The sequence below is a fragment of the Bacillus cereus ATCC 14579 genome (genome assembly GCF_000007825.1).
GTDB classification, from domain to species: domain Bacteria; phylum Bacillota; class Bacilli; order Bacillales; family Bacillaceae_G; genus Bacillus_A; species Bacillus_A cereus.
In genome coordinates, this window is the sequence record NC_004722.1 from 4,757,693 (window position 1) to 4,805,000 (window position 47,308).

Genomic DNA, 47,308 nt, shown 5'->3' on the forward strand with positions numbered 1-47,308 from the left:
CCCGCAAATCGGTGTTATATATATGGTTTCAAGTATTTTCGTTATCCCAACGCTTGTTACAATTGGAACATATTTCTTCTTTTCACAAATTAGTTTCTTACTTATTTATATTTTAAAGAAAAGAAGGAAGTTTTATATGAAACGGATTAATATGCTTTGGATTTCGGATTTAGCGAGCCGTATTCGAACGAATATTAATATGCTGTTTATTGTAGCGATGCTATCTACAATTGCTTTCACAATGATTACGTTTCTATATGGATTCGGGAAATTTATTAAGCTAGAGGTGAATAGAACTTCTCCTTTTCCAATTTCTTATTTTTCTTATGATGCGAACCCTTTTGTTACAGAGCATTTAAATTGGCTTGAGCAACAATTACAAAAAGAGCATTTCCCCTATCAAAAAATAAAAGCTGATATATATGAAACACCACTAAAAGAAGATAAAGATATAGCTATTTATAATGACGTATACGCAATTAAGCAAAGTGACTATAACAAACTTGCAGATTCTTTACGAATGAAACAACTATTTATGGATGATAACGAAGCATATGTGCTAACAGGGACATCTTATAACACCATATTCAACGAATTTGAGCAAAGCTACAAAAGAGATTACATTACACTCTCTAGTACAAATACGAAATTACGAGTGAAAGGCTATGAGCATGTGAATGCAATTCCATCTGGCTTTTCATATCAAACGATAGTTTTGCCTGATGTTATCGTAAATAACTTACCTAGCACCGTAAAGCATATATCAGCATACAATTACAAAATTCAAAACTGGGAACAGACATATGAAATTGCTGATAATTTTATAGAAAAAGTGCAAAAAGATCGAAATAAATCCCAGTATGAAGGACCTCTTATTCGTTCCTTTGAATCAGCAGGATCGTTATACAAAATAACATCAGGCAGTGCTGCATTTTTCCTAATTGGGACCTTTTTAGGAGTTATTTTCTTCATTGGAGCTGGTAGCGTTCTTTACTTTAGAATGTATACGGATTTGACGAACGAACAAGAGAAATATATAACGATTTCTAAAATCGGTGTAACAGATACAGAGATGAAACGATCTGCAACCATTCAACTTAGTATTTTATTTTTCATTCCGTACATTATGGCATCCATTCATACAATGTTTGCAACAAAAATGCTACAAGATGTAATTGGTTTATCTCTGTTCAAAGAGGTTTCAGCCGTTCTTATTATTTTTGGATTCGTTGAAATCGTGTTTTTCATATTCATTCGTTCACTTTATATGCAAAAATTATCACAATACACGAGTGGACAAAATATTTAAAACAAACTTGATGAAAAGAGTATTTCTTATGCTCTTCTCATCTTCACCCTATCAGGAGGTTCAGGTGAATGACATTTTGGCAGTTTGCATTTAAAAACGTGACGCGGAACGCCAGAGCTTATTTCGCCTATTTTGTAAGCAGTGCGTTCTCCATCGCAATCTTTTTCTCATTTGCAGTTTATTTATTTCATCCTAAATTGCATATGACAGACGTGAATTATTCTCTGAACATATTAATGACAATTTCAGAAGTTGTCATTGTGTTCTTTTCATTTTTCTTTTTACTGTATTCAATCGGGACCTTTTTAAAAGTACGAAAAAAACAGTTCGGGATTTTAACAGTACTTGGCATATCTCAAAAACAATTAAAGCGACTCATATTTATAGAAAATATGTTAATTGGTGCTCTTTCTATATTTTTTGGCATTCAACTTGGAGTTGTCTTTTCACAGTTCTTTTTATTAGTTACCGCCAAAATTACACACGTACCTGGTTTATATTTATATCCGCCTACAAGTGCTATCGTTTTAACTATCATCATCTTTCTTGGGCTCTTCATTCTCGTATCATCTTTTACACCGATGCTCATTCGTACGAGAAAAGCCGTACGTCTTTTAAAAGAAGGAACACAACAAAAAGAAAGAAAAGCATCCGTGCTCATCTCTCTATTTGGTGCGACGTGTTTAATATGTGGATATGCGTTAGCCGCAAATCCGTTGTATTTTATGTCGCTAGGTGACATCATTGGGCTTTTATATGCCGGCTCTAGTATATTTGTCATCCCATCACTTATTGCAGCTGGAACATACTTTTTCTTTTCACAAATTAGTTTTTTACTTATTCGTATTTTAAAAATGCGAAGAACGTTTTATATGAAACGAATTAATATGCTTTGGATTTCGGATTTAGCAGCGCGCATTCGGACAAACATTAACATGCTCTTTATTGTAGCGATGCTATCAACACTCGCTTTTACAATGATTACATTCTTATACGGTTTTGGGAAATTTACAAAGTTTGATGCAATTAGACAAAACCCTTTCCCGTTTACGTATTTATCACATACTGAAAATACATTAGCTGATGAACATTTAAACTGGTTAGAGCAGAAATTTAATGAAGAGCATTTTACTTATACGAAATTTAAAACGGATATATATGAAGTATCTTCAGCTGAAGATAACACGCAGCTCTATTACGCAATTAAACAAAGTGACTATAATGTACTTGCTAAAGCATTAAATTTGGAAAAACTCACGGTAAATAAGAATGAATCTTATATTCTTATGAAAGACTTAGATGATCAAGTTATTGGAACACTTCACAATGAAGAAAAGAAAAATACTCTTACACTTACTCAAAACAATTTACAACTACAAGTGAAAGAATATAAAAGTTATAGCCCATTCCCAAACAGCTTAATATACCAATTACTCATACTATCTGATGAAAATGTAGAAGCCTTATCCACAGTTTCCAAACAAATGAGTGTATATAACTTCAAAGTTACAGATTGGGAAAAAGCACATAATATCGGTTCATCGTTTATAACAAAAATCCATAACGATAATGCAGCTATTCAAGCAGAGCACCCACCTTTCCATGCAAGTGAAGCGAGCGATTCTCTATATAAGAAAAAACTAAATGTTGCCTCATTCTTCTTAATTGGTACTTTCTTAGGTGTTATTTTCTTTATCGGTGCTGGTAGTGTTCTTTACTTCCGAATGTATACAGATTTAACAAATGAGCAAGAAAAATATATAACGATTACGAAAATTGGCTTAACTGAGACTGAAATGAAACGTTCAGCGACAATTCAGCTTGCGATTCTTTTCTTCGTGCCTTACATTATGGCATCAATCCATACGATGTTTGCGACAAAGATGCTACAAGAAATATTACATCTCTCGTTCTTCGCTGAAATTACAGTCGTACTTATGATTTTTGGAACAGTTGAAATTTTATTTTTCCTTTTAATTCGTTCCTTTTATATGCAAAAATTATCACAACACATTAAGTTTTAAAAAGTAGAAAGGTGATTACTATGGAAGAAGTATTACACATAAAAAACGTCTCAAAAGTATATGAGGGAAAAGTCCCTCATACTGCTTTAAAAAATATAAATTTACACGTGGATAAAGGTGAATTCGTTGCCATTATGGGACCATCTGGTAGCGGGAAATCTACATTTTTAAACGTTATCTCTACAATCGATTCTCCGACTTCTGGTGATGTCGTGATTAACGGAAAAAAACCGCACACATTTCGTAGAGAGAAGTTAGCTATTTTCCGCCGCCAAGAGTTAGGATTTGTTTTCCAAAACTTTAACCTACTAGATACACTAACAATCGGTGAAAATATCGTACTACCTTTAACATTAGATAATGTTCCATTAAAAGAAATGGATGAAAAGCTTGATAACATTTCAAAAAAGCTTGGAATTGATCATATTTTGGACAAGCGTATTTTTGAAGTTTCCGGGGGACAAGCACAGCGTACCGCAGTAGCACGTGCTGTCATTCATCATCCTTCACTTCTACTTGCCGATGAACCGACAGGAAACTTAGATTCAAAAGCGGCAATTGACGTAATGGAGCTATTTACGAAATTAAATAAAGAAGAAGATGCAACGATTTTAATGGTTACCCATGATCCGTTTGCAGCAAGTTATTGTAACCGTGTTATTTTCATTAAAGATGGAGAGCTTTACAATGAACTACACCGCGGATTGTACCGTGAGAAATTTTATCAAGAAATATTAGATGTTTTAGCATTATTAGGAGGAAGACGTGGATGACATTTTGGCAATTCGCATTTAAAAATGTCTCACGTAATTCGAAAGCATATTTCGCCTACTTTGTAAGTAGTGCGTTTTCTATCATGGTTTTCTTTTCATTTACTGTATACGCGTATCACCCGCGGTTACAAAGTGTACAAAGTTTCCAAGAACGTGATCCTCTAATGAACTTAGCTAGTACAGCACAGCTTGTGATTGTTATGTTCTCGTTCTTCTTTCTCTTATATTCAATTGGAACATTTTTAAATGTACGGAAGCAGCAATTCGGGATACTCACCATTCTCGGTATCTCACAGAGACAATTAAAGAGACTGTTATTTACTGAAAATATGATAATCGGGATATTGTCTATCTTTATCGGCATTCAAGGTGGACTTGTATTTTCTAACTTTTTCTTATTAGTCACTTCGAAATTAACAAACGCGAAAGGTCTCTATTTATATTGGCCAACAGAAGCGATTATCGTTACAACCGTAACGTTTATTATCTTATTTTTAATCGTTTCTACATTTACACCAATGTTTATTCGTACTCGAAAAACAACGAAGCTTATTAAGGGCGTTAACAAAGAGAAGAGCGAAAAAAAACCATCTATACTGATTTCACTATTTGCTTTAACTTGTTTAGGACTATGCTATTATATTGCTGGTTATCCGCAAGGCTACATAACGGAAAAAAATGCACAAAATGGATCTGTATTCTTAATTATGCTATCTATTTTACCGCTTGTAGTAGTTGGGACGTATTTATTTTTTTCACAAACATTTCTTCTCTTTATCTATATTTTAAAGAAACGAAGAAAGTTTTATTTAAAACAAATAAATATGTTATGGATTTCAGATTTAGTTTCTCGTACACGCAGTAATATTAATGTACTCTTTATTGTTTCTATGCTATCTGCACTTGCATTTACAATTATTATCGGGTTATTTGCTGCAAACAATAATACGAAAGCACCCATACTAGAACGATATCCAATACCATTCACCTATACATCAGAAGGTGTTAATGCATTTGAACAAAAGCATATTACTACGATTGAAACTGAACTTACAAATGCTAATTTTCAATATGACAAATATAAGTTTACCGTTTTAAAGGATACAGCTTCAAAAGAATCAATTGCCATTATGAAAATGAGTGATTATAACGCAATAGCACAGCAATTAAACAGACCAAAAATCACTCTCGATTCTTCACAAGTTTATAATATTTCTCGCTATTCACCAGTGTTATTAAATCTCGTGTCTAACCCATTTGCGAAGCAGAACACGATTACACTTGGCTCTAATAAAAAGGAATTTCAAATTAAAGGTTTTATTAATAGAGGAATTGAGCCTCCCTTTGCATTACCTCACTTAATTGTGATGCAAGATGAAGTAATTGAAAATATGATTCCTCATATTGAAACAATTACAGTCTATAACTACTTCGTGGAAAATTGGGAAAATGCAATTGTCCCAACAAAAAATATATTAAAAAGCTTAAATCATGATGCAGAAACCTTGTATGAAGCACATAAAAATGAAGAAGGTTTCATTAAACCATTTTATATTTATACAGCTACGGATGAACTCGTTCATAGTAAAGGAAATGCAGTCGCTCAATTCTTTATTTGGGCATTTCTCGGCTTTATTTTCTTTATCGGAGCAGCTAGTGTTTTATATTTCCGTATGTATAATGACTTAACAACTGAAAGACAAAAGTATATTACGATTACAAAGCTTGGCTTAACTGAATCAGAAATGTTTCGCTCTGCAACGATTCAATTAGGAATTTTATTTTTCGTTCCTTATGTCGTTGCTGGTGTTCACACATTATTTGCAGTTAAGTTTTTACAAAGCATGTTTTCTTTCTCCTTATTAAAAGAGACATGTATCGTACTCACCTTTTTCGGGATTATCGAGATCATTTTCTTCTTCTTAATCCGTTCTCTTTACATTAATAAATTATCACAGCATATAAAAATATGAATAAAATAGCCTTGTGCAATATGCACAAGGCTATTTTCAATAGTTTTTAATAATTAGCAGCAATATCCGCCGTAGCCGCCAGCATAACCGCCATAACCACCATAACCACAACCGCCGCCTCCGCCGAAGCAGCTAGCACCGATGATAATTAATAAAATAAACAATACGATTAGAAGCGCAAAACCGCCTCCGCAACCATGTCTGCGGTTACAATCATCATGTCTGTGTTCACACTTTTCGCTCATTACCCTATTCCTCCTTTAGTATCATTCATAACAAGTTCACCTTGCTCTAAATGAGGGGATTCCATTTATATTATGTTTTCAGGGCGAATAAGAAGCTTGGCTTACCTAAAAACGGGCTTGTTTTAGGAATTGGGCTTAATCAAAAAAAAGATACCTATTTAGGTATCTTTTAAAGAAACATATTCAACAAAAGAGCAAAACCAAATGCAATAAATGATAACAATGTCTCGAGTACCGTCCACGTTTTAAACGTTTCCTTCACCGTCAAACCTAAATACTCTTTTACAAGCCAGAACCCTGCATCATTTACGTGAGAAAACATTAATGATCCTGCACCGGTTGCAATAACGAGAAGCTCTAAATTCACACCAGACATGTGCTGAATAACTGGTGAAACAATCCCTGCTGCTGTCGTTAATGCTACTGTAGCTGAACCTGTTGCAATTCGAATTAAACCAGCTACCATGAAAGCTAATACGATTGGTGATAACGAAATATGTTCTGCCATTTGTGCAATAGCTGTTCCAACGCCGCTTTCAATTAATATTTGTTTAAATCCACCGCCTGCACCAATTATTAAAATAATAGAACCGACAGGCAATAAACTTTCATCTGTTAATTTTTTAATCATCTTTTTATTAATACCTTGTTTGATACCAAGTAAATAAAATGCTGCGAAACATGAAATAAGTAAGGCGATTACTGGACTTCCTATAAACACGAAAAATTCAGTCAATTTTTTCGGTAATGAAATATATGGTGCAACTACTGATAAAATCATCAATACAACTGGTAGTAAAATAATAAAGAATGAAACTTTACGACTTGGCAAATCAGTTGAGACAGTCGTAACTCGAATAAGCTCTGGTTCATTTTCAGGTATCACCCTTTTATGTACCCACTTTGCAAATATCGGTCCTGCGATAATGGCTGTTGGTAACGCGATAATTAATGAATATAAAAGTACCTTTCCTAAGTTCGCGTTATAAATACCGATTGCTGTCATCGCCCCTGGATGCGGAGGCACGAGCCCGTGAACAATAGATAATCCTGCAATGACAGGTAACGCAATTAATAATATATTTTGCTTCGTCGTTTTTCGAATGGAAATAACAAGTGGTAATAAAATGACGATCCCCACTTCAAAAAACACTGGAATCCCTATAACAAATCCTGCAAATAACATAGCCCAAGGTAGTTTCTTTACACCGAAAAATCGAATAAAGAAATCTGCCACTTGCATGCCGGCCCCTGAATCGGACATCATTTTCCCTAAAATTGTTCCGAGAGCTAAAATACCAACTAAATGCCCTAGTACACTACCAACACCAGTTTCATAGGCAGTCACTATTTTCGTTAAGTTCAGTCCAGACATGATAGCTAAAAACAAACTCGCAACTGTTAAACTAATAAATGCATGCCATTTCCACCATGATACCCCTAAAATAACAATCGCAATTGCAAGTAACGTGACGATTAATAAGTATATATCCATCTCCCATTCTCCTTACTTTATAAAAAAAGAGGGAAAATCCCCTCTTTTTTATACGTCATAATTCACTACATAATGCTGCATTTCTGTATTGTAGTAGCCTTCGCTATATTCAATTACTTCGCCAACTTCATCGTAAGAATAACGCATGCGTTTTAATAGCGCTGTCCCCTCTTTTTCACCTAGCGCTTCTGCAACGAAACTAGGCGCGAGTCCAACAGCGAATTCATCTCTGAAGTTTTCTAAATGAATACCTCGGTCTTCAACTAAATCATAAAGCGATTGCAAGTCAAAATCCGATAAATCTGAACTTGCCATTTCTGCTGAGAAATAGTGCGTATAATGAATGTACGGTGCATCATTTAACGTATATAAACGTTCAATACGAAAACTCTCCTTACCGAATAATCGAAATGGCACTGTTCCTTCTTCATTCTGCACAATTTCTGCTTTTAGCAATTTCTTCTGTACTTTATATCCTTCTTCCACTAACACTTCAGTAAATTTCTTACCCTTTGACAGTTTTGTCGCAGAAGTATTGCGGATGACTTTCGTTCCTTTACCGCTTTTCTTTTCCAAATATCCTTCTTGAGCGAGTTCTTTAATCGCATTTCGCACTGTAATTTTACTCACTTTGAACTCTTCTTCTAACTGCGGTTCGGAAGGGATATTCGTATGAATCGCATATACACCATGCAATATTCGATCACGAATAATATTTTTTATTTGCAAATATAATGGTCCTTTTTTTCTCGTTACGTTCACCGTTACACCCACTACCTTTCTACATCACCTACTGATGCCGTCATTGCCCGAAGTATATCCTTCTCTGATGACATTGGCGTATCACCGACGATTGTATGTGCTAGCATTCCAGCTGCTGACGCAAATGAAACAGCTTTCTCTGGTGCGAACTCTTTTATCTCGCCATGAATAATTCCGCTCGTATAAGCATCTCCAGCACCTATTCTATCATATACAGAAAACGTAAGTGTTTTTGCAAAAGTGAACGTTCCATCTTTACATATAAACCCGCGAAGCGAATGTGTATTATCACTGTTAATAGAGCGATGAGTACCAGCGATTGTAGCGATATGATACGTTTCAGCTACCTTTGGAATAAGATCAACAAGTTGCGCCTCTCGCTCCGTTTCTTCGGTTTTTATTCCTAAAACAAACATTGCATCTTTTTCGTTCATCATAACGATATCAGCAAGTCCCAGCATTTCTTCATAATGCGGTTTTGCCTGTTCATATCCGTCTTCTCCCCAAAGTGATGGACGATAATTACAATCAAAAACGACGGTTCCTCCGTTTTCTTTAACTGCTCTCGCTAAAGACTTCATATGATGGCGCACCGTATCATTCATCGCAAGTGTAATACCGCAAAAATGAACGATATCAATTTCCTTAGCAATTTCTTCAAATTGGTATATCTCTTCAGACGCCGTATTGAAGCTACTTTCTAGTCGATTCGAATACGTAACGCGGCTTGCACGTGCACCGAATCCATTTTCTAAAAAATACATACCTACATATTTACCACCTCTTGAAACAAGAGAAGTTTGAATTCCTAACTTTTGAATGTAAGATACAGCTGCATCTCCAACCGAATTTTCCGGTAAAGTTGAAATAAGAAGCCCTTCATGCCCTAAGTGAGAAAGTGCCGCTACAACGTTCACACCTGTACCTGAAAATGAGTAATTTAACGTGTTAGCTTGCGACAACAATTCATATCCAGGTACTTGCAGGCGCATCATTACTTCGCCGAACGCTGCAATTTTCTTACGCATATTGATCAACTAGCTTCTTCACGACTGCTAATAATTCACGCACAGCTTCTACTTTCGTGTTACCAGTTTCTTTATCAATAATAGAAGAGTACACGTGCGGGATAACTTGCTCTACATTTGCCTCAAGCGCAATACGTACAATTGTTTCGAAGTTTTCTTTATCAATTCCGCCTGTTGGCTCTAATGCGAATCCTTCTTCCGCACAAGCTTTCGCAACTGCGCGATATTCTTCTTCATGGGCTAGCCCTTTCATCGGGAAGTACTTCAATGAATTTCCGCCCATATCACGTACAAGTGCAATCGCTGTTTTAATTGGAACGATTGCTTTTTCTTCTCCAGCCGCACTAATTGGGCCAGTAGAAATATTTACGTAACCTACTTTTCCTGTTGGCGATACTAAACTATTAATCCAGCTATCTTTTTCGCCAAGATTTGCACGTGTCGCTCCAACTGAAGGAAACACTTGGTTAATATGGCTACCAGGATAATGCTTCGCAATTTCAGCCACAACTGCCGCTTGGCGATTATCTCCTGCGCCTAGTCCGATTGATACAGCGTCATCAATTTCTTTTCCATATGCTTTCATAGCTGTAACAGCTTCTTCTACTGTTGGATAGTCTTTTGATAACACTCCCACTACTACATAACCTTCTGCTGCTTCAAAAATATCTTTCGCATTTTCTATATTGTTTGCCAATACATTTAATGCTACGCGGCCTTTATAAAAACGTTTTTGAATGTTTGTCATTTTAGTTTCCCCCTACAATTTCTCTCATTTTTTCTTCAATTACATGTATGTCATCACCTTGAAGTGGACGTGGATCGATATCAAAGAACCCTTGTCTTACTCCGTAATCACGTGTGTAAATTGCAATTTCCCCGTCGCGTAATGCAGCCACAACGTCTTTTGCCGATTTATTTAACTCTTTTTCGTTAATATGAATACGTGCTCTAAAGATTGCTCTTCCAGCTTCATCTTGAACGATCGTTACATTTACACCATTTAATTCTTTTAGCGGCATAAGTACTTGTAGCAATTCTTTTTCTTGCTCGCTCTTATCTTCTTTTACTCCGTACTCATCAAGCGCTTGAAGTAAGCCAAATGTTGTTTCTTTCCCAACTTTCATGCTTCTTCCGATACAATGTAATTGCACTTTCAGCCATTCAATATACTTTCTTTTACCGCCCACAATACCAGAAGTAGGTCCTTCAATCGCCTTTGAACCGCTATAAATAGCAAGATCTGAATACTTCACATATTTTTGAATGTCTTCTTCAGCTGCTGCATCCACGATAAGCGGTACTTTATTTCGCTGCGCAACTTCCCATGCTTCTTCAACAGAAATCATATTTTTTTGCACTGCATGATGTGATTTCACATACAGAATCGCTGCTGTATTTTCACCAATTGCATCTTCAATATGTTCTGCTTTCCCTTCATTTGCATAGCCAACTTCTACAAGTTTACCGCCGCCTAAGTAAATCATCGTTTCAACAGGAGCACCGTATTGAACGTTATGACCTTTTAACATAATCACTTCGTTTTTCGCGATTACTTCTTGATGAAGTCTTTCACTTTTACGGCGATTTCCTTCTGTAACGATACCAGCGATAGAAAGCGCAATTCCGCTCGATGCTGAATTCACAACGACCGCTGCCTCTGAATCTAGAATTCTCGCAATATGGTCTCCTGCTTTATCTACTAAATCAGCAATTTCCACATAATTTTGTCCACCATGTTTCATCGCATCCATTACCGTATCTGTAGGAGCAGATACACCTAAAATACTCATTCTACCGCTCGCATTAATTACTCTTTTTAATCCGTACTTAGCATTCAATGAATGACCCATTAATTACAACCCCTTTCGTATCAATCCTTCTTTCAGCAATGCGCTGATCCCCTTCTGAATCAATTAACGTAACCTTCTCATCTTTAACCGTAAATAAAGTTAAGTTTGCAATATCTCCTTCTTGAATACGGCCAAGCTCTGGTTTCTTAAGCCACTCTGCCGCATTTTTCGTAACCGCATCAATCACTTCTTCTAGCGGATAACCTAAGTAAAGGAATTTCGAAAGAACATGAGCCATACTATATACTGGACCGTGTATACGATTCTTCCGGTAAATATCCGTACTAATTGTATGAAAGGCAATATCGTGACGCTTCGCCGCTTCTGCTACTTTAAAAGAAAAGCTAGCATTACCGTGACCAACATCTAAATGCACGCCGCGATTCACCGCATCTAACAACACAGGTAGCGGTTTCCCTTCCTCATCAAATAAATTATTTTCTTTCCCGTTTAAATAATGTGTAATGACATCATCTTTTTCTAAAAGAGGTACAACTTCCTCAATGCGGGGAGGCGCTGAACCGATATGTACCATAATCGGTAATGATGTTTCACGGGATAAAGCGCGCGCTACATGCATCGGTTCAATTCCACTATCACAAACGACACTTTTACTCATTCTCGCCTTTAACCCAACGATTACATCTTTATACTTTTCTACTGCTTCTATCGCTTTCTCTTTATCTATCCATTCCATATTGGATAATTCATCAATTCGTTTCAAACCGATGCGAGAAATATTTAAAAAGGCAAATAAATTTGTCTTTGCCTGCTCTCTACTTTTTACTAAATCTGCAATGCGATCAGCACCGCAACTACCCGCATCAACAATTGTCGTTACCCCTTGCTTAACACCAATTTCATCCACCTCATCGCCATACGGATCAAACTCTGGAAAAGCATGAACGTGCAAATCAATCCAGCCACTCGATACGTAAGTACCAGAGTAATCAAGAATCCTTCCACCCTCGCCAGCACCAGCTTTCGTCACCTGTGCGATTTTATTATTTTCAATTACAATGTCAATCTCTTCCCCGTTCACACGTTTCACATTACGTAGTACGAATCGTTCTGTCATTGTACTTCCACCCTTTTCTATAAGAAGCCATAAGAATGCGCTTACATTAAAGTTTCATTTTTATATCTCTTTCACACGTTTAGCGTAACACAAAAAAAGGGAGAAGTAAATATAACGTTATAATGTTTAAAAGCGAATAAAAAGATGCTCCTCCAAAATGCTAATAGTATAGGAAATTATATCAACGATTTTTTGAATATATCTATCATAACTTACAATATATCAACGATTTTTCAATTATATCTACCGTAACTCACAATATATCAACGATTCGACAAAGAATATCGATTTACCGACAAAAAACATCAATCCCTTTCTTATATATACGAAGAGGTTGCTCCAAACGGAACAACCTCTTTCTCTATTCCTGAACCGTCACAATAACCCCATCCATATTGTTCCCGGAAATTTCATACTGCTTGTTTGCTGGCACGTTCACTTTCATATTCTCAGAAACTTTATAATAAGAAACAGTATATTTCTTACCTTCGACTTCAGTTGAAATCTCTTTTTCCTCTTTTAAAAACTCTAAATATTCCTCTAGTGTGAAATTCTTTTTTTGCATAATTGCGCTATGAGGTAAGCCTACATAACGTATATGCCATGGCTCATATTGAATGCCTGTAATGTTACTTTTATTTTTCGGATAACGTAATACAAAGCCATGCTTCCATACGTTCTCTTCAATCCATTTTCCTTCAGGCGCTTTCTCCATTTTCTTTTGAGTAGACCCAATGTCCAGTGATAATCCTAAGTTATGTTCACTGTATCCTGCTGGAAGTGCATAATCAGATCCCATTTTTTCATATAGCTGTTTTTGCTCTTGGAAATCTCTATAGCCACTACTAATCAAAAAATGGTTAACACTTTCTTTTCCAGCCGCATCGACAACGTTCAAAAACTTTTTCACAACATCCTTTGATAAACGAAGATTTCTATCAAATATTACATAGCCTCTCACTAATTCACTATTATGATTTACATTTATAATATCAGACCTAATACTATCTTTTTTTACTGGGTAATCCCTGTTAACTAATAATAAATCGCCCTTATAAATTTGTTCCTTCGTAATCTCTTTCCCATCGGTGTTTGCCGCCTTTACTAGCTCATCTTTCCCGACAATTTTAACGTCGATTTCCTTTTGAAATAACGGTGATATATAAACGCCTACACATACTGTGCATACTATAAAAAAAGAAATAAATACCCACTTTTTCATTTCTAGTTCCTCCTTAACGTAACTTACGTATAGAATAGAAAAAACTATTAAAATAAAAAGTGGGGTAAAGTTTAAATTTTTATTAAATTGTTACATTCTCGTCTTTTGGCAATCGTACTTCAAATATCGTTCTAACTACATTGCTCTCAGCAGAAATCGTACCGTTATGTTGCTCGACAATATTTTTCGCAATAAATAGTCCAAGGCCTGTCCCGCCACGGTTCTCAGTTCTTGCTTTATCACCTGTATAGAACATATCAAAAAGATACGGTAAATCTTCTTCCGGGATGCTATCTCCGTAATTCATAATTTGTACGACAACTTCTCCATTATCAACATACCCATTCATATCAACAAATTGTCCATCATAGCCGTAACGAACGGCATTTGTTAACAAGTTTTCAAATACTCTAGCTAACAATTTTCCATCACCGTGCATCGGTAAATGAGGAGCCACATTCAATCTAGCTTCTAAATGATGTTTTTCTAATAACGGATACAATTCCTCCTCTAACTGTATAAGCAACTCACTTATATCAATCGGCTTTTTATCCAGATTTAGCATGCCATAATTCATACGTGTAATTTCAAATAGCTCATCAATTAAACTTTCCAGTCTTTGCGATTTTGTATATGCAATTGTGGAGAAATGTTTAATTTGTTCTTTTGTTAAATTTTCATCTTTAAGAATTAAATCTAAATATCCTAACACGGATGTTAATGGTGTTCTTAAATCATGAGCTAAATTCACAACAAGCTGATCTTTACTATTTTCAGCAAAGTCTCCTCTTTCAACAGCTTCTTTTAACTTTTCACTTGCAACATTTATTTCACGCGCGATATTTCCAAACTCATCATTTGATGAAACTTGAACTTTATTCGTAAAGTTACCGTTCGCAAGATGATGAATCCCATTAGAAATTTCATCAAAGTATTTTAAATACGGTTTTGTCAAAAAGAAGAAAAAGATAATAGATAACGGAATAAAGAAAATTAAAAAGAAATTAATGTCTCCAAATTCCCTTACCATTGACCTAAATTGTGCTAAAGGCTCTTCGTAGCGAACCATCGTTTTATAATACAGCTGCAATCCTTTATAAATTATATAAGTTACAGTTGCTGCAAGTACCATACTTAACGCAAATAAGGCAATCATTTTAAATCGAAAACTTTTCATCATATTAGCCATTAAAAGTATAACCTACTCCCCACACTGTTTTTATTAATTTATCCTTTCTTTTATCTTCTCCAAGTTTCTTCCGCAACGTACGAATATGTACCATTACTGTATTTCCACCTTCATAATAATCGTCTGCCCATACGTGCTGAAAAATATTTTCTACATTGTACACTTTCTTCGGATGACTCGCTAATAAATATAAAATATCAAACTCTTTCGGCGTTAATTCAATTTGCTCACCATATACATCAACCGTCCTACGCTCGGGATTAATTACGACTCCGCCTAGTTCTAAAGCAGATTTACTCTCCGCTACTTTCGGTTGATTTAACGTAAAAAACCTACGCAGTTGTGCATTTACACGTGCAACTAATTCAATCGGTGTGAAAGGCTTCGTCATATAATCATCCGCGCCTAGTACAAGACCTGTCACCTTATCAAAGTCCGAAGTTTTCGCGCTTAAAAAAATAATCGGCATATGATGTTTCGTGCGAATTTGACGCGTCACCTCATACCCATCCATTTTCGGCATCATAATATCTAAAATTACCAAGTCGATTGGCTGCGTTTCAATAATATGAATTGCCTCTTCTCCATCAGCTGCTTTCACGACGTGGTACCCTTCTTTTTCTAAATGTATCTCAATTAAATCAGCAATTTCTGCCTCATCATCCGCTATTAAAATTGAAATGCGCTTCATTTTACTCCCCCTTTTTCATTCCATTTTTATACGCTCGATTGTAAACTAGTCTATCCAATTTGTACAATACAAAAAGGCTACTCGTTAGAGTAACCTTGGTAAATAAAATTATATCAGCGATTTTCCAATTATATCGACCGTAACTCAAATTATATCAGTAATTATTGAAATATATCGACTTACCGACAATGAACGACAAAATCCTCTCGCTATTTGCGGGCATCCTAATGAAACTTCCATTTACCGCTCAAACACAATCCGCTGCTTCGTAATTTCTTCCAATCTTCCGCGATCTACTTCATACTCAGCATCAACGCTTTGCGGCACCATCACTTTCCCGCCCTCAAGCATCACTTCCGGCCAAATAATATCCTGCTCCCAATGTCTACTAGAAGCAGATATATCTCCTGGAATCGTAAAGTTAGGCAATGACGCAAGAGCAACATTTTGCGCTCGTGAAATCCCCATCTCTACCATACCACCGCACCAAACGGGTACGTTATGTTCCATACAATAATTATGGATTTGGATTGATTCTGTTAATCCGCCCACTCGCCCTGGTTTAATGTTCACAATTTGGCAGCTGCCAAGCGTAATCGCAACGCGTGCATCTTCTAAACTATGAATACTTTCATCTAAACAAATCGGCGTTTCAATTTTCTTTTGCAATTCTGCGTGATCAAGAAAATCGTAATCCGCTAACGGTTGTTCAATCATCATTAATTGGAATTCATCTAGGTCGTTTCAGCCTCTCCGTATCCCCTAATGTATATGCTGAGTTTGCATCAGCCATTAACGGGATACCTGGGAACTCTTTACGAATCTCTTTCAATAATTCGTAATCATGCTCTGGCTTTATTTTCACTTTAAAACGCTCGTATCCTTCTTCCGCGTACTTCTCGATTTGTTTTAACATAACTGGAATCGTATTAAGGCCAATTACAACGCCGACTTCAATTTCAGACTTCGTTCCGCCAAGCAATGTCGCTAACGATTTCTTTTGACGCTTCGCATATAAATCCCAAACAGCCCCCTCTATTCCGGCTTTTGCCATTCGGTTTCTTTTTATATGTTGAAATAGACCCGGTACCTCATTCGGATGAGAAATTTCAGCCTTTAATAAATCAGGTATTAAAAAGTCTTGCAGTACATGCAGCGCTGTCTTCACCGTTTCTTCCGTATACCACGGTTCAGAGAATGCAACGACTTCCCCAAATCCAATGTACCCGTCCGTATCCTCTAATTCAATAACGATACTCTCACGCTTTTCGTAAGTCCCGTAGCTTGTAGCAAACGGGATTACGAGTGGCATTTCCGTTATATACAGTGTCGCTTTTTTTATTTCCACCCTACATCTCCTCCACTAATTGTCTTAACTCTCGTCTTAACAATTTTTTCGAAGCGTTACGTGGTAATTCCTCTAAGAAACATGCTTTCTTCGGCACTTTATATTTCGCTAATTTCTCCTCGCAAAAATGAAGAATTTCTTCTTCTGTTACCGCCCCGCTTTTCACAACAAAAGCAGCTGGTACTTGTCCCCATTTGTCGTCAGACATACCGACAACGCCAGCTTCCGCTACTGCCGGATGGGAGAGTAACACTTCTTCAATTTGAGCTGGGTATATATTCTCTCCGCCAGAAATAATTAAATCACTGCGGCGATCTAATACGTATAAAAACCCTTCTTCGTCTAAATAACCGAGGTCGCCAGTATGAAGCCATCCGTTTTGAATAGTCTCTCGCGTCGCATCTTCACGGTTAAAGTAACCGCCTGTTACGTTCGGTCCTTTTACTACGATCTCGCCTTCTACTAACGGCGGTACTACTACGCCATCTTTTTCAATACGAAGTTGGCACTGAAATAGTGGTTTTCCAGCTGATCCTACTTTCGTTAACATGTAATCTGCGGATAACGTACAAATTTGCGAAGATGTTTCTGTCATACCGTACGTTTGATATACAGGAATTCCTTTTTCTACACATGCTTCTAATAGTGGTTTTGGCGCTGGTCCTCCGCCAAGTAACATGCATCGTAAAGAAGATGGATATGTCTCTGCCCCAAGTCGCTCTAATAAATCAGTTAACATTTTAGAAACGACAGAAATAATTGTTACTCCTCTCGTTTGAAGTGCTTTATGAATAAAATCAGCATCATATTTCGGAACAAGTAAAATACGCATGCCATACATAATGTTTTTCATTAAAAGAGATAGCCCGCCAACATGGAACATCGGCATGCAGGCTAACCAACAATCATCATCACGAAGTCCTAAATTAAGCGACGAACCGACTGCGCTTGCCCAATGATTGCCGTACGTTAAAATAACGCCTTTCGGTTTGCCTGTCGTCCCAGACGTATAAATAATTGTCATCGCTTCTTCTAAAGAAAACTCTTCTTGTATAGAGGCTTCCTCTTTTGGTCCATTCATCACTTCGGCTAATGAATAAACAGGAACATCTTTAGCATCAAAATCTTGATCCGTTACTAAACAAACAACTTCAGCATCATCCATTTGCCAAAGTAGCTCTTCTCTTGAAAGACGCGTATTTAAAAGCACAGCTACTGCACCTACATAAGATAGGGCGTGAATAACTGTAATCATCTCCATACCATTTTTCATCAGAACAGCCACCTTTTGCCCTCGCTCCACTCCAACATGCGTGAGGTGTTCACAAACAGATACTACTTTTTCATGCAGCTCCATAAAAGTAACTTTCTCTTCCTCTATTTCAATTGCAGTGCGATCTGGTGTTAAAAATGCACGTTGCATTAACCAATTTGGCATCGTCTCCATCATTCATTCTCCTTTCATGAAAGAAAGAGACTTGATATGATATCAAGTCTCTTAGTTGTTTTGTTTCCGGTTTGGTCTTATCCAGCTGCGCTCCTAGCCCCTTCCGTTTAAGAACCTTCCGCACGAGAAAGTAAAAAACACTTTCTGTGCGAAAGAACCTTAGCCTACGAGGCTAAACAGTCGGCTCCGCTTTTAAAACATCCAGCTACAGCAGCTAGAATGCTCGGTGGCTTCACTTCTTCCTACGAGGCAAAAAGCGCCTCTACGTCAGAAGCTCCATCCCCCTCACATTCTGAACGAGCTGCTTTCGCTTTTGGTCTCATCCAGCTACAGCGGCTAGAACAGTCGGTCGTTTCACGCCTTCCTACGAGGCAAAAAGCGCCTCTACGTCAGGAGTTCCAACGCCCTCTTGTTCTAAGCAAGCCGCTTCCGCTTTTGGTTTGATCACGGGAAACGAGGGAATTGACCGAAGTCCGGACTGCGTTTTTCTTTGAATGCGTCGCGACCTTCTTTTGCTTCGTCAGTTGTGTAGTACAATAACGTTGCATCTCCAGCTAGTTGTTGAATACCAGCTAGACCGTCTGTGTCTGCGTTGAATGCAGCTTTTAGGAAACGAAGTGCCATTGGGCTGTTTGCTAAAATTTCTTGTGCCCATTGTACTGTTTCTGCTTCAAGCTCTTCTAATGGTACTACAGTGTTTACTAAGCCCATATCAAGTGCTTCTTGAGCACTATATTGACGGCATAGGTACCAAATTTCGCGAGCTTTCTTGTGGCCTACCATACGAGCTAAGTAACCAGCTCCGTATCCACCGTCAAAGCTTCCTACTTTAGGACCTGTTTGTCCGAATACAGCGTTGTCTGCAGCGATTGTTAAGTCACATACGATATGAAGTACGTGTCCACCACCGATTGCATAACCTGCTACCATTGCGATAACTGGTTTAGGAATTGCGCGAATTAGACGTTGTAAGTCTAATACGTTTAAACGAGGGATTTGGTCGTCACCTACATATCCACCATGACCGCGAACTTTTTGGTCGCCGCCAGAACAGAATGCACGTCCACCTTCACCTGTTAAAATGATAACGCCAACATTTGCATCATCACGAGCTTGTGCAAAAGCGTCGATTAACTCCATTACCGTTTTAGGACGGAATGCGTTATGTACTTCAGGGCGGTTAATCGAAATCTTTGCGATACCATTGTATGTTGAATAAATAATATCTTCGTAATTGCCTTCTTTTACCCATTCAATAGCCATTACAACTACCTCCTTGTATATTTCTGATCTCCTCTATAAGTGTAACTTCATTCTTAACTGAAAAAAGCATCACTGCATAGTTTTTAGAAATCCCTTTACTATTGTATCAAACTTTTCCGGTTGTTCCACATGAATTGCATGGCCAGCACCATGAATTTTGACAAATTTCGCGTCAGAGATGCATTTTTCAATATTTTTTAATATACGAAAGAACTTTTCATCATACTCTCCGTTCATTAAAAGAACAGGTATTTTTAAGTTTTTCAGCTCATCCCACCATGAAGGCTGAGCCCCCGTTCCCATGCCCCGCAAGCTATTTGCAAGTCCTTTTGGATTGTTAGCAAGTCGTTCTTTTCGCACCGCTTCTTGTACGTTTTTTGCTAAACGTTTTTGCGTTTCAAAAAGCGGAATATTTTCCCACATGGATACAAAACTTTCTATGTCTTCTCGCTCAATTTTATCGGCAAGTCGATCATCTTTTTCACGACGTTCTTTTCTATCTGCTTCGTTTTCGAGCCCAGCTGTACAATTTTCTAATAAAAGAGAGTGTACATAATCTGGATATAGACATGCCATCGTAATCGCCAATCTACCGCCCATTGAATAGCCAAGTATATGTGCTTTTTCAATATGAAGGTAATCTAATAGTTCTTTCATTTGCAATGCCACATTTCGGATGTCATAATGCACAACATTTTCAGGACTCTCAGTCTTTCCGTGTCCAACAAGATCCACTACAATAACTTGAAACTGCTCACTCCATGAAGAGACAAAAGAACGCCACGTTTCCATGCTTCCCGTAAAACCATGAAGAAGTAGAAGTGGTTCCCCGCTTCCGACTACTTCATATTCATACGATACACCTTGCAGCGTTACTTTCATTTTGATTCACCTTGTAAAGATGTAGTAATTACGTCCATCGTTTTTGCCCATAATGTACGGTGCAATGTTAAGTTCTCATCACGATTCGTACAAATTTCCACAACGTGTAAACCTTCTGTCGTCGTTCCTTTTCGAACTTCTTCTCGGAATTGCTCCCAACCATTTACACGGCTAAATGAACCGCCGTACATTTTGACAACATGCTCATAATCAAGTCCAATTGGTGTTCCAAATAATGATTCAAAATGTTCCTTTTTCTCATACTGTGGTAAGAATGAGAAAATACCCCCACCATCATTATTTACAACGACAATTGTTATATTTAATTCATGTAATTTCGCTGCTAACAGTCCATTTAAATCGTGATAAAATGATAAATCACCAATTACTAATACAAGTGGGTCGCAAATAACGCTTGCTCCTAGAGCTGTCGAAATGATTCCATCAATACCATTTACACCACGGTTTGCCATCACATGGATGTTTTTATCCGATGTGAAGAAGAATGAGTCTGTATCACGAATTGGCATACTATTGCTCGCAAATAACGTTGCGTCTTCTGGTAATACGCGCACAATATCTGTAATAACCTTTCCTTCAAATGCAGTTTCATATGTTTCCATTTCACGAAGCGTTTCCTTCGTTTTTTCGTTTATATGTTGCCACATTAGGGACCAATCATTCTTTTTCATAACTGGCATTTTTTCTATTGCTGCCTTGCAGAATTCAATGTCACTTGCTTGCACAACTTCTGTCGCAACAAGAGCTGGATCTCTCCATTGTCCTGATTCATCGACAACGATATGAACTGCTTTTGTTTGTTTTTTTATGAACTGCGTTAATGATTTAGAAACAGGCATACCACCAAAGCGAATTAAAACGTCCCCGTTCCATGTTTCTTTTAACTTTTCATTTCGTAAAAATGTATCATAACAGTCAATTACCATCGTTTTATCGTGGTGTCCGCTACGAATATTAGAAAGTGGGTCTGCTAATATAGGATAGCCAGTTTTTTCAGCTAGTTGCGTTGCAAACATTGCAATTTCTGCATGACTATCATCTCCACAAATAATAAGCCCCTTTTCCATATGTGAAAGGCGCCCTACAAGAGAATCTACATATTCACTCGGCATCACCGCGTTTCCTTGCTGAACTACTCCTGTATATTCACTACGTCCTTTATCCCATAAGCTTTCTAGTGAGAAATCAGGGATAAGTGGCTCGCGAACTGGAAAATTAAGATGAACAGGACCCTGCGGCGCTAAACAAGCATTTGCTACTATACGCTGCGTCGTCATACGAGCGTAATGATACATCGCTTCACTTGCTTCTGGCAGTGCCATCTCTGTAAATTGTTTCACAAAAGTACCGTATAAATTAAATTGATTCATTGCTTGTGGTGCACCAACATCTCTTAATTCATGCGGTCTATCCGCTGTTAAGACGATAAGTGGGACCCTTGAATGAAAAGCTTCACATACAGCTGGATAATAGTTCGCTGCTGCTGTTCCTGACGTACATAATAATGCTACTGGGCGTTTTTTTGCTTTCGCAATACCGAGCGCGAAAAATCCTGCTGATCTTTCATCCACATGTAAATATGTGTTCATTCCTTCGTGTTGTTCCATTAGTAAAGCAATCGGCGTTGACCGTGAGCCTGGACTAATGACAACATCACATACATCTAGACGCGTCAGTTCATCCACGAACGCGCCTAAATAATATGATAATGCTTCTATATGATTGTTCATTTCATTAATTCCTCCAAAGCACCAAGCATCGGTCTAAACTTCAAACTTGTTTCTTCATATTCAAGCTGCGGGATTGAATCAATTACAATACCACAACCGGCAAATAAGGATGCTTTCTCGCCGTTTAATAATCCGCAGCGCAGCGCAACCGCAAATTCACCATTTCCTTCATCATCTATCCAGCCAATCGGTGCACCATACAACCCTCTGTCTAACAATTCAACATCACGGATCAGTTTCATCGCTTCCAAACGAGGTGTCCCGCCAAGAGCTGGTGTTGGATGTAATTCTTCTACCATTGTTAAAAGACTCGCATCGCCTTTTGCTTCTACAGGCGTATATAAGTGAATTAAGTTTTTCGTTGTTAATAAACCTGGGCTTTCCGGAATATTAACGTATTCGCAATGTTCATTTAGTACCGAGCGGATCATGTTAACAACATACCCATGTTCAGCTAAATTCTTTTCATCATGAAGAAGCGCATTACTATTTCGCTTACTTTCTTCTATAGAATGACCATGACCGATTGAACCCGCAAGACACATCGATGTAAATTTCTCATCTTCTTTGCGAATTAATCTCTCAGGCGTCGCTCCTAAGAAGCATGCTCCTTTATAATCAAAAGAAAATACGTAACAATCCGGTTGACCAATGCGAAGTGCTTCTAAAACAAGAGCAGAATCAATCGAATGATTCATCTCTACTTTTAGTTCCCTCGCCAATACAACCTTCTGCACGTTACCCTGCTTCATCTCATCTTGTACTTTTTCAATTGCTTTCATCCAGCCTTTCGGATCCACTTCTACTTTAGAAATAACAGTCAATTTCGATCCGTTTAGCGCACATCTACTCTCTCCCAAAATCTTCTCTTCTAAAGAAATCATTTCGTTAGAAAGAGTTTCTGCACAATCTGTTGCTGAAACAAATGTATTCATCGTTAACCATGCTTTTTCATTTTTTACAGTTAATAAAAATGCTGGTAGTGAAAATGTCGTATCTTTAAATTCTTTCCATAGGTCCGTTTTCTCTTTTTCTGGATCAAATGAAAAACCACCAAATAAAAGCGGACCCGTTCCAAATTCATATTCATCTCTTTGGACAAATGCATTCTCTTTTACTTTCTCCCACTCGTCGCGAGCGGTTTGAAAGCGCTTATGAGAAGAATTTGCTATAGTGAAAACAGAGCCAATTCCTGCAAATATTACATGCTGAGCCGGGTCTGCAAAATAACATCTATTTTCGAATGAAATCCTTTTTCCTGCTGCATAGAACAGAAGCGGATCCACCCAGTCTATTTGTTTTACAAAACTAACCAATGTTTTTTCGTTAGTTGCACGCTTGATAGCTGCAATAAGAACTTCTTGCAAGCCTTTTTGTTTCGTTTGAATCACAATTGTCTCCCCCCTATGGGCGAAAAATAGTCATAATTACGCTTGATTTTAAGATACACCTCAAACGAAAGGCCTGTCAACGTTTAGCATTTCTGAGAAATTCACCTTCTCTTCCTAGAAAATAAACGTTGACACTAAATGATGCTTTTTCTACACTTAGTTGTGTACAATATGTGACCAAAGGAGGATTCAACATGGAAATGAACGTCAAAACGAATTCCTCTCCTACGGCGCCAAAGCCAAGTAAGCAAACAGGCTGGCGCATCTGGTGGAGTTTACTACGTCCCCATACATTAACAGCCGCTTTCGTACCTGTTTTCATCGGAACAGCATATTCGATGCAGGTCGGAGGTATAAATCAAATACATCTTCCTCTTTTCCTTATGATGCTTCTTGCTTGTCTTCTCATTCAAGCAGCAACAAACATGTTTAATGAATACTTTGATTATAAAAGAGGACTCGATCACGAAGGTTCAGTTGGTATCGGCGGCGCTATCGTTCGCGATGGCATTCAGCCAAAAACAGTGCTTAACTTAGCATTTGGATTTTTCGGCATCGCAATACTATTAGGTGTTTATATTTGTATAAATTCTAGCTGGTGGCTTGCTGCAATCGGTCTTGTTTGTATGGCCGTTGCTTACCTTTATACAGGTGGCCCACTTCCAATTGCATATACACCATTTGGAGAGTTGACAGCCGGATTATTTATGGGTGTCATTATTATTGGGATTTCATTCTTTATTCAAACTGGAACTGTAACATCAGAAGTCATTTTACTATCTATTCCAAGCTCCATTTTAATTGGTGCCATTTTACTAGCCAATAATATTCGTGACTTGGATGGCGATAAAGAAAACGGTCGTAAAACGTTAGCAATTCTCGTTGGACGCGAGCGAGCGGTTGGTGTACTTGCTTCGATGTTCATCGTTTCCTACATTTGGACAATTGCTTTAATTATCGTGGGCATCGTATCACCATGGATGCTTATCGTATTTTTAAGTGCGCCGAAAGCATTTAAAGCGACGAAAGGCTTTATCGGCAAAAGCATTCCGATGGAAATGGTACCTGCGATGATTGCAACAGCAAAAACAAATACAATCTTCGGTTTCCTAATGGGAATCGGATTATTACTTGGATACTTTCTATAAAAGGAGCTGCTTATGCGGCTCCTTTTTCATATCTAAAATTCATCTCATAATTCCTACTCTCAACGCTCATACTATGTAAAGAAACTGAATTGTAGGAAGGTGGACGACTATGTTAACTCCACAACAAGTAGGTCAATTTAAATCCATTTTAGAAAAACAAAAACAAGAACTAGAGCAAACGATACAAACTCATGAAAATACAGATCGTGCTTCTGAACGTGACTCAGTAGGAGAACTGTCTAGCTATGACAACCATCCAGGTGATATGGCTACAGAGCTATATGAACGGGAAAAAGACTTCGGGCTTATTGAACTTTGGCATAAACAGCTTGAGGACACGAAACATGCCTTGCAAAAAATAGAAGCGGGTACGTACGGCATTTGCGAAGTGTCTGGCGAAGAGATTCCATTTGAAAGATTGGAAGCAATGCCGACTGCTACAACATGCATCCAGCACGCGACAAATAAGTTAAATATGAATACACGACCAGTTGAAGAAGAAGTGTTGTCTCCTTCTTTCCAGAAGCATGATGAGGACAATTCTGTTGAGTACGATGCGGAAGATGCGTGGCAAGATGTCGCAAATTACGGAACATCTGAAACGCCGTCTGATTTAGAAAGACAAGATTCAAAAAACTATAATGGCATGTATGTAAATAGTGAAGAAAACGTAGGCTACGTGGAGGATTTTGAAAACTTTATCGGTACGGATATGTACGGGAAAAACCCACAAGTTTTCGCTACAGAAGAGCATGAAGAATATGAACAAATGCTTGATGATTTTGAAGAACGTACCTTCAAAGGTGAATTATCTTCAAATGAATCTAGTTCCAAAGAATAAAAAAAAGCATTCCGAAAATCGGAATGCTTTTTATCGCTAGCTAATTAGTTTTTTGTAACGTTAGCAGCTTGTGGTCCACGGTTACCTTCAACGATTTCGAAAGAAACTTCTTGACCTTCTTCTAAAGTTTTGAATCCGTCACCTTGGATAGCTGAGAAGTGAACGAATACATCGTCTCCACCTTCAACTTCGATGAAACCGAAACCTTTTTCGCTGTTGAACCATTTAACTTTACCTGTTTGCATGTCATGTACCTCCTAAATAAAAATGAAACTATGAATCCACATGAAAAGGTGGATATAAAGGACATGAATGTATAACAAGCTTACAGCCTTTAATTCAACGTGCTTTATTTCCGTACCACATTATGTAGCTCAATAGTGATTTCACTATATCACGCTATATCCAAAACGTCAAATGAGAACACTTTCATTCCACCATTTTTTTATAATTTTAATATAATGTTGAATTTCCATATTCATATATTATCCCGCCATTTGTGGACAGCTTGATTGGCGGGAGCTGATAATCAGTTTTGGCTGGTTCCACTTTATTTGAAAATTAACAAAACTAAAGTATTCTAATCCTATTAAATTCTGTACAATATAAGTATCTATTACATACGAGGGTGAAAAAAATGAGAGCACACGAAATCGAGTATAAGTTATATGGCGATGATATGCAGTTTGTTGAAATTGAGTTAGATCCAGAAGAGAGCGTGATTGCAGAAGCTGGCGCAATGATGATGATGGAAGATTACATAGAAATGGAAACAATCTTCGGTGATGGTTCTGGCCCATCTGGAGGTTTATTCGGAAAATTAATGGGCGCTGGTAAACGTCTCGTTACAGGCGAAAGTATGTTTATGACTGTATTTACAAATACAGGTCACGGCAAGCGCCACGTCTCATTTGCTGCTCCTTATCCTGGTAAAATTATTCCTGTAGATTTAACAGAGTATCAAGGAAAAGTAGTTTGTCAAAAAGATGCCTTTCTTTGTGCCGCAAAAGGTGTTTCCCTCGGAATTGAATTTACGAAAAAAATAGGAACTGGTTTCTTCGGTGGTGAAGGTTTCATCATGCAGAAACTTGAAGGTGATGGCCTTGCTTTCATGCACGCAGGTGGAACTGTATATAAACGTGAATTAAAACCTGGTGAGAAACTTCGCATTGATACAGGTTGTCTCGTTGCTATGACAAAAGACATTAACTATGATGTCGAGTTCGTCGGTAAAGTAAAAACAGCTCTATTTGGCGGCGAGGGTTTATTCTTCGCAACATTAGAAGGTCCTGGAACAGTTTGGATTCAGTCCTTAACACTTAGCCGCTTAGCAGCACGCCTTACAAGCCCAGCAGCGCAAAGTACTGGCGAAGGTAGTGTATTAGGTGGACTTGGTCGTTTATTAGATGGGAAAGAGTAAACTGTGCCCTTATGTAGGCATGGCCATCAACTAATAAAATAATAAAATTAAAACACCCTTGCTTGCAGTAATTAAAGTGAAAGGGTGTTTTAATTTACGTCTACAAACGAGAAAAAGCAGTTAAAATAAAGTAATAAGGTTTACTTCAGGAAAATAAGGTATATTATATTTGTTGAATAGATTCTCTTTAGAGACAAGAAAAGTAGGTGATCACAGTGGGAAAATATCAATTGGATTCCAAAAGTCAGGTAGCTGATGCAAAGTTCCATGAAAAACAGAAACCTGCCAAATTTGATAAAAAGCAACAACTTGAAAAATTGCGTACGGAGTATTTGAAAAAGAAGCAAAAACAAACAGATAAATAATACGTTTTGTTTTTCAAATTTTTCTGTATATAGTGTAAACAAACACAAGAAAATAGGTAAGTTATTCATCGTTCAGATATATACAGGCTATTTTTTCAAACCTCTTACTTATGCAACTAACGCATGCGTCAGTTCATTAAGAATAACTAAAAAAGCCGATTCCTTGAGATGAAAAAGAGTAAACAGTGCCTTTATCAGGCACTGTTTTATTTTGACCTTATAATTTCCTCCAATGATTTAGATAAGCGATACAAGCTATTCCCCACCTCCAAAAGAATGAATCAAGTTCCTCACTGCATATATTAAACTATACTTTTTCTTAAGGAGGGCTTCCTTAATGCGTACTCCTTTATCCTTTGATAAAGACACTGCCATACTGTTAGCTTCTTGTTGTGAGTTAACGTATGAACAATATAAACAAAATGGCATTTTCGAAATACCAGATGGTTTTCAATATGTACAAGGGTTTCAAGGAAAGGCCATTCAAACAACAGAATGGTTCGGATTTATATTAGAATCTGAGGATACAATTATTGTTGCCTTCAGAGGCACTCAAACAGATCCAGATTGGATTATTGATTCTCTCGTCAATCAAAAACCTTATCCTTATGCTTTAAATGGCGGAAATGTCCATAACGGTTTTCTCTCTATTTATGAGTCTTGTCGTGATTCTATTATGGATATGCTCGTATCATTGCCAGCACATAAAAAACTGCTAGCTACTGGGCATAGTCTAGGTGGCGCGCTTGCCACATTACACATATTAGATGCACGTATAAATACTGCCTTCGCACAGTATGGACTTTATACATTCGCTTCTCCAAAAGTAGGAGATATCGCTTTTCGAAATTATTATAAACTACAAGTAGCTAGTAGCTTTCGTTTCGTCAACTTGTTCGATGTCGTCCCACTTCTCCCTCCCCGAAACATAAATTTTAATGATCATGATTGGGAGTATGCACACGTCCATCACAACATGACATTTACAAAAAACACAAAATCCATTACAAATAATCATTCCATTACAACATACAAAACATGTCTGACTTCTCATTTTTAACCAGTAAACAATTGGAAATAAAATATTCGTATACTATAATAATGTATGAAGTTATTTTTGGATGAGGGGACCTTACATGTTAAAATTTATCTTCGCACTTTTTCTTATTGTAATTTTTACGGTTACAGGTTTCTTTACATTTTCATACTTTGCGACAGGAGAGTATGATGGGGCAGGTATCATATATACCACTGTTCCATTTCTTTCTTAAGCAAAATAAATAAAACGAGCTTAATTTTATTAAGCTCGCTTTATTTATTAATATCCATTTTTGTTGGTAAATCGATAATATATCTCCCAATATAGCAACCTCTTTAAAACTGTTTAACTGCATTACCGATACCCCAAATTTCATTACTGTACTGCAAAATCGTTCGATCGCTCGCAAAATGACCAGACTGTGCAATATTTAAAATAGACATTTCTAGCCACTTTGTTCGGTTCTCATAAGCTCTACCAACAGCTTCTTGTCTTTCAGCATACGGACCAAAATCTCGCAGAACGAAATATTCATCGTTTTGAATAACGAGAGAATCGTAAATCGCTTCAAATTCAGCTCCCGATTGTGCAAAGAAACCATTTGTTAATTGATCAACTACTTTTTTAATGTGCCTATTGTGGTGATAATAATCACTTGCACGATATCCACCATTTTGATAGTAATGAAGAACCTCTTCCGCTGTTAAACCGAAAATAAAACAGTTATCCTCACCGACCCGGTCTTTTATTTCAACGTTAGCACCGTCTAGCGTTCCGAGTGTAATCGCACCATTCATCATAAATTTCATATTACCTGTTCCCGATGCTTCTTTACTCGCCGTTGAAATTTGTTCACTTACATCCGCTGCTGGGAATATATCTTCAGCTAAAGAAACTCGATAGTTTTCTAGAAAGATAACTTTCATATATTGACTGACATACGGGTCATTATTTACTTTTCTTGCGAGTTCATTTATTAATTTAATAATTTTTTTCGCGTAATAATAGCCAGGTGATGCTTTCGCTCCAAAAATAAAAGTACGCGGATAAAATGTAAAACTAGCATCCTCTTTCAAACGGTTATACAAATATAAAATATGAAGAACATTTAATAATTGTCGTTTATAAGCATGTAATCTTTTCACTTGCACATCAAAAATAGAATTTGGATCAATGGTAATCCCCATTGTATTATGAATACGCTCCGCTAAAATCTCTTTACGCTCTTGTTTTACCTCTGCAAATTTCTCTTGGAAACTCGCATCATATTGAACTAATTGTAGCTCTTGAAGCTTAATCGGTTCTTTCTTCCACTCCGTTCCAATCGCCTCTGAAATGAGATTTGTTAACTGTGGATTTGCTTTCATAAGCCAGCGCCTATGAGCAATTCCATTCGTCTTATTATTAAACTTATCTGGGTAAAATTCATAAAACAATCGCATTTCCCGCTGCTTTAATATTTCCGTATGAATTTTTGCTACACCGTTTACGCTATGGCTACCGACAATCGCTAAATGAGCCATTTTCACAAGGTCATGTGCAATAATCGCCATTGCTTCAATACGATCCCACTCATACGGATACTGTTCCCACAGTTCATGACAGAAACGTTCATTAATCTCTTCAATAATCATATAAATTCTCGGTAATAACGGTTTAAAAATGTGAATTGGCCACTTTTCGAGCGCTTCTGATAACGTCGTATGATTCGTATAAGAAATCGTCTGCGTCGTTATGTGCCAAGCTTCTTCCCATGCTAACTTTTCTTCGTCTAGTAAAATACGCATCAGTTCCGGAATTGCTAAAACCGGATGTGTATCGTTAATGTGGATCGCAATTTTTTCATGTAGTTGACGAAGGTCACCATATCTTTCTCTATGCATTCGAACGATATTTTGCAAACTTGCTGATACGAGGAAATACTGTTGTTTTAAACGAAGTATTTTTCCCTCATCATGCGTATCATCTGGATATAAAAACTCCGATACAGCCTCTGTTTCACGCTTATATTTCAAAATATCTTTGCAGTTTTGCGGGAAAGGAACTGGTTCAGCATTCCAAAGTCTAAGTGTATTTACAGTACTCGTCTCATAGCCAACTACCGGCACATCATATGGCACGGCCATAATGACTTCTGCATTTGTATGCCTAAACTCTAAACGCCCGTCAATTTCTAGCGGTTCAACACTGCCGAAATAACTTACTTCTACAGCTTGATCATACCTTCTTACTTCCCATACGTTTTCATGAAGAAGCCACTGTTCTGGAAATTCAACTTGATAACCATCAACAATTTTCTGATCAAACAAACCATGTTTATAACGAATTCCACAGCCGTGTCCTGGTAAGTTTAAAGATGCGAGTGAATCGAGAAAACAGGCTGCTAAGCGTCCAAGCCCACCATTACCAAGGCCTGCATCTGCTTCCACTTCTTCTAACTCTTGTAATGAAATCCCTAGTTCAGATAACCCCTGCTCGCATACATCTCGAATACCTAAATTCAAGATGTTACTTCCAAGCAAACGTCCAAGCAAAAACTCAATAGACAAGTAATACATTTGCTTTTGCTCTCCGGATCGATAACTCTCGTTCGTTGCAATCCATTGACTATTCATATACTCACGTACCATATGGCCGAGTGTATTATATTGATCACGAGTTGTAGAATCTTTAAAACTTTTACCATACATCGTCTCTAACTTTTCTAGAAAAGTTGATTTAAAACTTTCAACATGAGTAAACATTTTTTCACCACCTACATGTTATTCCATGAGACTTTTATACAATTCCTTATAAGCAAGAGCCGATTGCTCCCAGCTATAATCTTCAGTCATCGCTTGTTTTACAAGCTGCTCCCACACTGGTTTATCATGATAGAATTCAATTGCACGATGAATCGTATGCAGCATGTCATGTGCATTAAAATTCGTGAAACTGAAACCATTTCCTTCTCCAGTTTCTTCATCATAAGAATGTACCGTGTCGTTTAACCCACCTGTTTCTCTTACAATTGGAATCGTACCGTATGCTAATGCGATAAGTTGTCCAAGTCCACACGGTTCAAACAGCGATGGCATTAAAAACAAATCGCTTCCCGCATACACTTGGTGAGCTAATTCTTCATTAAATCCGATATAAACTTTTACCTTCTCCGGATACTCATATGCCATCCACTCAAAGAATTGCTCATATTCCGAATCACCTGAACCTAAAATAATACATTGTACATCTTCTTCCATTATTTCGCGGAATACAGTACGTACTAAATCAAGACCTTTTTGCTTCGTTAATCTCGTTACCATTGAAATAATTGGTGTATCCTCTTTTTCTGGCAAACCAAAATAACGCTGCAAGGCGCGTTTATTTTCACTCTTTTCATATAATGACTCTGCATCATACTGGGCCTTAATATACGAATCCGTTTCTGGATTATATACGCTCGTATCAATACCATTTACAATGCCGCTAAGCTTATCATTATATTTTCGCAGTAATCCATCTAACTTCTCACCGAAAAATTCATATTGAATTTCTTCTTTATACGTCGGGCTCACCGCTGTAATTTGATCCGAAGCAATAATACCGCCTTTCATAAAGTTTACGTTTCCATAAAACTCTAGCTGCTCACTATGAAAATATTCATCACCAAGCTCTAACAAGTCGTAGATCACTTCAGGAGGAAATACACCTTGGAACTGCAAGTTATGAATCGTATATACCGTTTTAATACGCTCATATAACGGGTTATCTTGATACTTTTCACGAAGTAAGAAATTAACCATAGCCGTATGCCAATCATGGCTATGAAGAACATCCACTTCAAAATCAAGGTGCGGAATACACTCTAACACTGCTTTTGAGAAATAAGAAAAACGCTCTCCGTCATCGTAATGACCATACAGAGAATCTCTCTTAAAATAATATTCATTATCTATTAAGTAATACGTAATTCCGTCTTGCTCACCTTTTAAAATTCCACAATATTGATTTCTCCACCCAAGAGGGACGTTAATTACTTTATGTAACGTACATCCATCTCTTAACTTTTGCGGAATGAGACTATAATTCGGAAGTATAATACGAACGTCCACTCCTAATTTTTTTAGCTCTTTTGGGAGCGCACCCGCTACATCAGCTAATCCTCCCGATTTCACAAACGGTACACATTCTGATACTGCAAATAAAATATTCACTTGTTGTCCCACTGCGCGAAAAGTTTTTATTACTCCTCTTGCAGCTTCCTCCCTTCGAGTTTTCATTTAAATTAAAACTTTAATCAGTGGAGGAAAAAGCCCCCACTGATTCTTTAGGAATAACTATTAATCGTACTGTTTTGTACGCTTCCTTTTTCTACAACATACGGCTCATCGGCGCTTCCTTTTAATACGACACCGTCGCCAATTTTCACGTCTTTATCAATAATAACACCGTCTATTATACAGTTATCTCCAATTTGGCTCTTTTGCATAATAATACTGTTACGAATAATTGAACCTTTTCCAATTTTAACCGAACGGGAAACAACACTGTTTTCGACTTCCCCTTCAATAATACTGCCATTTGCAATCATTGTATTTTTCACGACTGCACCCTTTAAATAACGAGTTGGTGGCTCATCTTTTACTTTCGTAAAGATCGGTGCTTCTTTCTTAAATAATTGCTTCCAAATAGCAGGTTGCAAAATTTCTAAGCTATGTTTATAGTAACTTTCAATCGAGTCAATAATTGCTACATATCCAGTATGTTCATATGTAGCAATGTGTAATGATTTCCCGCGCTTTTCTCTCACTACATCAAATAAACTGTATTGTTCCACACCTTTATATGACCTCAAATAAGTCTAGCAATAATTGTTTCTTTAACACGTATGTTTGAAGCCAAACCCCTTCATGGCAAACTTCTGTAATATCAGCTGCCGTATGTATATGTCGCTCTAACACCGCTTGAAAATTTAATGCTGTTACGAGATGGCTATTCGTAATAACAACGTACTCTTCTCTGCTTCTTAGAAAATAATCAATATGTCTTCTAAAGTGTGCAAAAGACCCAAATTCATCTTGGTCACATTGGCAGTTTGGCGGGAATAAAAATAGTCCGTCTCGTTTTCTATCTAAATCCCACTGTTTTCCTGAACCAACATGGTCCATTAACGAACGATTTTTATGGCTTGTAAAAACTGCCACACTATGAATACTAGAATTCACCATATTTGAAAGCATGAAATCAATGAGTCGATAACGGCCCCCAAACGGTAACGCCGCTAGTGAACGATGCCCTGTTACTTTCTTTAAGGAAGGAAAACTTCCCGTTGCATTAATAATTCCTAACATTTTTTCTCCCATTCATTTCATCCCCCTTTTCTATTTCCCTTCAGCAATTAATACTACATCGTCAACATTCTTTTCTGGACGAATGATTGTTCCATCTTCGATAACCATTTCTGATCCAACAATCGCTCTTTCAATCACAACATTTTTACCAATCTTAGCCCCTGGCATAACGACAGAATCAATCACCATACTTCCTTCTTCCACCGTCACTCCTTGGAATAACACAGAATGCTTCACGTCCCCTTCAATGACGCATCCTTCGTTAATAAGCGATTCTTCTACTTTCGCCTTTTCAGCAATATATTGAGGCGGTTCGTTTGGATTGACAGAGTAAATACGCCAATTACGATCGTTTAAATTCAGTGATGTTTCATCGCGAAGCAAATCCATATTCGCTTCCCATAAGCTCTTCACCGTTCCAACATCTTTCCAATATCCTTCAAACGGATACGCCATTAACTTCTTCCCTTCATCCAATAAAAGCGGAAGTACGTCTTTTCCGAAATCGTTACTAGATTCAGGGTTTCTTGCATCCATCTCTAAATACTCTTTCAAAATTGACCAATTAAAAATATAGATTCCCATTGATGCAAGATTACTTCTTGGAAATTGTGGTTTCTCTTCAAACTCAACAATCTCCATTTCTTCATTTGTATTCATAATGCCAAAGCGACTCGCTTCATCCCAAGGTACTTCAATAACAGAAATGGATACGTCCGATTCTTTCTCAATATGGTAATCTAGCATCTTACTGTAATCCATTTTATAAATATGGTCGCCTGATAAAATAAGAACATACTCTGGTTCATATTGACTTAAATAGTTTAAGTTTTGATAAATGGCACTTGCCGTACCTGTGTACCACTTCACACCTGAAGACTCCGCATAAGGAGGTAATACTGTGACTCCACCGCTTACTCGGTCTAAATCCCATGCATTGCCGATTCCGATATAATTATGAAGTTCTAGTGGTTGATATTGCGTTAAAATCCCAACCGTTTCAATACCAGAATTTGCGCAGTTACTTAGCGTAAAATCAATAATGCGATATTTACCACCAAATGGAACAGCTGGCTTGGCTAAATTTTTTGTTAATGCACTTAATCGACTACCTTTTCCCCCTGCTAGTAACATTGCTACGCACTTTTGTTTTTGAGCCATCTTGTTTTTTGCTCCCCTTTCTCGTCTTCACTGGTCGTAATATGGATACGCCAAATGGTGGAATTGTAATCTCTACATGTGCTGCTTGATTATGGTACGGTTCTAGAATCGTCTTAAGACGTTTCTTATTCACTTGCCCCGAACCGCCATATTGCTGTGCATCACTGTTTAAAATCTCGTTATAATACTCGAAATCTGGTACACCTACTTTATAGTTTTCATATGTAGCTTTCGTAAAATTACATACGATAACTAACGCATCCTCTTGTTTATCCCCTTGGCGGATAAACGAGAAAATACTTTGCTCGTTATTATTAGCATCAATCCACTGAAAACCTTCAGGCGAATGATCAAGCTGCCAAAGTGGTTTTGAGCGCTTATACAATGCTATGAGCTCTTTAAAGTAATCATGCATATAACGATGCATTTCAAAATCATGTAAATTCCAATCTAAATCTTCAAGGTCTTTCCACTCATCAAACTGTCCGAATTCCCCTCCCATGAAAAGTAATTTCTTTCCTGGGTGAGTAAAGAAATATCCATATAATAAACGAAGCTGAGCAAACTTATCCCAGTAATCACCTGGCATTTTATTTAATAACGACTTTTTCCCATGAACGACTTCATCATGAGAAAGCGGTAATATGAAGTTTTCAGAGTACGCATATAGCAAAGAAAACGTCATTTTCTCATGAATGTGTTTCCTATATTCAGGCGCACACTCCATATATTTCAGCACGTCATTCATCCAGCCCATGTTCCATTTGTAATTGAATCCAAGCCCACCTTCATACGTTGGAGTTGTTACAAGTGGCCAAGCTGTTGAATCTTCTGCCGTCATAAGAAAATCTTCATCCTCTGCAAACACTGCTTCATTTAACTCTCTTAAAAATGAAACAGCATGCTCATTACTTTGCTCTTGTCCTTCTTTATTCCAGTACAACATGTTCGCAACTGCATCAACTCTGAAACCATCAATATGGAAATATCTCATCCAAAATAACGCATTTGAAATTAAGAAATTACGTACCTCTCTCTTTCCTAAATCAAAATTGACAGTTCCCCATACTGGATTTTCTTGTACATCTTTATCTTTATATTCATAGGTCGGTGTACCATCAAACAAATATAAACCGTGAGCATCTTTACAAAAATGCCCCGGCACCCAATCTAAAATGACACCGATTCCATATTTATGACATTCGTCGACAAAATGCATTAAATCATGCGGCGTACCAAATCTACTCGTCGCTGCATAATATCCCGTTCCTTGGTATCCCCAAGAACGATCATATGGATGCTCAACAAGCGGCATAATTTCAATATGTGTAAATTGATGTTCCACCACATACGGGATGAGCTCTTCAACCATTTCCCTGTAAGAGTACAGCGTTCCATCTTCTTTCTTTTTCCAAGAACCAAAATGTAATTCATAAACTGTCATCGCTTCTTTATAAATCGATTTTTTCTTTTTCTTACGATTCCAGTTTTTATCATTCCATTCATATCCTTTTATATCAAAAACTACAGATGCCGTATTCGGTCTTACTTCTGCATATACAGCATACGGATCTGCCTTTAAAATGACGTCACCAGCCAATGTTTCAATCGCATATTTATATATTTCTCCTTCTTCAATATGCGGTATAAATAAGGACCAAATGCCTTCTTCTGTCACTTGTAGCATCTTATGTTGCTCATAATCCCACTCATTAAAATCCCCAACAACACTCATTGCTTTCGCATGAGGAGCCCACACTGTAAATCGTACCCCTTGAATCTCATCTTCCGTCACAACATGCGCGCCAAAGATGTTATAACTTTCATAGTACTTTTCTGTATGAAACTCATCTCGTTTCACTTCTTCACAATTTATTACATTCAATATGCTCACCTCACTTAGATGACAGAATTTTTTATACTTTAACTATTTCTGCGAAAAACTGCAATATCCTTGTTAATTTATAAAAAACATTCGTTTTTTTCTTAAAAATGTTAGTTTTTCTTCACATTTCCGTGTAAAATATCGAATTTTGACGAATATTCATTGTAAACGCTTCATTCTACTTCTATATTTCCTCCTATTATTTTTTTCTCAACCTTTATTTTATTAGGTTTATACTATTTTTCATGCTATTTTCCACTCAAAATCAAAACAAAATAATCTGTAATAAAAAAATGTTTCTCAACATTTTTTGTCATATTTTTATTGAAACGCGAAATTCATAAGCATATACTTGTTCTCAATATAGAACTATGATCTTTCGTAACTATAATTCATAGCGGACTACTATGTTTACTTATTTATCCTTGTTGCGAACGGTTGCTATACAAATTTAACTAGGAGGCTTTCTTATGTCATTAAAACAAAAAGTAGGAATGGGAATTATCACCGCTTCACTTGGCTTATCCCTTACATTCGGCGGTGTATTCGCCTATTTCAGTGATTCAGAAACATCAAGTAACTCATTTCAAGCTGGAACACTAGATCTTTCTATTAATCCAAGTGTAATCGTTAATGTAAAAGATTTAAAACCAGGTGATTTTATTGAAAGGAACTTCAAGCTTGATAATAAAGGTACATTGGATATCGCAAAAGTAGCACTTGAAACATCATATGAAGTTACAGATGCAAAGCAAAATAATGACGGTGAAGATTTAGGTGATCACATTATCGTCAAGTTTCTAGTAAATGATGGACAGCCATCTAATCCAAGCGATGATCATGAGATTGTGTGGGAAACAAAACTATCACAATTAAAAACTATGAAACCTGAAGATGTCGCTACGTCTCTAGAACGTCATAACTTAATAGATGGTATTAAATCTGGTGAAACAGATTACTTACACGTCCTCTTCTCATTTGAAGATAACGACCGAGATCAAAATAAATTTCAAGGTGATTCCCTGCAGCTAAACTGGACATTCCATGCTGAGCAAACAGCTGGCGTGGAGAAATAATTTTTAAAAATATAAATTACCGGAGGCCTATACATGAAAAAGAAAAATCGTTTTGTTACCGGAATTGTAACAGCTGGCGTTTTGTTTTCAACTGCTATTCCGTTCAATGTACTTGCTGAAAGTCCTATTAACCAAATTGAATCTTCAAATGCTCATTCTATATTATCTAAGCTTTCTAAAGAACAACGCCTGGCATTACAAACGGTAGATGCCAACCCTGGTTTTACAATTTCACCAGATATTAATACGAGTAGTTCTGAGCCTGTAAATATCATCGTAGAATTTCAAACTGCTCCAGTAAAGATTAATGAATTAAAACAAAAAGAAAAAGGATTACAGTCTGCTCCTGAAAATATAAAAGCACGTATTGATCAAGAACATGAAGAATTCGAAAAAGGACTAAAACGTCTTTATCAATTCAGCCCATCAGTAAAATCAGGAAACTTCCAGTCTGTACAAATTAAACGTTCTTATAAGCATGCGATAAATGGTGTTGCGATGACATTACCAGCAAATACAGTAGAAGAATTGTTACGAATTGGCGTTGTAAAACGTATTTGGAAAGATTACGAAGTGAAATTAAATTTACCAAAACAAGCTGAGCAAAAAGCGCCTCAAAAACTAACAGATAGCATCCCGCAAATTGGAGTAGATAAGTTACATAGTGAGGGCATTACCGGAAAAGGAATTAAAGTTGGTGTATTAGATACAGGTATTGATTACAATCATCCTGACTTAAAAGACGTATATAAAGGCTATCGCGCGAAACCTGGTGAGGACTCTAGCAAAGTAGACCCAAACTCAGTAAAGGGTTGGGACTTTATTAATAATGATGCAGATCCAATGGAAACTACTTATTCAGAATGGCAACAATCTGGTGCTCCTGAATTTGATAACCGTGGTTCTTCCTTCTACACAGCCCACGGCACTCACGTAGCAGGTATCGTTTCTGCTCAAAAGAAGAACCAATCTGATTCAGCAGTAAAAGGTGTTGCACCTGACATTGAACTGTATAACTATCGTGTACTCGGTCCATACGGAAGTGGAGATAGTTCAGGTATTATCGCTGCAATTGATAAATCCATTTCTGACGGTATGAACGTTATTAACTTATCGTTAGGTGATGATAGCAACAATCCACTCGATCCAACATCTATCGCTGTTAATAATGCAATGCTTTCAGGCGTTGTTACAGTCGTTGCTGCTGGTAACTCTGGACCAAATCCATCAACACTCGGATCACCAGGTGCTTCACCATTTGCAATTACGGTTGGAGCAAGTGATAGCTCTATTTCCTTACCGAAACTATCAGGTCATGCTGGACAATTACAATTTCCTAACCTAATTCTATTCGGCAAAAACTTCACTGATAAAATAGAAGATTTCAAGGGACAAACTTTACCTATTGAATATGTAGGAATTGGTACGCCTGACGAGTTTAGTAAAAAAGATGTAAAAGGAAAAATCGCTCTCGTTGCACGCGGTACACTGTCATTTGATGAAAAAATTGCTAATGCAAAACAAGCAGGTGCAAAAGCCGTTATTATTTATAACAATGTGGATGGAGAAATTCCTTTCTACGTTGGCGAAAGTACAAAATACATTCCAGCATTCCGCCTAACGAAAGAAGAAGGTGAAAAACTAAAAGCTCAAATCGAACAAGGTAGCACCTCCTTAACTCTCGATGAAATTAATTACATTCAAACAGAAGGCGATCATCTTGCAGACTTTAGCTCACGCGGTCCTGTTACAGCAAATGATGATATTAAGCCTGATATTACAGCGCCTGGTGTCGCTATCCTTTCAACAGTTCCTGAATATATTAACGACCCGCAAGAGGGTGAAAACTACGCTGTTTCCTATGAGCGTATGCAAGGAACATCTATGGCTTCTCCTCATATCGCTGGCGTTGCTGCTCTAATTTTACAAGAACACCCAGACTACTCTCCGTTCGATGTAAAAGCGTCTCTTATGAACACAGCTAATGATTTAAAAGAAAAATATTCCGTATATGAAGTTGGAGCTGGGCGAGTAGATGCTTACAACGCCGTTCGTACAGAAACAAGCTTTAAAGTATTAGATACGACACAAACTGTTGTAAATGATGAAGTAATTGAAGTACCCGAAGAAACTGGATCTATTGCATTCGGTAAGTTTTATCAAAAAGACGGTGAAGCTCTTGAACAAAAACGAAATATAAAAGTAACTAATCATAATAAACAAGAGAAAAAAGAATTTAAAACAGAAATTTCTTATACACCAGCATCGTCTACTATTAACGATGCTGTCGCAAACGGTGTAAAAATCTCTGCTCCAGAAACAATTACTCTTGATGCTGGCAAAACAGGTGAAATTAAAGCAAAAATTAATGTTCCAGCCGGTGTGAAACAAGGCCGATATGAAGGGTACATTCATATTACGAACACAAAAAATAAAGAAGAAACATATCAAATCCCATTCTCTATTCGTGTATCAGAGCCTGGTATTGAAAATGCAATACTATCAAGAAAAGCAATTTCAACTGATACATCTAAATTCAATCCATACGGTGAATCGTATGTTCACGGAGCATTCCAATTAAACAGCGAACTTGAAACGTTAGATCTTATCGTAAAAGATTCCAAAACAAATAAAGCTCTTGGCTTCATTGGAACATTAAACACGAGTGGCCTAAAAACTGATGTGTATTACTACTTAGATTCATTCTTTAATGGAAAAGTGTATCCTTTTACAAATGATCCTGCAAAACCAATCGGTGATGAGAAAATCAACTTACCAGAAGGAGACTACACAATTGAGTTTGTCGGTTATGATAAGGCTGGGAAAGCACGTGTAAAAGGTGATTATGTTGTAATTGATAATACACCACCAGAAGTGAAATTAACTGGATTAAAACCTGGTATTTACGAGTTAAATGAAGAAAATTATACAGTAGAAGATGGCAAAAAAGCATTATGGATTAAAGGAAATGTATACGATTCAAACGTTGATTACTTAAAAGGAAAAGGATTAAACATTACGCAAGAAGCGAATGGCGTTATGTACTATGACTATTCTCCATACTTGCATAAGTTTTTACCGATTAATGCAAATGGCGACTTTAAAGTTGGCATTACACCTGACTCCTTCAGAACGGAAGGTCCAATGAACACAGGCGTATATATTTTCGATTATGCAACTGCAGGTCCTGACTATCCAAACGGTGTAAATAACTACTGGTTTATCCCGCAAGGTGCTCAATATGCAAAAACTAGTTACGATAAAAAAGAATTATATAAAAATGACGAGTTCACAGTAACACTAAACGCGAAACACGTAAAACAATTTGTTGCTGGGCAATTTAATGTAAACTTCCTAGAGAAGAACTTCAAATTTGCAAATGCGAAATTTAATCCTGCTTTTGAAAAGCTACTTTCCCAAAAGGGGGTAACCGCAAAAGTAAATGAACCGAAACTAGAGGCAGGCTCTGTTACAGTTGGCGGAGCTATCGATGACAAAAATTTTGCTGGATTAGATGGTGATTTCCCGTTCATTGATGTAACTTTCAAAGTAGAAAATGATGAGTTTTATGAAGCAAACGCTCAATTAGAATCACCAATTTTTGTTTACTGGAAACAAGGTGAATCAGAACCAAATAGAATGCGTGTACTTCAAGATCAAACATTCTCAGTTATGTCCTTAAACTCATTAGTAGAAGGAAATATTAAACCTGGTGCATTCTTAAATGAACGCGGATATTTAGATGAAAAGTTCGATTATACAAAGCTTGACGTAAAAGTATATGCGACTGATTCTTACCGTCATAAGTTTGAAGGCTCACTAGATAAATACGGATACTTCAAACTAAATGGACTTCCAGTTAATAAACGCGACTATAACTTATATGTAGAGGTGCCAGGACATTTAACAAGCCGCCTAACAACGAAACTTGGTACTGAAAAAGACGGTAAGTTGCTTGGCCAATATTATTATGCAAAACCTGACGAAAACCTTGCCGGCGATGTAAATGGTGATAAAGTAATCGATATTAAAGATGCTGAAATCATTGCTAGCAACTATCGTAAAAAAGGACTAACTGTAAAAGACGGAGATCTTAATAAAGATGGTATTGTCGACGAAAAAGATATTCGCTTCGTTGAAAAGAACTTCTTGAAAAAAGGGCCAGATGCATCTAAATCACAAACACCTGTAGAAAAATCAAAAAGCGGTACACTGGCAGATATTTTAAAGAAATTAGGATTAACGCCTAAAAAATAATAAAGTGAAACTTTAATCAATTGAGGTTTTACTGCCCGGCAAATAACGGAATAATAAAGAGCACTCTACGTAAAATAGAGTGCTCTTTTTCTATAAACGACCCTTATCCAGCAAAAGGGGTATATTGGGGATATACAAGGGAAACCGGAAAAGGAATTTATATTAAATTATATAAGTTCAGAGGTAAGAAGCAGTTTCCCACCTCTGAACTATTTAGCAATTATTATAGTACTGGTGCCATTGTTTCTTTTAATACTTTTACAGAATGAGCGAACTTCGCTTTTTCATCTTCATTTAGCTCAAGTTCTACGATTTCACGTACACCTTCGCGGTTAATTACAGCTGGAACACCTACGTAAGCATCTTTCTCGCCGTATTGACCTTCAAGGTATGCAGATACAGTTAATACGCTGTTCTCGTTGTTTAAGATTGCTTTAGTTACACGAAGTAGTGACATACCGATTCCGTAGTAAGTTGCACCTTTACGCTCGATGACTTGGTAAGCTGCATCACGTACGTTTTCGAAGATTTTGTCTAAGTCTTCTTGTTTGTACTGTTCGTTGTTAGCTAAGATTGTTTCTAATTTTTGTACACCGATAGTAGCGTGGCTCCATACTGGAAGTTCAGTGTCACCGTGTTCACCAACGATGTAAGCATGAACGTTACGTGGATCTACATCTAAGTAGTCACCTAACATGTAACGGAAACGAGCAGAGTCTAAAGTAGTACCAGAACCGATTACGCGCTCTTTCGGTAAACCAGATTCTTTCCAAGTTACGTAAGTTAAAATATCAACTGGGTTAGTTGCGATTAAGAAGATTCCATCGAATCCGCTATCCATAATGCCTCGAACGATTTGTTTAAAGATCTTTGTATTTTTCTCAACTAAGTCTAAACGAGTTTCACCTGGCTTTTGTGGTAACCCAGCAGTGATAACAACTAAATCTGCATCTTTACAATCTGCATAGCTACCGCTCCAAACTTTTGTTGGTGATGGAGAGAATGGTACCGCATGGCTTAAGTCCATTGCTTCCCCTTCTGCTTTTGCTTCATTAACATCTACTAATACGAATTCTTCAGCTACACCTTGGTTGATCATTGAGTAAGCGTAACTACAACCTACAGCTCCTGTTCCTACTAATACTACACGATTGATACCTTTTTTCATGGTAATTTCCCCTCTCTATTGTTCACATATATTTTTTTATGATTGTTTAAGTAATTAATTAAAATACTAATTTAATGTTGTTTAACTTCTTTACATTCATATTGTAGCACGTATTATTGTGAATTACTTCACAAATTATGACCTATTTGTGAACTTTTTCACATAGAGTGTAAAGTTATTGGAATAGGTGTGGAATCCATTTCAATGGAGGCGTTTTCTTTAGATTGTGAAAGGGATTTTCTTGTGTTTTTTGTCGGTAAGTGAAATTACACCGGCGATTTTTAGAATATATCGACCGTAACTCCAAATATATCAGCGATTATTAAAATTTATCGATCGTAACTCAAATTATATCAGCGATTTTTGCAATATATCGACTTACCGACAATACTGACAACATAAAAAAGCTGTCTTCAGTAGATCACAGCTATTGAGAGAAAGCAGCTTCTTCTATATATTATTTATTTTCCACAGTAGCTCCCAGATGCATTTTCATCGGTTTCTCCAAGTGTAGGAGGCTACAGCCATACAGCTGGGGTAAAAGTTCAAGTTGAAGTTAATTCCTTCATATTCATACAGGTCCAAATAATTAACATGATTGTATTTACGGCTCTCTATGTACCCAACTGCAACAGCGAATACTTCATATTTCTTCTATTGCATAAAAAAGCAGACTATCCAAAGTCCATTTTTATACAACAAAAAAGAGATAGCAGATTATGCTATCTCTTTTAGTATGACCCGTACGGGATTCGAACCCGTGTTACCGCCGTGAAAGGGCGGTGTCTTAACCACTTGACCAACGGGCCAGTTCTGGCAGAGAAGAAGGGATTCGAACCCTCGCACCGCGTTCGCGATCTACTCCCTTAGCAGGGGAGCCCCTTGAGCCACTTGGGTACTTCTCTATAAATATGGCTCCGCAGGTAGGACTCGAACCTACGACCGATCGGTTAACAGCCGATAGCTCTACCACTGAGCTACTGCGGAACAATTATGGTGGGCCTAAATGGACTCGAACCATCGACCTCACGCTTATCAGGCGTGCGCTCTAACCAGCTGAGCTATAGGCCCATAATTGAAAAGCGGGTGAAGAGAATCGAACTCTCGACCAGAGCTTGGAAGGCTCTTGTTTTACCACTAAACTACACCCGCATTAAATTGTAAATGGTGAGCCATGAAGGACTCGAACCTTCGACCCTCTGATTAAAAGTCAGATGCTCTACCAACTGAGCTAATGGCTCATTTTGAAAGTGGTGCCGACTAGAGGACTTGAACCCCCAACCTACTGATTACAAGTCAGTTGCTCTACCAATTGAGCTAAGTCGGCTTGCGACTTCAAAATGGTGGCTCGGGACGGAATCGAACCGCCGACACGAGGATTTTCAGTCCTCTGCTCTACCGACTGAGCTACCGAGCCTTTATGTAAAAATGGCGGTCCCGACCGGGGTCGAACCGGCGATCTCCTGCGTGACAGGCAGGCATGTTAACCACTACACCACGGGACCATTTGGTTGCGGGGACAGGATTTGAACCTGCGACCTTCGGGTTATGAGCCCGACGAGCTACCGTGCTGCTCCACCCCGCGATGATAAAATATTTACTTTAGAAAAAATGGAGGAGGTAGAGGGATTCGAACCCCCGCGCGACTCTCGCCGCCTGTCGGTTTTCAAGACCGATCCCTTCAGCCGAACTTGGGTATACCTCCGAGATATATACGTCTAATGGTGGACCTTGTAGGACTCGAACCTACGACCGGACGGTTATGAGCCGTCTGCTCTAACCAGCTGAGCTAAAGGTCCTTTATGGTAGCGGCGGAGGGGATCGAACCCCCGACCTCACGGGTATGAACCGTACGCTCTAGCCAGCTGAGCTACACCGCCATAAATGATATTAATATAAGTGGAGCCTAGCGGGATCGAACCGCTGACCTCCTGCGTGCAAGGCAGGCGCTCTCCCAGCTGAGCTAAGGCCCCATGTTTTTTAGGGAATCGGGAAGACAGGATTTGAACCTGCGACCCCCTGGTCCCAAACCAGGTGCTCTACCAAGCTGAGCCACTTCCCGTTAATAAAAGCGCGCCCGAGAGGAGTCGAACCCCTAACCTCTTGATCCGTAGTCAAACGCTCTATCCAATTGAGCTACGGGCGCATATGGTGCCGAGGGCGGGGGTCGAACCCGCACGGTGGTCACCCACCGCAGGATTTTAAGTCCTGTGCGTCTGCCTGTTCCGCCACCCCGGCATGTCATATTGAAAATTGGAGCGGAAGACGGGATTCGAACCCGCGACCCCAACCTTGGCAAGGTTGTATTCTACCACTGAACTACTTCCGCAAGACATGTATGAGTTATTTAATTAAAAGTGCGGGTGAAGGGAGTCGAACCCCCACGCCAAAGGCGCCAGATCCTAAGTCTGGTGCGTCTGCCAATTCCGCCACACCCGCATATTAATTTATTTAAGAAAAATGGGGCGACTGATGGGAATCGAACCCACGAATGCCGGAGCCACAATCCGGTGCGTTAACCACTTCGCCACAACCGCCATGATTTCTGGTGCCGACTAGAGGACTTGAACCCCCAACCTACTGATTACAAGTCAGTTGCTCTACCAATTGAGCTAAGTCGGCTAAATGGTGGAGGATGACGGGATCGAACCGCCGACCCCCTGCTTGTAAGGCAGGTGCTCTCCCAGCTGAGCTAATCCTCCATTTGCCTGGCAACGTCCTACTCTCACAGGGACAAGGTCCCAACTACCATCGGCGCTAGAGAGCTTAACTTCCGTGTTCGGTATGGGAACGGGTGTGACCTCTCTGCCATCATTACCAGACTGTATTCATTTAAGACAAGAATTATTGTAACTCATTTACTTTCGAAAGTCAACAAGTTTTTTATATTCTTTCAAAACTAGATAACATTGCTTCATATTATATGGTTAAGTCCTCGATCTATTAGTATTCGTCAGCTCCACATGTCACCATGCTTCCACCTCGAACCTATCAACCTGATCATCTTTCAGGGATCTTACTAGCTTACGCTATGGGAAATCTCATCTTGAGGGGGGCTTCATGCTTAGATGCTTTCAGCACTTATCCCTTCCGCACATAGCTACCCAGCTATGCCCTTGGCAGAACAACTGGTACACCAGCGGTGCGTCCATCCCGGTCCTCTCGTACTAAGGACAGCTCCTCTCAAATTTCCTACGCCCACGACGGATAGGGACCGAACTGTCTCACGACGTTCTGAACCCAGCTCGCGTACCGCTTTAATGGGCGAACAGCCCAACCCTTGGGACCGACTACAGCCCCAGGATGCGATGAGCCGACATCGAGGTGCCAAACCTCCCCGTCGATGTGGACTCTTGGGGGAGATAAGCCTGTTATCCCCGGGGTAGCTTTTATCCGTTGAGCGATGGCCCTTCCATGCGGAACCACCGGATCACTAAGCCCGACTTTCGTCCCTGCTCGACTTGTAGGTCTCGCAGTCAAGCTCCCTTATGCCTTTGCACTCTACGAATGATTTCCAACCATTCTGAGGGAACCTTTGGGCGCCTCCGTTACACTTTAGGAGGCGACCGCCCCAGTCAAACTGCCCACCTGACACTGTCTCCCGGGTCGATAAGACCCGTAGGTTAGAATTTCAATACAGTCAGGGCGGTATCCCACCAGCGCCTCCACCGAAGCTAGCGCTCCGGTTTCAATGGCTCCCGCCTATCCTGTACAAACTGTACCAAAATTCAATATCAGGCTACAGTAAAGCTCCACGGGGTCTTTCCGTCCTGTCGCGGGTAACCTGCATCTTCACAGGTACTATAATTTCACCGAGTCTCTGGTTGAGACAGTGCCCAAATCGTTACACCTTTCGTGCGGGTCGGAACTTACCCGACAAGGAATTTCGCTACC

At 38.2% G+C, this 47,308-nt stretch carries 33 protein-coding genes, 22 tRNA genes, 2 rRNA genes and 2 pseudogenes (2 of these 59 cut by a window edge); 12 read left to right on the forward strand and 47 right to left on the reverse strand.

Features of this window, described 5'->3' with window-relative positions; all coding sequences use genetic code 11:
* The 4 genes from BC_RS24135 to BC_RS24150 form a co-directional block, all read left to right on the forward strand.
* Positions 1–1,309 carry the 3' portion of an ABC transporter permease gene (locus BC_RS24135; protein ID WP_000145051.1) on the forward strand. It extends 671 nt beyond the left edge of the window, so only the last 1,309 of its 1,980 coding nucleotides appear in the window; its start codon lies off the left edge, out of view; the stop codon is at positions 1,307–1,309.
* A gap of 68 nt (positions 1,310–1,377) precedes the next feature.
* Complete coding sequence (locus tag BC_RS24140; RefSeq protein WP_000145003.1) at positions 1,378–3,333, forward strand: ABC transporter permease; 1,956 nt, start codon at positions 1,378–1,380, stop codon at positions 3,331–3,333.
* Positions 3,334–3,353: 20 nt separating this feature from the next.
* Positions 3,354–4,106, forward strand: a complete 753-nt coding sequence (locus BC_RS24145) for an ABC transporter ATP-binding protein (RefSeq protein WP_000393250.1) — start codon at positions 3,354–3,356, stop codon at positions 4,104–4,106.
* Positions 4,103–6,079 carry an FtsX-like permease family protein gene (locus BC_RS24150; protein ID WP_000144952.1) on the forward strand — a complete coding sequence of 659 codons (1,977 nt, stop codon included), beginning with the start codon at positions 4,103–4,105 and terminating at the stop codon, positions 6,077–6,079. Before BC_RS24145 ends, BC_RS24150 begins: the two co-directional genes overlap by 4 nt.
* A gap of 53 nt (positions 6,080–6,132) precedes the next feature.
* Here BC_RS24150 and BC_RS24155 read toward each other — a convergent pair whose 3' ends face one another.
* From BC_RS24155 to BC_RS24230, 16 genes and pseudogenes are all read right to left on the reverse strand, one after another.
* Positions 6,133–6,324, reverse strand: coding sequence for a YjcZ family sporulation protein (locus tag BC_RS24155; RefSeq protein WP_001290392.1), 192 nt, complete (start codon positions 6,322–6,324; stop codon positions 6,133–6,135).
* A gap of 169 nt (positions 6,325–6,493) precedes the next feature.
* A complete protein-coding gene (gene gntP, locus BC_RS24160) occupies positions 6,494–7,819 on the reverse strand; it encodes a gluconate permease GntP (RefSeq protein WP_000356166.1) in 1,326 nt (441 codons plus the stop codon).
* A 48-nt stretch (positions 7,820–7,867) separates the two neighbouring features.
* Positions 7,868–8,593 carry a GntR family transcriptional regulator gene (locus BC_RS24165; RefSeq protein WP_000539275.1) on the reverse strand — a complete coding sequence of 242 codons (726 nt, stop codon included), beginning with the start codon at positions 8,591–8,593 and terminating at the stop codon, positions 7,868–7,870.
* On the reverse strand, positions 8,593–9,609 hold the full coding sequence (locus tag BC_RS24170; protein ID WP_001227516.1) for a sugar kinase: 1,017 nt from the start codon (positions 9,607–9,609) through the stop codon (positions 8,593–8,595). Before BC_RS24170 ends, BC_RS24165 begins: the two co-directional genes overlap by 1 nt.
* Positions 9,602–10,357, reverse strand: a complete 756-nt coding sequence (gene dagF, locus BC_RS24175; RefSeq protein WP_000181906.1) for a 2-dehydro-3-deoxy-phosphogluconate aldolase — start codon at positions 10,355–10,357, stop codon at positions 9,602–9,604. The genes BC_RS24170 and dagF overlap by 8 nt, the downstream gene beginning before the upstream one ends.
* Before the next feature lies 1 nt (position 10,358).
* Positions 10,359–11,462 carry a DgaE family pyridoxal phosphate-dependent ammonia lyase gene (locus BC_RS24180; protein WP_000510099.1) on the reverse strand — a complete coding sequence of 368 codons (1,104 nt, stop codon included), beginning with the start codon at positions 11,460–11,462 and terminating at the stop codon, positions 10,359–10,361.
* Positions 11,440–12,540, reverse strand: a complete 1,101-nt coding sequence (locus tag BC_RS24185; RefSeq protein ID WP_000139971.1) for an amidohydrolase/deacetylase family metallohydrolase — start codon at positions 12,538–12,540, stop codon at positions 11,440–11,442. The genes BC_RS24180 and BC_RS24185 overlap by 23 nt, the downstream gene beginning before the upstream one ends.
* A gap of 361 nt (positions 12,541–12,901) precedes the next feature.
* Positions 12,902–13,762, reverse strand: coding sequence for a D-Ala-D-Ala carboxypeptidase VanY (locus BC_RS24190; protein WP_000759406.1), 861 nt, complete (start codon positions 13,760–13,762; stop codon positions 12,902–12,904).
* Positions 13,763–13,844: 82 nt separating this feature from the next.
* Positions 13,845–14,951, reverse strand: a complete 1,107-nt coding sequence (locus tag BC_RS24195; RefSeq protein WP_000002596.1) for a sensor histidine kinase — start codon at positions 14,949–14,951, stop codon at positions 13,845–13,847.
* Positions 14,944–15,642, reverse strand: a complete 699-nt coding sequence (locus BC_RS24200; RefSeq protein ID WP_000822489.1) for a response regulator transcription factor — start codon at positions 15,640–15,642, stop codon at positions 14,944–14,946. Before BC_RS24200 ends, BC_RS24195 begins: the two co-directional genes overlap by 8 nt.
* 240 nt (positions 15,643–15,882) lie before the next feature.
* Positions 15,883–16,990 (reverse strand): annotated as a pseudogene (gene menC / locus BC_RS24205) (o-succinylbenzoate synthase).
* A 1-nt stretch (position 16,991) separates the two neighbouring features.
* The gene (locus BC_RS24210; protein ID WP_000449573.1) at positions 16,992–18,437 is read right to left on the reverse strand and encodes an o-succinylbenzoate--CoA ligase; all 1,446 of its coding nucleotides are present in this window, start codon (positions 18,435–18,437) and stop codon (positions 16,992–16,994) included.
* Between the two features lie 444 nt (positions 18,438–18,881).
* Positions 18,882–19,700 carry a 1,4-dihydroxy-2-naphthoyl-CoA synthase gene (menB, locus tag BC_RS24215; protein ID WP_000963885.1) on the reverse strand — a complete coding sequence of 273 codons (819 nt, stop codon included), beginning with the start codon at positions 19,698–19,700 and terminating at the stop codon, positions 18,882–18,884.
* A 69-nt stretch (positions 19,701–19,769) separates the two neighbouring features.
* A complete protein-coding gene (gene menH, locus BC_RS24220) occupies positions 19,770–20,582 on the reverse strand; it encodes a 2-succinyl-6-hydroxy-2,4-cyclohexadiene-1-carboxylate synthase (protein ID WP_000869224.1) in 813 nt (270 codons plus the stop codon).
* The gene (gene menD, locus BC_RS24225; protein WP_001059197.1) at positions 20,579–22,333 is read right to left on the reverse strand and encodes a 2-succinyl-5-enolpyruvyl-6-hydroxy-3-cyclohexene-1-carboxylic-acid synthase; all 1,755 of its coding nucleotides are present in this window, start codon (positions 22,331–22,333) and stop codon (positions 20,579–20,581) included. Before menD ends, menH begins: the two co-directional genes overlap by 4 nt.
* A complete protein-coding gene (locus tag BC_RS24230; RefSeq protein ID WP_000616740.1) occupies positions 22,330–23,724 on the reverse strand; it encodes an isochorismate synthase in 1,395 nt (464 codons plus the stop codon). Before BC_RS24230 ends, menD begins: the two co-directional genes overlap by 4 nt.
* Positions 23,725–23,918: 194 nt before the next feature.
* On the opposite strand from BC_RS24230, the gene BC_RS24235 reads away from it, so the two are divergent.
* Positions 23,919–24,872, forward strand: coding sequence for a 1,4-dihydroxy-2-naphthoate polyprenyltransferase (locus tag BC_RS24235; protein WP_000425766.1), 954 nt, complete (start codon positions 23,919–23,921; stop codon positions 24,870–24,872).
* A 109-nt stretch (positions 24,873–24,981) separates the two neighbouring features.
* Positions 24,982–25,713: a yteA family sporulation protein gene (locus BC_RS24240; protein WP_000957397.1), complete on the forward strand. Its 732-nt coding sequence runs from the start codon at positions 24,982–24,984 to the stop codon at positions 25,711–25,713.
* A 44-nt stretch (positions 25,714–25,757) separates the two neighbouring features.
* On the opposite strand, the gene cspD is transcribed toward BC_RS24240, so the two are convergent.
* The gene (gene cspD / locus BC_RS24245; protein WP_001193054.1) at positions 25,758–25,958 is read right to left on the reverse strand and encodes a cold-shock protein CspD; all 201 of its coding nucleotides are present in this window, start codon (positions 25,956–25,958) and stop codon (positions 25,758–25,760) included.
* A gap of 392 nt (positions 25,959–26,350) precedes the next feature.
* Here cspD and BC_RS24250 point away from each other — a divergent pair, with 392 nt between their 5' ends.
* From BC_RS24250 to BC_RS28255, 4 genes are all read left to right on the forward strand, one after another.
* A complete protein-coding gene (locus BC_RS24250; RefSeq protein ID WP_001201260.1) occupies positions 26,351–27,133 on the forward strand; it encodes a TIGR00266 family protein in 783 nt (260 codons plus the stop codon).
* A gap of 215 nt (positions 27,134–27,348) precedes the next feature.
* Positions 27,349–27,498 (forward strand): hypothetical protein, encoded by a 150-nt coding sequence (locus BC_RS27790; RefSeq protein WP_000521636.1) that lies wholly within the window; start codon positions 27,349–27,351, stop codon positions 27,496–27,498.
* Positions 27,499–27,835: 337 nt separating this feature from the next.
* The gene (locus tag BC_RS24255) at positions 27,836–28,558 is read left to right on the forward strand and encodes a lipase family protein (RefSeq protein WP_001260111.1); all 723 of its coding nucleotides are present in this window, start codon (positions 27,836–27,838) and stop codon (positions 28,556–28,558) included.
* Between the two features lie 76 nt (positions 28,559–28,634).
* Entirely contained in the window at positions 28,635–28,769 is a 135-nt protein-coding gene (locus tag BC_RS28255) for a hypothetical protein (protein ID WP_000911075.1), read from the forward strand.
* 103 nt (positions 28,770–28,872) lie between these two features.
* Here BC_RS28255 and glgP read toward each other — a convergent pair whose 3' ends face one another.
* The 5 genes and pseudogenes from glgP to glgB all read right to left on the reverse strand — a co-directional run bounded on the left by glgP (position 28,873) and on the right by glgB (position 36,913).
* Positions 28,873–31,281 (reverse strand): glycogen phosphorylase, encoded by a 2,409-nt coding sequence (gene glgP / locus BC_RS24260; RefSeq protein WP_000494109.1) that lies wholly within the window; start codon positions 31,279–31,281, stop codon positions 28,873–28,875.
* An 18-nt stretch (positions 31,282–31,299) separates the two neighbouring features.
* The gene (glgA, locus tag BC_RS24265; RefSeq protein ID WP_011110443.1) at positions 31,300–32,730 is read right to left on the reverse strand and encodes a glycogen synthase GlgA; all 1,431 of its coding nucleotides are present in this window, start codon (positions 32,728–32,730) and stop codon (positions 31,300–31,302) included.
* A 113-nt stretch (positions 32,731–32,843) separates the two neighbouring features.
* Positions 32,844–33,879, reverse strand: a pseudogene (gene glgD, locus BC_RS24270) (glucose-1-phosphate adenylyltransferase subunit GlgD).
* Positions 33,880–33,897: 18 nt separating this feature from the next.
* Positions 33,898–35,028 carry a glucose-1-phosphate adenylyltransferase gene (glgC, locus tag BC_RS24275; protein ID WP_000057619.1) on the reverse strand — a complete coding sequence of 377 codons (1,131 nt, stop codon included), beginning with the start codon at positions 35,026–35,028 and terminating at the stop codon, positions 33,898–33,900.
* Positions 34,976–36,913, reverse strand: a complete 1,938-nt coding sequence (glgB, locus tag BC_RS24280) for a 1,4-alpha-glucan branching protein GlgB (protein WP_001100880.1) — start codon at positions 36,911–36,913, stop codon at positions 34,976–34,978. Before glgB ends, glgC begins: the two co-directional genes overlap by 53 nt.
* A 470-nt stretch (positions 36,914–37,383) precedes the next feature.
* Here glgB and BC_RS24285 point away from each other — a divergent pair, with 470 nt between their 5' ends.
* Both BC_RS24285 and BC_RS24290 read left to right on the forward strand, forming a co-directional pair.
* The gene (locus BC_RS24285) at positions 37,384–37,989 is read left to right on the forward strand and encodes a CalY family protein (RefSeq protein WP_000053926.1); all 606 of its coding nucleotides are present in this window, start codon (positions 37,384–37,386) and stop codon (positions 37,987–37,989) included.
* A gap of 33 nt (positions 37,990–38,022) precedes the next feature.
* Positions 38,023–42,246, forward strand: a complete 4,224-nt coding sequence (locus tag BC_RS24290; protein ID WP_000728853.1) for a S8 family serine peptidase — start codon at positions 38,023–38,025, stop codon at positions 42,244–42,246.
* 223 nt (positions 42,247–42,469) lie between these two features.
* On the opposite strand, the gene BC_RS24295 is transcribed toward BC_RS24290, so the two are convergent.
* The 25 genes from BC_RS24295 to BC_RS24415 form a co-directional block, all read right to left on the reverse strand.
* On the reverse strand, positions 42,470–43,414 hold the full coding sequence (locus BC_RS24295) for an L-lactate dehydrogenase (protein WP_000715345.1): 945 nt from the start codon (positions 43,412–43,414) through the stop codon (positions 42,470–42,472).
* Positions 43,415–44,151: 737 nt separating this feature from the next.
* A tRNA-Glu gene (locus BC_RS24300) sits at positions 44,152–44,223 on the reverse strand.
* A gap of 5 nt (positions 44,224–44,228) precedes the next feature.
* Positions 44,229–44,319: transfer RNA gene (locus tag BC_RS24305), tRNA-Ser, on the reverse strand.
* A gap of 7 nt (positions 44,320–44,326) precedes the next feature.
* Positions 44,327–44,401: transfer RNA gene (locus BC_RS24310), tRNA-Asn, on the reverse strand.
* A gap of 7 nt (positions 44,402–44,408) precedes the next feature.
* A tRNA-Ile gene (locus tag BC_RS24315) sits at positions 44,409–44,485 on the reverse strand.
* A gap of 10 nt (positions 44,486–44,495) precedes the next feature.
* Positions 44,496–44,566, reverse strand: a tRNA-Gly gene (locus BC_RS24320).
* Between the two features lie 13 nt (positions 44,567–44,579).
* Positions 44,580–44,655, reverse strand: a tRNA-Lys gene (locus tag BC_RS24325).
* 10 nt (positions 44,656–44,665) lie between these two features.
* Positions 44,666–44,741, reverse strand: a tRNA-Thr gene (locus tag BC_RS24330).
* Positions 44,742–44,755: 14 nt separating this feature from the next.
* Positions 44,756–44,831, reverse strand: a tRNA-Phe gene (locus BC_RS24335).
* Positions 44,832–44,843: 12 nt separating this feature from the next.
* Positions 44,844–44,919: transfer RNA gene (locus tag BC_RS24340), tRNA-Asp, on the reverse strand.
* 3 nt (positions 44,920–44,922) lie between these two features.
* Positions 44,923–44,999: transfer RNA gene (locus BC_RS24345), tRNA-Met, on the reverse strand.
* A 27-nt stretch (positions 45,000–45,026) separates the two neighbouring features.
* Positions 45,027–45,119 (reverse strand) — tRNA-Ser (locus tag BC_RS24350).
* Positions 45,120–45,136: 17 nt separating this feature from the next.
* Positions 45,137–45,213 (reverse strand) — tRNA-Ile (locus BC_RS24355).
* Between the two features lie 4 nt (positions 45,214–45,217).
* Positions 45,218–45,294 (reverse strand) — tRNA-Met (locus tag BC_RS24360).
* Positions 45,295–45,314: 20 nt separating this feature from the next.
* A tRNA-Ala gene (locus BC_RS24365) sits at positions 45,315–45,387 on the reverse strand.
* A 15-nt stretch (positions 45,388–45,402) separates the two neighbouring features.
* Positions 45,403–45,476, reverse strand: a tRNA-Pro gene (locus BC_RS24370).
* Positions 45,477–45,486: 10 nt separating this feature from the next.
* Positions 45,487–45,560, reverse strand: a tRNA-Arg gene (locus tag BC_RS24375).
* Positions 45,561–45,563: 3 nt separating this feature from the next.
* Positions 45,564–45,652, reverse strand: a tRNA-Leu gene (locus BC_RS24380).
* A 16-nt stretch (positions 45,653–45,668) separates the two neighbouring features.
* Positions 45,669–45,743: transfer RNA gene (locus tag BC_RS24385), tRNA-Gly, on the reverse strand.
* Positions 45,744–45,772: 29 nt separating this feature from the next.
* Positions 45,773–45,853, reverse strand: a tRNA-Leu gene (locus BC_RS24390).
* 22 nt (positions 45,854–45,875) lie between these two features.
* A tRNA-His gene (locus tag BC_RS24395) sits at positions 45,876–45,951 on the reverse strand.
* Positions 45,952–45,960: 9 nt separating this feature from the next.
* Positions 45,961–46,036 (reverse strand) — tRNA-Thr (locus BC_RS24400).
* A gap of 4 nt (positions 46,037–46,040) precedes the next feature.
* Positions 46,041–46,116, reverse strand: a tRNA-Val gene (locus BC_RS24405).
* A gap of 4 nt (positions 46,117–46,120) precedes the next feature.
* Positions 46,121–46,236 (reverse strand): 5S ribosomal RNA (gene rrf, locus BC_RS24410).
* Between the two features lie 101 nt (positions 46,237–46,337).
* Positions 46,338–47,308 (reverse strand): 23S ribosomal RNA (locus BC_RS24415) (it continues 1,951 nt past the right edge of the window).

Excerpts from the sequence above, each read along its gene's own strand:
- BC_RS24140 (WP_000145003.1), top strand. The coding sequence starts at position 1,378 with ATGACATTTTGGCAGTTTGCATTTAAAAACGTGACGCGGAACGCCAGA.
- BC_RS24145 (WP_000393250.1), top strand. The coding sequence starts at position 3,354 with ATGGAAGAAGTATTACACATAAAAAACGTCTCAAAAGTATATGAGGGA.
- BC_RS24150 (WP_000144952.1), top strand. The coding sequence starts at position 4,103 with ATGACATTTTGGCAATTCGCATTTAAAAATGTCTCACGTAATTCGAAA.
- BC_RS24155 (WP_001290392.1), bottom strand. The coding sequence starts at position 6,324 with ATGAGCGAAAAGTGTGAACACAGACATGATGATTGTAACCGCAGACAT.
- gntP (WP_000356166.1), bottom strand. The coding sequence starts at position 7,819 with ATGGATATATACTTATTAATCGTCACGTTACTTGCAATTGCGATTGTT.
- BC_RS24170 (WP_001227516.1), bottom strand. The coding sequence starts at position 9,609 with ATGCGTAAGAAAATTGCAGCGTTCGGCGAAGTAATGATGCGCCTGCAA.
- dagF (WP_000181906.1), bottom strand. The coding sequence starts at position 10,357 with ATGACAAACATTCAAAAACGTTTTTATAAAGGCCGCGTAGCATTAAAT.
- BC_RS24180 (WP_000510099.1), bottom strand. The coding sequence starts at position 11,462 with ATGGGTCATTCATTGAATGCTAAGTACGGATTAAAAAGAGTAATTAAT.
- BC_RS24185 (WP_000139971.1), bottom strand. The coding sequence starts at position 12,540 with ATGACAGAACGATTCGTACTACGTAATGTGAAACGTGTGAACGGGGAA.
- BC_RS24190 (WP_000759406.1), bottom strand. The coding sequence starts at position 13,762 with ATGAAAAAGTGGGTATTTATTTCTTTTTTTATAGTATGCACAGTATGT.
- BC_RS24195 (WP_000002596.1), bottom strand. The coding sequence starts at position 14,951 with ATGGCTAATATGATGAAAAGTTTTCGATTTAAAATGATTGCCTTATTT.
- BC_RS24200 (WP_000822489.1), bottom strand. The coding sequence starts at position 15,642 with ATGAAGCGCATTTCAATTTTAATAGCGGATGATGAGGCAGAAATTGCT.
- BC_RS24210 (WP_000449573.1), bottom strand. The coding sequence starts at position 18,437 with ATGGAGACGATGCCAAATTGGTTAATGCAACGTGCATTTTTAACACCA.
- menB (WP_000963885.1), bottom strand. The coding sequence starts at position 19,700 with ATGGCTATTGAATGGGTAAAAGAAGGCAATTACGAAGATATTATTTAT.
- menH (WP_000869224.1), bottom strand. The coding sequence starts at position 20,582 with ATGAAAGTAACGCTGCAAGGTGTATCGTATGAATATGAAGTAGTCGGA.
- menD (WP_001059197.1), bottom strand. The coding sequence starts at position 22,333 with ATGAACAATCATATAGAAGCATTATCATATTATTTAGGCGCGTTCGTG.
- BC_RS24235 (WP_000425766.1), top strand. The coding sequence starts at position 23,919 with ATGGAAATGAACGTCAAAACGAATTCCTCTCCTACGGCGCCAAAGCCA.
- BC_RS24240 (WP_000957397.1), top strand. The coding sequence starts at position 24,982 with ATGTTAACTCCACAACAAGTAGGTCAATTTAAATCCATTTTAGAAAAA.
- cspD (WP_001193054.1), bottom strand. The coding sequence starts at position 25,958 with ATGCAAACAGGTAAAGTTAAATGGTTCAACAGCGAAAAAGGTTTCGGT.
- BC_RS24250 (WP_001201260.1), top strand. The coding sequence starts at position 26,351 with ATGAGAGCACACGAAATCGAGTATAAGTTATATGGCGATGATATGCAG.
- BC_RS24255 (WP_001260111.1), top strand. The coding sequence starts at position 27,836 with ATGCGTACTCCTTTATCCTTTGATAAAGACACTGCCATACTGTTAGCT.
- BC_RS28255 (WP_000911075.1), top strand. The coding sequence starts at position 28,635 with ATGTTAAAATTTATCTTCGCACTTTTTCTTATTGTAATTTTTACGGTT.
- glgP (WP_000494109.1), bottom strand. The coding sequence starts at position 31,281 with ATGTTTACTCATGTTGAAAGTTTTAAATCAACTTTTCTAGAAAAGTTA.
- glgC (WP_000057619.1), bottom strand. The coding sequence starts at position 35,028 with ATGGCTCAAAAACAAAAGTGCGTAGCAATGTTACTAGCAGGGGGAAAA.
- BC_RS24285 (WP_000053926.1), top strand. The coding sequence starts at position 37,384 with ATGTCATTAAAACAAAAAGTAGGAATGGGAATTATCACCGCTTCACTT.
- BC_RS24290 (WP_000728853.1), top strand. The coding sequence starts at position 38,023 with ATGAAAAAGAAAAATCGTTTTGTTACCGGAATTGTAACAGCTGGCGTT.
- BC_RS24295 (WP_000715345.1), bottom strand. The coding sequence starts at position 43,414 with ATGAAAAAAGGTATCAATCGTGTAGTATTAGTAGGAACAGGAGCTGTA.